This window comes from Curtobacterium luteum, assembly GCF_014646995.1.
Lineage (GTDB): Bacteria > Actinomycetota > Actinomycetes > Actinomycetales > Microbacteriaceae > Curtobacterium > Curtobacterium luteum.
Genome location: NZ_BMOI01000002.1, coordinates 5,178 through 59,012, shown reverse-complemented (window position 1 = coordinate 59,012; position 53,835 = coordinate 5,178). Strand labels below are relative to the sequence as shown.

General features: G+C 72.1%; 61 protein-coding genes, 1 pseudogene and 1 riboswitch (1 of these 63 cut by a window edge). Of the genes and pseudogenes, 39 read left to right on the top strand and 23 right to left on the bottom strand.

Annotated elements, in window-relative coordinates:
- The 3 genes from nadC to IEY20_RS03635 all read left to right on the top strand — a co-directional run.
- Positions 1-539, top strand: partial view of a carboxylating nicotinate-nucleotide diphosphorylase gene (gene nadC, locus IEY20_RS03645; protein WP_175329510.1) — the 3' portion only. The gene continues 370 nt to the left of window position 1, outside the view; only the last 539 of its 909 coding nucleotides appear in the window; its start codon lies off the left edge, out of view; the stop codon is at positions 537-539.
- 1 nt (position 540) lies between these two features.
- Positions 541-1,680 carry a cysteine desulfurase family protein gene (locus tag IEY20_RS03640; protein ID WP_188888915.1) on the top strand — a complete coding sequence of 380 codons (1,140 nt, stop codon included), beginning with the start codon at positions 541-543 and terminating at the stop codon, positions 1,678-1,680.
- Positions 1,681-1,782: 102 nt separating this feature from the next.
- Entirely contained in the window at positions 1,783-2,076 is a 294-nt protein-coding gene (locus IEY20_RS03635; protein ID WP_022903676.1) for a hypothetical protein, read from the top strand.
- Positions 2,077-2,442: 366 nt separating this feature from the next.
- Here IEY20_RS03635 and IEY20_RS03630 read toward each other — a convergent pair whose 3' ends face one another.
- Positions 2,443-2,907, bottom strand: a complete 465-nt coding sequence (locus IEY20_RS03630) for an MSMEG_6728 family protein (RefSeq protein ID WP_022903677.1) — start codon at positions 2,905-2,907, stop codon at positions 2,443-2,445.
- Positions 2,908-3,002: 95 nt separating this feature from the next.
- On the opposite strand from IEY20_RS03630, the gene IEY20_RS03625 reads away from it, so the two are divergent.
- Entirely contained in the window at positions 3,003-3,599 is a 597-nt protein-coding gene (locus IEY20_RS03625) for an NAD(P)H-dependent oxidoreductase (RefSeq protein ID WP_031273517.1), read from the top strand.
- A gap of 146 nt (positions 3,600-3,745) precedes the next feature.
- On the opposite strand, the gene aroQ is transcribed toward IEY20_RS03625, so the two are convergent.
- A complete protein-coding gene (aroQ, locus tag IEY20_RS03620) occupies positions 3,746-4,198 on the bottom strand; it encodes a type II 3-dehydroquinate dehydratase (protein ID WP_022903679.1) in 453 nt (150 codons plus the stop codon).
- Between the two features lie 143 nt (positions 4,199-4,341).
- Here aroQ and IEY20_RS03615 point away from each other — a divergent pair, with 143 nt between their 5' ends.
- Together IEY20_RS03615 and IEY20_RS03610 are read left to right on the top strand one after the other, a co-directional pair.
- Positions 4,342-6,012: a sodium:solute symporter family protein gene (locus IEY20_RS03615; RefSeq protein WP_175329508.1), complete on the top strand. Its 1,671-nt coding sequence runs from the start codon at positions 4,342-4,344 to the stop codon at positions 6,010-6,012.
- 21 nt (positions 6,013-6,033) lie between these two features.
- On the top strand, positions 6,034-6,360 hold the full coding sequence (locus IEY20_RS03610) for a hypothetical protein (protein ID WP_175329507.1): 327 nt from the start codon (positions 6,034-6,036) through the stop codon (positions 6,358-6,360).
- A 246-nt stretch (positions 6,361-6,606) separates the two neighbouring features.
- Here IEY20_RS03610 and IEY20_RS03605 read toward each other — a convergent pair whose 3' ends face one another.
- Entirely contained in the window at positions 6,607-7,257 is a 651-nt protein-coding gene (locus tag IEY20_RS03605) for a DUF3800 domain-containing protein (RefSeq protein ID WP_175329506.1), read from the bottom strand.
- Here IEY20_RS03605 and IEY20_RS03600 point away from each other — a divergent pair.
- Genes IEY20_RS03600 through IEY20_RS03590 form a run of 3 tightly spaced genes read left to right on the top strand, consistent with a single transcriptional unit; the run spans position 7,238 to position 9,161 of the window.
- Complete coding sequence (locus IEY20_RS03600) at positions 7,238-7,654, top strand: VOC family protein (RefSeq protein WP_175329505.1); 417 nt, start codon at positions 7,238-7,240, stop codon at positions 7,652-7,654. The two genes, IEY20_RS03605 and IEY20_RS03600, sit on opposite strands and share 20 nt — an antisense overlap.
- 36 nt (positions 7,655-7,690) lie before the next feature.
- A complete protein-coding gene (locus IEY20_RS03595) occupies positions 7,691-8,305 on the top strand; it encodes a DNA-3-methyladenine glycosylase I (RefSeq protein WP_175329504.1) in 615 nt (204 codons plus the stop codon).
- 37 nt (positions 8,306-8,342) lie between these two features.
- The gene (locus IEY20_RS03590) at positions 8,343-9,161 is read left to right on the top strand and encodes a DJ-1/PfpI family protein (protein WP_188888913.1); all 819 of its coding nucleotides are present in this window, start codon (positions 8,343-8,345) and stop codon (positions 9,159-9,161) included.
- A 13-nt stretch (positions 9,162-9,174) separates the two neighbouring features.
- On the opposite strand, the gene IEY20_RS03585 is transcribed toward IEY20_RS03590, so the two are convergent.
- Positions 9,175-10,023 carry a LysR family transcriptional regulator substrate-binding protein gene (locus IEY20_RS03585; protein WP_022903684.1) on the bottom strand — a complete coding sequence of 283 codons (849 nt, stop codon included), beginning with the start codon at positions 10,021-10,023 and terminating at the stop codon, positions 9,175-9,177.
- Positions 10,024-10,056: 33 nt separating this feature from the next.
- Between IEY20_RS03585 and IEY20_RS03580 the strand changes: the two genes are divergently transcribed.
- Positions 10,057-10,443, top strand: coding sequence for a DUF5997 family protein (locus tag IEY20_RS03580; protein ID WP_175329502.1), 387 nt, complete (start codon positions 10,057-10,059; stop codon positions 10,441-10,443).
- Positions 10,444-10,463: 20 nt separating this feature from the next.
- Positions 10,464-10,979, top strand: a complete 516-nt coding sequence (locus IEY20_RS03575) for a hypothetical protein (RefSeq protein WP_175329501.1) — start codon at positions 10,464-10,466, stop codon at positions 10,977-10,979.
- A 6-nt stretch (positions 10,980-10,985) separates the two neighbouring features.
- On the opposite strand, the gene IEY20_RS03570 is transcribed toward IEY20_RS03575, so the two are convergent.
- Positions 10,986-11,414: a phage holin family protein gene (locus IEY20_RS03570; RefSeq protein ID WP_022903687.1), complete on the bottom strand. Its 429-nt coding sequence runs from the start codon at positions 11,412-11,414 to the stop codon at positions 10,986-10,988.
- 176 nt (positions 11,415-11,590) lie between these two features.
- Here IEY20_RS03570 and IEY20_RS03565 point away from each other — a divergent pair, with 176 nt between their 5' ends.
- A complete protein-coding gene (locus IEY20_RS03565) occupies positions 11,591-12,118 on the top strand; it encodes an Lrp/AsnC family transcriptional regulator (RefSeq protein ID WP_175329500.1) in 528 nt (175 codons plus the stop codon).
- A 45-nt stretch (positions 12,119-12,163) separates the two neighbouring features.
- Here IEY20_RS03565 and IEY20_RS03560 read toward each other — a convergent pair whose 3' ends face one another.
- On the bottom strand, positions 12,164-12,595 hold the full coding sequence (locus IEY20_RS03560) for a GNAT family N-acetyltransferase (RefSeq protein WP_022903689.1): 432 nt from the start codon (positions 12,593-12,595) through the stop codon (positions 12,164-12,166).
- Between the two features lie 772 nt (positions 12,596-13,367).
- Here IEY20_RS03560 and IEY20_RS03555 point away from each other — a divergent pair.
- From IEY20_RS03555 to IEY20_RS03505, 11 genes and pseudogenes are all read left to right on the top strand, one after another.
- Positions 13,368-14,012 carry a hypothetical protein gene (locus IEY20_RS03555; RefSeq protein ID WP_188888911.1) on the top strand — a complete coding sequence of 215 codons (645 nt, stop codon included), beginning with the start codon at positions 13,368-13,370 and terminating at the stop codon, positions 14,010-14,012.
- Positions 14,013-14,101: 89 nt separating this feature from the next.
- The gene (locus IEY20_RS03550) at positions 14,102-15,724 is read left to right on the top strand and encodes a hypothetical protein (protein ID WP_229727850.1); all 1,623 of its coding nucleotides are present in this window, start codon (positions 14,102-14,104) and stop codon (positions 15,722-15,724) included.
- A gap of 168 nt (positions 15,725-15,892) precedes the next feature.
- Positions 15,893-17,212, top strand: coding sequence for an alpha/beta hydrolase (locus tag IEY20_RS03545; protein WP_175329498.1), 1,320 nt, complete (start codon positions 15,893-15,895; stop codon positions 17,210-17,212).
- On the top strand, positions 17,209-19,635 hold the full coding sequence (locus IEY20_RS03540; RefSeq protein ID WP_175329497.1) for a bifunctional lysylphosphatidylglycerol flippase/synthetase MprF: 2,427 nt from the start codon (positions 17,209-17,211) through the stop codon (positions 19,633-19,635). Before IEY20_RS03545 ends, IEY20_RS03540 begins: the two co-directional genes overlap by 4 nt.
- Positions 19,636-19,824: 189 nt before the next feature.
- Positions 19,825-19,958, top strand: a riboswitch (FMN riboswitch).
- Positions 19,959-20,038: 80 nt separating this feature from the next.
- Positions 20,039-20,701, top strand: coding sequence for a riboflavin synthase (locus IEY20_RS03535; protein ID WP_175329496.1), 663 nt, complete (start codon positions 20,039-20,041; stop codon positions 20,699-20,701).
- A pseudogene (gene ribB, locus IEY20_RS03530) lies at positions 20,701-21,372 on the top strand (3,4-dihydroxy-2-butanone-4-phosphate synthase); the annotation flags it as partial. The gene IEY20_RS03535 and the pseudogene ribB, both read left to right, overlap by 1 nt.
- Positions 21,373-21,407: 35 nt before the next feature.
- On the top strand, positions 21,408-21,887 hold the full coding sequence (ribH, locus tag IEY20_RS03525; RefSeq protein WP_022903697.1) for a 6,7-dimethyl-8-ribityllumazine synthase: 480 nt from the start codon (positions 21,408-21,410) through the stop codon (positions 21,885-21,887).
- 79 nt (positions 21,888-21,966) lie between these two features.
- Entirely contained in the window at positions 21,967-22,641 is a 675-nt protein-coding gene (locus IEY20_RS03520) for a TetR/AcrR family transcriptional regulator (protein ID WP_175329556.1), read from the top strand.
- Entirely contained in the window at positions 22,638-23,141 is a 504-nt protein-coding gene (locus IEY20_RS03515; RefSeq protein WP_175329494.1) for a hypothetical protein, read from the top strand. The genes IEY20_RS03520 and IEY20_RS03515 overlap by 4 nt, the downstream gene beginning before the upstream one ends.
- Entirely contained in the window at positions 23,138-23,686 is a 549-nt protein-coding gene (locus IEY20_RS03510) for a hypothetical protein (RefSeq protein WP_188888909.1), read from the top strand. The genes IEY20_RS03515 and IEY20_RS03510 overlap by 4 nt, the downstream gene beginning before the upstream one ends.
- A 304-nt stretch (positions 23,687-23,990) precedes the next feature.
- Positions 23,991-24,215, top strand: a complete 225-nt coding sequence (locus IEY20_RS03505; RefSeq protein WP_175329492.1) for a hypothetical protein — start codon at positions 23,991-23,993, stop codon at positions 24,213-24,215.
- A 144-nt stretch (positions 24,216-24,359) separates the two neighbouring features.
- Here the strand turns inward: IEY20_RS03505 and IEY20_RS03500 are convergent, their stop codons facing one another.
- From IEY20_RS03500 to IEY20_RS03480, 5 genes are all read right to left on the bottom strand, one after another.
- A complete protein-coding gene (locus IEY20_RS03500) occupies positions 24,360-24,530 on the bottom strand; it encodes a hypothetical protein (RefSeq protein ID WP_175329491.1) in 171 nt (56 codons plus the stop codon).
- Between the two features lie 66 nt (positions 24,531-24,596).
- A complete protein-coding gene (locus tag IEY20_RS03495; RefSeq protein ID WP_175329490.1) occupies positions 24,597-25,145 on the bottom strand; it encodes a TetR/AcrR family transcriptional regulator in 549 nt (182 codons plus the stop codon).
- Between the two features lie 175 nt (positions 25,146-25,320).
- Positions 25,321-26,244 carry a carbohydrate ABC transporter permease gene (locus tag IEY20_RS03490; RefSeq protein ID WP_175329489.1) on the bottom strand — a complete coding sequence of 308 codons (924 nt, stop codon included), beginning with the start codon at positions 26,242-26,244 and terminating at the stop codon, positions 25,321-25,323.
- Positions 26,241-27,308, bottom strand: a complete 1,068-nt coding sequence (locus IEY20_RS03485) for a carbohydrate ABC transporter permease (protein ID WP_175329488.1) — start codon at positions 27,306-27,308, stop codon at positions 26,241-26,243. Before IEY20_RS03485 ends, IEY20_RS03490 begins: the two co-directional genes overlap by 4 nt.
- On the bottom strand, positions 27,305-28,609 hold the full coding sequence (locus IEY20_RS03480) for an ABC transporter substrate-binding protein (protein ID WP_175329487.1): 1,305 nt from the start codon (positions 28,607-28,609) through the stop codon (positions 27,305-27,307). The genes IEY20_RS03485 and IEY20_RS03480 overlap by 4 nt, the downstream gene beginning before the upstream one ends.
- Positions 28,610-28,850: 241 nt before the next feature.
- On the opposite strand from IEY20_RS03480, the gene IEY20_RS03475 reads away from it, so the two are divergent.
- The 5 genes from IEY20_RS03475 (at position 28,851) to IEY20_RS03455 (ending at position 35,415) form a co-directional block, all read left to right on the top strand.
- Entirely contained in the window at positions 28,851-30,926 is a 2,076-nt protein-coding gene (locus IEY20_RS03475; RefSeq protein ID WP_188888907.1) for an aldo/keto reductase, read from the top strand.
- Entirely contained in the window at positions 30,905-31,963 is a 1,059-nt protein-coding gene (locus tag IEY20_RS03470; protein ID WP_229727848.1) for a LacI family DNA-binding transcriptional regulator, read from the top strand. Before IEY20_RS03475 ends, IEY20_RS03470 begins: the two co-directional genes overlap by 22 nt.
- A gap of 233 nt (positions 31,964-32,196) precedes the next feature.
- Entirely contained in the window at positions 32,197-33,720 is a 1,524-nt protein-coding gene (locus IEY20_RS03465; protein WP_188888905.1) for an MFS transporter, read from the top strand.
- A 528-nt stretch (positions 33,721-34,248) separates the two neighbouring features.
- Positions 34,249-34,755 (top strand): flavin reductase family protein, encoded by a 507-nt coding sequence (locus tag IEY20_RS03460; protein WP_022903992.1) that lies wholly within the window; start codon positions 34,249-34,251, stop codon positions 34,753-34,755.
- A gap of 45 nt (positions 34,756-34,800) precedes the next feature.
- Positions 34,801-35,415, top strand: a complete 615-nt coding sequence (locus IEY20_RS03455; protein WP_175329484.1) for a superoxide dismutase — start codon at positions 34,801-34,803, stop codon at positions 35,413-35,415.
- A 92-nt stretch (positions 35,416-35,507) separates the two neighbouring features.
- On the opposite strand, the gene IEY20_RS03450 is transcribed toward IEY20_RS03455, so the two are convergent.
- Positions 35,508-36,083: a TetR/AcrR family transcriptional regulator gene (locus tag IEY20_RS03450; protein WP_175329483.1), complete on the bottom strand. Its 576-nt coding sequence runs from the start codon at positions 36,081-36,083 to the stop codon at positions 35,508-35,510.
- A gap of 142 nt (positions 36,084-36,225) precedes the next feature.
- On the opposite strand from IEY20_RS03450, the gene IEY20_RS03445 reads away from it, so the two are divergent.
- Positions 36,226-37,200, top strand: a complete 975-nt coding sequence (locus IEY20_RS03445) for a carbohydrate kinase family protein (protein WP_188888903.1) — start codon at positions 36,226-36,228, stop codon at positions 37,198-37,200.
- A 90-nt stretch (positions 37,201-37,290) separates the two neighbouring features.
- Here the strand turns inward: IEY20_RS03445 and IEY20_RS03440 are convergent, their stop codons facing one another.
- The 5 genes from IEY20_RS03440 to upp all read right to left on the bottom strand — a co-directional run bounded on the left by IEY20_RS03440 (position 37,291) and on the right by upp (position 42,774).
- Positions 37,291-38,697: a serine hydrolase domain-containing protein gene (locus tag IEY20_RS03440; protein WP_175329481.1), complete on the bottom strand. Its 1,407-nt coding sequence runs from the start codon at positions 38,695-38,697 to the stop codon at positions 37,291-37,293.
- Positions 38,694-40,043, bottom strand: coding sequence for a cryptochrome/photolyase family protein (locus IEY20_RS03435; RefSeq protein WP_022902492.1), 1,350 nt, complete (start codon positions 40,041-40,043; stop codon positions 38,694-38,696). Before IEY20_RS03435 ends, IEY20_RS03440 begins: the two co-directional genes overlap by 4 nt.
- Positions 40,040-40,522: a MarR family winged helix-turn-helix transcriptional regulator gene (locus tag IEY20_RS03430; protein WP_229727846.1), complete on the bottom strand. Its 483-nt coding sequence runs from the start codon at positions 40,520-40,522 to the stop codon at positions 40,040-40,042. The genes IEY20_RS03435 and IEY20_RS03430 overlap by 4 nt, the downstream gene beginning before the upstream one ends.
- A 352-nt stretch (positions 40,523-40,874) precedes the next feature.
- A complete protein-coding gene (locus IEY20_RS03425) occupies positions 40,875-41,642 on the bottom strand; it encodes a winged helix-turn-helix domain-containing protein (protein WP_175329480.1) in 768 nt (255 codons plus the stop codon).
- A gap of 496 nt (positions 41,643-42,138) precedes the next feature.
- Complete coding sequence (gene upp, locus IEY20_RS03420; protein WP_022902488.1) at positions 42,139-42,774, bottom strand: uracil phosphoribosyltransferase; 636 nt, start codon at positions 42,772-42,774, stop codon at positions 42,139-42,141.
- A 77-nt stretch (positions 42,775-42,851) separates the two neighbouring features.
- On the opposite strand from upp, the gene IEY20_RS03415 reads away from it, so the two are divergent.
- Complete coding sequence (locus IEY20_RS03415; protein ID WP_022902487.1) at positions 42,852-43,283, top strand: nucleoside deaminase; 432 nt, start codon at positions 42,852-42,854, stop codon at positions 43,281-43,283.
- 71 nt (positions 43,284-43,354) lie between these two features.
- Here the strand turns inward: IEY20_RS03415 and IEY20_RS03410 are convergent, their stop codons facing one another.
- A complete protein-coding gene (locus tag IEY20_RS03410) occupies positions 43,355-43,729 on the bottom strand; it encodes a hypothetical protein (RefSeq protein ID WP_022902486.1) in 375 nt (124 codons plus the stop codon).
- A 48-nt stretch (positions 43,730-43,777) separates the two neighbouring features.
- Positions 43,778-44,734: a cation diffusion facilitator family transporter gene (locus IEY20_RS03405; protein WP_175329479.1), complete on the bottom strand. Its 957-nt coding sequence runs from the start codon at positions 44,732-44,734 to the stop codon at positions 43,778-43,780.
- Between the two features lie 60 nt (positions 44,735-44,794).
- Between IEY20_RS03405 and proC the strand changes: the two genes are divergently transcribed.
- Positions 44,795-45,625: a pyrroline-5-carboxylate reductase gene (gene proC / locus IEY20_RS03400; RefSeq protein ID WP_175329478.1), complete on the top strand. Its 831-nt coding sequence runs from the start codon at positions 44,795-44,797 to the stop codon at positions 45,623-45,625.
- Positions 45,626-45,740: 115 nt separating this feature from the next.
- Here the strand turns inward: proC and IEY20_RS03395 are convergent, their stop codons facing one another.
- Positions 45,741-46,427 (bottom strand): potassium channel family protein, encoded by a 687-nt coding sequence (locus IEY20_RS03395; RefSeq protein ID WP_031272492.1) that lies wholly within the window; start codon positions 46,425-46,427, stop codon positions 45,741-45,743.
- A gap of 16 nt (positions 46,428-46,443) precedes the next feature.
- Positions 46,444-47,877 carry a TrkH family potassium uptake protein gene (locus IEY20_RS03390; RefSeq protein WP_175329477.1) on the bottom strand — a complete coding sequence of 478 codons (1,434 nt, stop codon included), beginning with the start codon at positions 47,875-47,877 and terminating at the stop codon, positions 46,444-46,446.
- 74 nt (positions 47,878-47,951) lie between these two features.
- On the opposite strand from IEY20_RS03390, the gene IEY20_RS03385 reads away from it, so the two are divergent.
- The 5 genes from IEY20_RS03385 (at position 47,952) to IEY20_RS03365 (ending at position 49,715) form a co-directional block, all read left to right on the top strand.
- Entirely contained in the window at positions 47,952-48,467 is a 516-nt protein-coding gene (locus IEY20_RS03385; RefSeq protein ID WP_175329476.1) for an ArsR/SmtB family transcription factor, read from the top strand.
- Positions 48,468-48,623: 156 nt separating this feature from the next.
- Complete coding sequence (locus IEY20_RS03380; protein ID WP_022902482.1) at positions 48,624-48,818, top strand: helix-turn-helix domain-containing protein; 195 nt, start codon at positions 48,624-48,626, stop codon at positions 48,816-48,818.
- Positions 48,819-48,941: 123 nt separating this feature from the next.
- Complete coding sequence (locus IEY20_RS03375) at positions 48,942-49,040, top strand: 30S ribosomal protein bS22 (RefSeq protein ID WP_003792170.1); 99 nt, start codon at positions 48,942-48,944, stop codon at positions 49,038-49,040.
- A gap of 130 nt (positions 49,041-49,170) precedes the next feature.
- Complete coding sequence (locus IEY20_RS03370) at positions 49,171-49,425, top strand: glutaredoxin family protein (protein WP_175329475.1); 255 nt, start codon at positions 49,171-49,173, stop codon at positions 49,423-49,425.
- Positions 49,422-49,715: a Dabb family protein gene (locus IEY20_RS03365; RefSeq protein ID WP_022902479.1), complete on the top strand. Its 294-nt coding sequence runs from the start codon at positions 49,422-49,424 to the stop codon at positions 49,713-49,715. Before IEY20_RS03370 ends, IEY20_RS03365 begins: the two co-directional genes overlap by 4 nt.
- 76 nt (positions 49,716-49,791) lie before the next feature.
- Here the strand turns inward: IEY20_RS03365 and aspS are convergent, their stop codons facing one another.
- A complete protein-coding gene (gene aspS / locus IEY20_RS03360; RefSeq protein ID WP_175329474.1) occupies positions 49,792-51,132 on the bottom strand; it encodes an aspartate--tRNA(Asn) ligase in 1,341 nt (446 codons plus the stop codon).
- Between the two features lie 214 nt (positions 51,133-51,346).
- Between aspS and IEY20_RS03355 the strand changes: the two genes are divergently transcribed.
- Both IEY20_RS03355 and IEY20_RS03350 read left to right on the top strand, forming a co-directional pair.
- A complete protein-coding gene (locus IEY20_RS03355) occupies positions 51,347-51,685 on the top strand; it encodes a hypothetical protein (protein WP_175329473.1) in 339 nt (112 codons plus the stop codon).
- Positions 51,682-51,891 carry a hypothetical protein gene (locus IEY20_RS03350; protein WP_175329472.1) on the top strand — a complete coding sequence of 70 codons (210 nt, stop codon included), beginning with the start codon at positions 51,682-51,684 and terminating at the stop codon, positions 51,889-51,891. Before IEY20_RS03355 ends, IEY20_RS03350 begins: the two co-directional genes overlap by 4 nt.
- Here IEY20_RS03350 and IEY20_RS03345 read toward each other — a convergent pair.
- On the bottom strand, positions 51,880-52,263 hold the full coding sequence (locus IEY20_RS03345) for a MerR family transcriptional regulator (protein ID WP_175329471.1): 384 nt from the start codon (positions 52,261-52,263) through the stop codon (positions 51,880-51,882). The genes IEY20_RS03350 and IEY20_RS03345 overlap by 12 nt on opposite strands.
- Before the next feature lie 51 nt (positions 52,264-52,314).
- Between IEY20_RS03345 and IEY20_RS03340 the strand changes: the two genes are divergently transcribed.
- Positions 52,315-53,805: a SulP family inorganic anion transporter gene (locus IEY20_RS03340; RefSeq protein ID WP_175329470.1), complete on the top strand. Its 1,491-nt coding sequence runs from the start codon at positions 52,315-52,317 to the stop codon at positions 53,803-53,805.
- Positions 53,806-53,835: the final 30 nt, after the last annotated feature.

Sequence of the window (53,835 nt, the reverse complement as noted above, 5' to 3'; positions counted from 1 at the left end):
GGATGTCCGGCGTCGCGACCCTCACCGCGGCCTACGTCGCGGCCGTCGCGGGGACGCAGGCGCGGATCGTCGACACCCGCAAGACGACGCCGGGCCTCCGCGCACTCGAGCGCTACGCGGTGCGCTGCGGCGGCGGGCGGAACCACCGCACGTCGCTGTCCGACGCGGTGATGGCGAAGGACAACCACCTCGCGGTGCTCCTCGCCGACGGCATCGACATCGGCGACGCCGTCCGGTCCGCCCGCCAGCGGCTCGGCCACACGGTGCACCTCGAGGTCGAGGTGGACCGGGTCGACCAGATCGAGCCCGTGGTCGCGGCCGGCGTCGACACGATCATGCTCGACAACTTCGGGCCGGACGCGCTCCGGGAGGGCATCGCGGTCGTCGGCGGGCGCGCGCTGGTCGAGGCATCGGGCGGCGTGAACCTCGACACGGTCGCCGCGATCGCCGCCACCGGGGTCGACGTCATCTCCGTCGGCGCCCTCACGCACTCGGCACGGGCCCTCGACCTCGGGCTCGACGTCGCCGTCTCGGCCTGACGTGTTCTACCTCGACCGCGCCGCCACGACGCCCGTCCGCCGCGAGGTCCTCGAAGCGATGTGGCCGTACCTGACGGGGACGTTCGGGAACCCCTCGTCGACGCACGGGGTCGGCGACGCCGCTGCGCGGGGTCTCGCCGACGCCCGCGCCGCGGCCGCCCGGGTGCTCGGGTGCCGCCCGGCGGAGGTCGTGTTCACCACCGGCGGGACGGAAGGGGCGAACACGGCCGTGAAGGGCATCGCGCTCGCAGCTCCCCGGGGACGGCACGTGGTCACGAGCGCGATCGAGCACGAGGCCGTGCTCGAGAGCTGCCGGTACCTCGAGCGACACCACGGCTTCGACGTGACGGTGCTGCCGGTCGACGGGGACGGCGTGGTCGACCCGGAGGTACTCGCCGCGCCCCTCCGACCGGACACCACGCTCGTGTCGATCGCGCACGCATCGAACGAGGTCGGCACGGTCCAGGACGTCCGAGCGCTCGCGGCGGTCGCTCGCGCGGTCGGCGCCCGCTTCCACACCGACGCGGTGCAGTCCGCGCCGTGGTTGCCGGTCGGGCCGTCCGACACCGACGCCGACGCCGTCTCGCTGTCCGGTCACAAGCTCGGTGCGCCCAAGGGCACCGGCGTCCTCGTCGTGCGTTCGGGGACGCCGCTGGAGCCGCTCCTGCACGGGGGCGGGCAGGAGCGGGGGCGGCGGTCGGGCACGGAGGACGTCGCTGGCGCGGTCGCGGTCGCCACGGCGCTGACGCTGCACGCGGGGGAGCGGGCGGACGCGGCGGACCGGGCGACCCGGACGCGCGAGGCCGTCCTCGACGGGGTCCTCGCCGCGGTGCCCGGGTCGATCGTCACGGGCTCGCGGACGGCCCGGCTGCCGGGGCACGCCTCGTTCTGCTTCCCGGGCGTGCACGGCGAGACCGTGCTGCTGGAACTGGAGCAGCGCGACGTCGTGTCCTCCTCGGGGAGCGCGTGCGCGGCTGGCAGCACCGAGGCGTCGCACGTCCTCACCGCGCTCGGGCTCGACGAGGACACCGCGCGGTCGGCCGTGCGGTTGACCTTCGACGAGACGCTCACCGAGGCCGACGTCCCGCTCGTCGTCGAGGCAGTGCGGGACGCCGTCGCCGCGGTGCGCGCGCTGGCCTGACCGACCGCCCGGCACCTTCGCAGAGTGTACTAGACGTTCTACTCCATGAGTGGGGACGTGTCCCCCCTTTTGCGGACCGCTGAAGTGCGTCAGGCTGTCCTCATGGCAAACGCGATCACGACTCGGGTCCGGCGGGAGGACCGCTTCCGGGCAGTCCAGCTCCTCCCCGCCCCCGCGACCGTCCTCGCGCTCGTCGTGGCCGCCCAGCACGACCTCGGCGCCGGACCCCTCGGGGTCATCGCCGTCGTCGGCGCCCTCGCGACCGTCGGGAGTGCCCTGCTCCCGATGATCCGGCCGGCCTGCGACCGAGCCGCCGCCCACGGATCCGAGCGCCGGTCGATGCCCACACCGACCGAATCGGACCGGTACCGAGGGGACACCGAACACCCCCACTGAGGTACACCACTGCCCGACCAGCACCGCGACGTCCGTCCCCCTGTGGGCGCGCGGTGCACCCAGCCGGACGCGAACCCCTGATCTGCGTCCGGCGCGGGGCACGGCATCCCCCTGTCGTCGTGCCCCGCCGCACACCGCGATCCGCCGTGGGCGTGGCGTCGATCCCCTGGACGACGCCGTCCCCTGACGCCCACGGCGGGCCGGTGTCGCCCGTGCCCGCGACGCATGCCGCGGGACCGCCTGACCGCGCGCTCGTGCGGCCCGCGTCAGTCGCGAGCGCCGGCCGTCATTCGCGAGCGCCGTCCGTCATTCGCGAGCGCCGGCCGTCATTCGCGAGCGCCGGCCGTCATCCGCGAGCGCCGGCCGTCAGTCGCGAGCGCCCGCCGCGACCGTTCCCGGCCAGACGTACGGCAGGTCGTCCGGGTCGTCCGGGAACAGCGGCCGGTAGTGCTCCGGCGCCTTCTGCAGCAGCTTCGACCGGTGTGACCGGTGCAGCTCCTCGTCGTCGTTCCACGGCGGCACCGCGAACCGACCGGACGCGTACGCCTCGAGGTCCTCGGGCACGAGCGCCAGGTCCGCCACGGTCTTGTCACGACAGGTGTCCGGGTGCCCGCGCTCGACCCAGACCGCGCAGGTCGCGTCCTGGTACGCCATGAGCGCCGGTCGGTACCCCCGCCACATCGCGGTGACGGGGTGGTTCTGCCACCCGTACCCGGGGATCGTCAGCGCACGCATCACCTGGAGCGTCTCGACCCGCTGCTTGCCGAGTCGTCGGTCGTCGAGCACCTCGGCCGAAGCCCGGAAGTCCGCGAACGGCAGGAACGTCTGCATCGACCCGACCGTACGCGCCGCGCTCTGGCAGTGCTGCCCGACACATGCCGTCACACGCGCACCTCGGGCCCGCCCCGCGTGTGAGCATCGACGGCATGAGCGGAGAACTCGTCGTCGGTGTCAGCGGCAGCCCGTCCGACCCGTCCCGGACCTCGACCCTGGTCGCGGCGACCGTCGAGCGGCTCGGGCAGGAGATCGAGGACGCTCGGACCGAGACCGTGGAGATCGGCCCGCTCCTGGCGGACCTCGGTGCAGCCGGCTCGCGGGAGGCCATGGCGCCGGCGACGGTCCGCGCGCTCGAGCTCGTCGAGTCGGCCGACGTCCTCGTCGTGGGCAGCCCGGCCTTCCGCGCCGCCTACTCGGGCGCGTTCAAGCTCTTCTTCGACTGGGTCGGGCAGTACGACCTCGTCGACACCCCGGTGCTCCTCACGGCGACGGGCGGCAGCGACCGGCACGCCCTGCTCGTCGAGCACCAGATGCGGCCGCTGTTCGGCTTCTTCCAGTCGACGACGCTGCCGCTCGGGGTGTTCGGCAACGAGCGCGACTTCGCCAAGCGCGAGGGCGGGTACGACATCGCGAGCGTCGACCTCGAGCTCCGCATCGACCAGGCCGTCCGGCGGGCCGTCCCGATCATCCGCGGGGGCTTCGCCACGGCCGGCATGCCCGACGTGCGCCGTCCCGCCGAGTTCTAGCGGGCCGCGGGCCGCGGGCCGCGGGCCGCGGGCCGCCGTCGGCGCCGCCGGACGCCGTCCGATGGGCGGGGTCGCTCACCCCGTGCCGTCGCGACCATCAGGCGGACGGGAGGCGCGGGCCGGGCCCGCACCGTGCCTCCAGGCCGTCAGTCGGTGGGGTCCGCCACCAGCGACGCGACGTGCGCGACCGCGAGCCGGTACCCGTCGGCTCCAGCGCCGGCGATGACCGCCGTCGCCGCGGTCGCCACGTGGTCGACGTGCCGGAACGGCTCGCGCTTCCACGTGTTCGACAGGTGCACCTCGACGACGGGCACGGTGAGCGCCTCGACCGCGTCGTGGAGCGCCACCGACGTGTGCGCGTAGGCCGCGGGGTTGATCACCACCCCGACGAAGTCGTCGAGCGCCTCGTGCAGCCACTCCACGAGCTCGCCCTCGCGGTTGGTCTGGCGGAAGTCGGCCTCGAGCTCGTGGACCGCGGCCTCGGTGTGCACGATGGCCTCGATCTCGGCCAGGGTCGTCGTGCCGTACTGCGCCGGGTCGCGTCGGCCGAGGATGTCGAGGTTCGGGCCGTTGAGCACGAGGATGCGCGGGGCGGTCATGGGTCCGAGCCTAGCGAGCAGGCCGGGCGGGTGCCGGTACCAGCAGGAACATGCGCTGGCTATGTGAACGGTCACAAATCGGTGTAGCGTCTCCGTCCGGGCCGGCGGAGTTGTCGGCTGCAACACATCGACGTGGAGTGTGAATGGTTCTCGCGGCAGCGAACAGCGGGATCCGGCTCGACTTGGGCTGGGTCGACTACTTGATGATCATCGTGTACTTCGCGGTGGTGATCGGCATCGGGTTCACCGCTCGTCGGCAGGTGCGCACGAGCATGGACTTCTTCCTCTCGGGGCGGTCGATGCCGGCGTGGATCACGGGCCTGGCGTTCGTGTCCGCGAACCTCGGCGCGACCGAGATCCTCGGCATGGCGGCGAACGGCGCGCAGATCGGCATGGCGACCCTGCACTACTACCTCGTGGGTGCCGTGCCCGCGATGGTGTTCCTCGGGCTCGTGATGATGCCCTTCTACTACGGGTCGAAGGTCCGGAGCGTGCCCGAGTTCATGCTCCGCCGCTTCGGCAAGGCCCCGCACCTGGTGAACTCGATCGCCTTCGCGGTGTCGAACGTGCTCATCGCGGGCATCAACCTCTACGCGATGGCGATCGTCATCGAGGCGATGCTCGGCTGGCCGGAGTGGCTCGCGATCCTCGTGTCGGCGGCCTTCGTCCTCGCCTACATCACCCTCGGCGGCCTGAGCAGCGCGATCTACAACGAGGTCATGCAGTTCTTCGTGATCATCGCCGGCCTCGTTCCGCTGACCATCGTCGGCCTGCACCGCGTCGGGGGTTGGGGCGGTCTGACCGAGGCCATCAAGAACACCCAGGGCGTGCAGCACCTGCAGACCTGGGCCGGCACGGGCATCGGCGACGTGACGAACCCGATCGGTGCGAACTGGCTCGCGATCGTGCTCGGCCTCGGGTTCGTGCTCTCGTTCGGCTACTGGACGACGAACTTCACCGAGGTGCAGCGCGCCTTCTCCGCGAAGAACATGTCGGCCGCCCGCCGCACCCCGCTCATCGCGGCGCTCCCGAAGCTCTTCATCCCCTTCATCGTCGTCATCCCGGGCCTCATCGCGGCCGCGGTCGTCGGCAACCAGTTCGCCTCGGGTGCGCTCACCTACAACGACGCGATCCCGAAGCTCATCCAGATGTACCTGCCGACCGGCGTACTCGGCATCGCCGTCACGGGCCTCCTCGCCTCGTTCATGGCCGGCATGGCCGCGAACGTCTCGTCGTTCAACACCGTCTTCACGTACGACATCTGGCAGCGCTACATCAAGCCGAACATGCCCGACCTGCACTACCTGAAGACCGGGCGCTGGGTGACCGTCGCCGGTGTCCTCGTCGGCATCGGGACCGCGTTCCTCGCCGCGCAGGCCGGCAACATCATGACCTACATGCAGACGCTGTTCTCGTTCTTCAACGCACCGCTGTTCGGCGTCTTCATCCTCGGCCTGCTCTGGAAGCGGATGACGACCGCGGGCGCGCTCTGGGGGTACGTCCTCGGCATCATCGCGCCGACGATCACCTGGATCGCCTACCTCGTGAACCCGGAGCTGTTCGCGACCGCCACCGCGGAGACCCTCTACGGCGCGATCATCTCGTTCGTCACCGTGCTCGTCGTGGCCGTCGTCGTGTCGCTCGCGACCAAGCCGAAGGACGTCTCGGAGCTCGGCGGACTGGTGTACGGCGTCGGCAAGATCGACATGACCGCGGGGGCCGTGGCGACCGACACCGCGTGGTACCGCTCGCCCGCGCTGCTCGGCACCGTCGCCCTCGTGCTGTGCGTCGCCCTCTACCTCCCGTTCCTCTGATCCGCTCGAAGGAGATCGCTCATGCGTGACGACACCACCACGATGACCGAGGAGCAGCAGGCCCTCGTCCGTTCCACCCGCCGACTCGACCTGCGGCGCATCCTCGGAGGGCTCTTCGTCCTCTACGGCGTGATCACGACCATCGTCGGGATCGTGCACTGGAACACCGACCCGATCAAGACCGGCGGCATCCACATCAACCTGTGGGTCGGGCTCTCCCTGCTCGTCGGCGGGCTGCTGTTCTTCCTGTGGGACCGGCTGAACCCGGTGCCGGCGTCGGACATCATCGGCCAGGCCGAGGCCGAGGAGCACCAGAAGGCGGCCGGCGAGGGTCGCGACCTCGCCTGATCCCACCGCGTTCCGTCCGACGGCTGTCCGCTCCTGCGGGCGGCCGTCGGTCGTCCGGATGGGCTCCGGCCTGGAGGCGCGGCTCGCGTCCGCCCTGCCGGTCGCGGAATCCAGTGCTCGCGTTGACACGTTCAGCGATCGCGGCCTAGTATTGATATGTCGACCGCGTGCTGCTCGGTCGGAAGTGAGCCCCGGATACGCCTGCAGCCAGCGCGGGCCCGGGGTTTTGCGCTGTCCGGACCGGTCTCAGTTCACAAGGATGACTGTGGCGTCGACCGCTCGGTCGTAGCCCGCCATGTGCGCGCCGCACGCCAGATCGGCGAGGGCTGTCAGTGGCTCGTCAGCTCCGCGGATGTGCTCGTGCCGGATGCTCCTCCCGACACCGCGCCGCCGCAGCGCGTCGAGCATGGAACGATCGCCGTCATCGCCGGCCTTCCCGCGCGATTCGAGCACGAGGCGGTCGACCGCGCGCCGTTCGAGTTCCCACACGAGTCGTTCGAGGCAGTGGCGCCGACGGCGCTCGACCCTGGCAGCCGCACCGTCGTACCGGACGACGACGACCTCGACCGCTCGCCGGAGGAGGTCGAGCCACGAGATGCGCTGCGCCGGGAGGGCCTCGTACCAGTGGAGCTTCCGCATGCGTCGTGGCGTGGCGTCGCGGATGGCTGCCCGGGCCGATTCGCTCTCTTCCGAGGTGATCACGACGGCTGCGAGCACGTAGACGGTGTGGTCGAGCCCGCCACCTGGCTCGGATTCATCCACGTACGCCGTCCGCATCAGACCAGAATATTGTGTATCACCGCGGTTCCGGGTCTGATACGTGCTTGCGGAAGAGCAGTGGTGTTCGAGAGGTTCTGGGGGGAGCGAAGGAGCCCCCATGCCCACGATGGTGTTCATCAACCTGCCGGTCGCCGACCTCGACCGGTCGAAGTCCTTCTACGAGGCCCTCGGCTACCCGATCGACTCCGACTTCACCGACGAGACCGCCGCGTGCGCCGTGGTGAGCGACACCGTGTACGTGATGCTCCTCACGCACGCGAAGTTCGCCGAGTTCACGGACAAGACGATCGCCGACCCGGACACGATCGAGGTGATCAACTCCCTCAGCGCCGACTCGAAGGACGACGTGCACCGGGTCGTCGACGCCGCCGTCATGGCCGGTGGACACGAGGACCGCCCGGAGATGGACCTCGGCTTCATGTACCAGCGGAGTTTCACCGACCCCGACGGTCACCACTGGGAGCACGTCTGGATGGACCAGGCCGCGATGCAGGACGGCCCGCCGAGCGAGTAGCGGTCGTGTGTCGGCCGTGGACGCCAGGATGGGCTGGTGAGCACCGAGCCGACCGTCACGCCGCCGTCCCTCGTCGTGGGCGAGGACGGCCTCGCCCGCCCGGTGTGGGCATCGACCGACGCGTTGCTGCGCGACTACTACGACACGGAGTGGGGCATGCCCGTCCGTGACGAGCGGGGAGTGTTCGAGCGGCTGTCGCTCGAGGCGTTCCAGTCCGGCTTGTCCTGGCGGACGATCCTCGCGAAGCGCCCGGCGTTCCGGGCCGCGTTCGCCGACTTCGACCCGGACACCGTCGCCGAGTTCGGGGAGGACGACGTCGCGCGGCTGATGGCTGACGCGGGCATCGTGCGGAACCGGGCGAAGATCCTCGCGACCATCACGAACGCGAACGCGACGATCGCGCTCCGACAGGACGGCGGACTGGCCGACTTCGTCTGGTCGTTCCGACCCGACCGCACGCCCGAGCCGGTCACGTTCGCGGACGTCCCGACGACGTCCGACGAGTCGGTCGCGCTGTCGAAGGCGCTGCGGAAGCGGGGGTTCGCGTTCGTCGGGCCGACCACGATGTACGCGCTGATGGAGGCGCTCGGGATCGTCGACACGCACCTGGTCGGCAGCCACCGCCGAGGGACCTCGGGCGTCTGGGGCTGACCGGACCACCGGCGACCGGCAGGGCTACGGTCGGGGCATGACCTCCGGCCCGGCACCTGCTCCGCGCCACGTCCGGACCGTCCCGGTGCACCCGGTCGGTGCCGAGCAGGTCGCGGTGCCGCTCGACGCCGACGTTCCCGAACCCGTGGCCGACGGTGACGTCGCACCCGAGCACGACCCCGCGGAGGTCCGGATCGCGTTCCTGCTGTTCCCGGACCTCACCCAGCTCGACCTGACCGGACCCGCGCAGGTCCTCGCACGCGTGCCCGGCGCGGCCGTCGAGTACGTCGCGGCGACGCTCGACCCCATTCCGAGCGACTGTGGGCTCGCCCTGGTGCCCACCGCGACGTTCACGAGCGCGCGGGCCGCGGACGTGCTCGTCGTGCCGGGCGGAGCGGGGGCGTTCGAGGCGATGCTCGAACCCGCTGTGATCGAGTTCGTGCGACGGACGGCGGAGCAGGCGACCTGGGTGACGTCCGTGTGCACGGGCGCGTTCGTGCTCGGGGCTGCGGGGCTCCTCGCGGGCAAACGTGCGACGACCCACTGGGCCTCGAAGCCGATGCTCGCCGCGTTCGGCGCGGACCCGGTTGAGCAGCGCATCGTCGACGACGGCGCGGTCGTCACCGCGGCCGGGGTGAGCGCGGGCATCGACATGGCCCTGTGGTTGGCGGGCGAGCTCGCCGGACAGCCGGCGGCCGAGCGCATCCAGCTGCAGATCGAGTACGACCCGCAGCCACCGTTCGACGCCGGGTCGGCGGAACGGGCGGACGCCCGCCTCGTCACCGAAGCACGGGCCGCCGCCGAGGACACCCGCGGCGACCGGGTCGCCCGGGCCGCAGCGGCGGTGATCCGCTGACGCGGGACTCCCGCTAGCGGTTGCCCTTCGAGCCGCGCTTCGGCTTGCCCTTCATGCCGCGCTGCGTCTTGCCGCGCCCGGCCTTGCCACCGCCGGTCTTCCCGCTGGTGCCCTTCGTGGCGCCGCGCTTGGCCGTGGTGCGGCTGTTCGCCGCCGTCGCCTTGCCACCGCGCGAGCCGGAACCGGATGTGGAGCCGGAGCCGGCTGTCGACGGACGCGAGCCGGTCCCGTCGGCGCGATCCGTGCCCCTCCCACCCGGCACGGCCGTCCCGTCGCTGGCGCGACGGTCCGGAACCGGCGGGCGGGGCCCAGGCTGCTCCTGACCACCCCGGGAACTGTTCGCGGTCCGACCGCGGACGACGCCGATGAACTCCTCCGTGGTCTCCGAGGCGTCGACGGTCCGCCATGCGAGCAGGATGCGGGTTCCGGGAGCGCCCGCGAGCGTCCGGGCGACGAGGTCCTTCCGGCTCGCGGCGCGGAACAGCGACTGGGGGAGGACGGCGACCCCGACGTTCGCCTCGACCAGGTCGAGCGTCGCGTCCACGTCCGCCGGGACGGGACCCGCGTCGACCACGTGCACGTCCGTCGTCGCGAGGTCGACCTCGGTGTGCTCGGCGAGCGGTGAGTCCTTCGGCATGGCGACCACGGCGGTCTCGGTCCACAGCGGGATCGCGTCGTGGACGTCGGACACGGGCTCGCGGGCGAACACCATGTCCGCCTCGCCGGCGAGGGCGTCGTCCACCTCGTGTGCGCCGATCGGCCGCAGACGCAGCTCGACGTCGGGGAACCGCTCGCGCCAGACGCGGGCCCACTTCGCCGGGGAGACCCCGGGCACGAAGGCGATGGTGAGGGCCTCGGTCATGCAACCGAGCATAGGGGCCGTACCCTGGTGTGCATGGCGCAGGAACAGACCATGAAGCCCGAGACGGCCGCGAAGAAGCTCGGCATCCTGCTGTCGGCCGCCCCGGAGTCCTTCCGCGGTGCGCCGATCAGCAGGACCGCGTTCGACGAGCTCCGCACCGAGCCGCCGGCGTGGCTCGAGGACCTCCGACGCGACGGCCCCCACCCGCGACCGGTCGTGGCGCAGAAGCTCGGCGTGTCGATCTCCGGCCTCGGCCGGGCCGGCATCGACGAGCCGCTGACGACGGCCGAGATCAAGACGCTGCTGCAGGAGAAGCCCGAGTGGCTCGTCCGCGAGCGGGAGACCCAGGCCGCGGTGCACGCCGAGAACGCCCGGGTGAAGCAGGAGCGCGCAGCCAAGGCCGCCCGCTCGCAGGACTGACCAGCACCCTCCCGAAGCCGATGACCGCCGTCCACGAGACCGTCGCCGACGCGATGCTCGTCGTGCCGCAGTTCGCATCGGTGTGTTGCATCGTCGGTGACCGGTACCGCCCGCGGGTCGCCGTGGTCGTCCCGGCGACGGTGATGCTCGTCGCGATGCTGCTCCCGGTCCTCCATGCGGGGGCGGTGTGGACGCTCCTCGCCGCGACGGTGCTGCTCCTGCTCGCACCGCTGCCCGTGGTGCGGCGGCGTCGAGCGGACGGCCGCCGCGCCGAGCCGATGGACGTGCACCGGGCGTTGTCGGCGGTCGTCATGGCCGGGATGCTGCTGATGGGACACGCGACCGGTGCCGTCGACGGGCACGCTGGTCGCGGCATCGCGCTCACCGCGGTGCTCGGCGCCGGCGTGGTCGGCTACTGCGCGTTCAGCGGCTGGCTCCTCCGGTACGAGTGGGCGCAGGAGGACCGTCGAGCCATCCGGAGCGGCGAGGTCTTCGCGATGACGGTCGCCGTCGTCGGGATGACCCTCGCCATGTGACTCCCGTCAGGCCCCTGAGGAGGCGTCGGCGTCGTCCGCTGTGAGGCGTTCCCGGGCGGACCGCAGCGTGTCCTTCGGCACCGGCGGCACCCCGCGGCGCAGGCCCCGCACGCCGACGACGCCCAGCACCGCCGTCGCCACGGCGAACACCACGAAGACGATGCCCGTCGCAGCCCACAGCGGGAGGGCGAGCGCGAGTGCCGCCACGGCGAACCCCGCGAGCAGGACCGAGGTCGTCAGGGCTGCGCCGACCGCGGCGCCCACGAGCACGAGTCCGGTCCTCGCGCCGCCGACGCGGTCCCGGACCTCCTGACGGGCTGCCGCGACCTCCTCGCGGACCGCGCGGATCACGGGCTCGAGGGCCTTCTGGACGAGTCCGGCGGTCACCGTGTCGCGGAAGGACGGCTTGGTCGTGGGTTCGTCGTCGCTGGCCATGGGTGCTCCTGTCGTCCGGTCCGGGCGGCCCGTCAGGTCCGGGCTGCTCGGCGGTCCGTCGACGCGGACCGTTCCCGCCATCATGGCCACGGCGCCTGCGACCGTGCCGGGCCGGCTGTCCCGCGCGCGGGAAGCGGCGGACGCGCGGCTCGCGGTCGGCGCGGTACCGTCGAGGCATGTCCGAGCGTGCTGTCCGCCGTCCCGACCAGACCCCGCGGTTCGACGAGGTCGACGAGCGCATCCTGTGGACCCTCGCCGAGGACGCGCGCATCCCGAACAACCGGCTCGCCGCGGCGGTCGGCATCGCGCCGTCGACGTGCCTCGCCCGGGTCCGGGCACTCGAGGACGCCGGGGTGGTCCGCGGCTACCGGGCCGACGTCGACGTGGCGCGTCTGGGGTTCTCGATCGAGGCGATGGTCTCGGTGCGGGTGCACGCGGCGGCGCGGCACGAGTTGCGGGAGTTCGCGAAACGGCTGCTGCGGGTCCCGGTCGTGCAGGACGTGTCGTTCCTCGCCGGGGACAAGGACTTCCTCGTCCACATCGCCTGTACCTCGACGGAACAGCTCCGGGACTTCGTGGCGGACGAGTTGAGCGGCGACCCGTCAGTGGCGACGACGCAGACGAACATCGTCTTCGAGCGGCTCGTCGCGGACCGGACGCACCAGGGGCGCTCGTTCGACGAACTCCGTCGCTGGCGCGCCTGACCGGTCCGTGGCCGCGGTGTCGTGGCGCACCCCACAGCGCCGCGCTCAGCGCACGAGCACCATCGGGACGTGCGGGATGCGGTCCTCGAGGTAGCCCTCGCCGTCCCGGACGAAGCCGAACCGGCCGTACCACTCCTCGAGGTGCGCCTGGGCGCCGAGCAGGATCCGCGACGCGCGTGCCTCGGCGATCGCGGACTCCATGAGTCGCCCGGCGAGACCCTGCCCGCGCGCGTGCCGCGCCGTGGCCACGCGTCCGATCCGCTCGCTCCCGTCCGGCTCGCGGAGCAGCCGCACCGTCGCGTCGACCGATCCTCGTCCGGCCCAGAACTGGACGGTTCCCGGCTCCATGTCCCGCCCGTCGATGTCGGGGTACGCGCACTCCTGCTCGACGACGAACACGTCCTGCCGGAGCCGGAGGATCTCGTGCAGCGTCACCGGGTCGAGGTTGCGGGAGGGAGCACTGAAGATCGGGGTCAATTCCGGCCTTTCCTGACGTTTTCCCACGAAACCGGATGCGGAATCGGGCGGACGGGCGTACCGTACCGGCCAACCACTCTACGTGCGCAGCCGAGATCAGGAGGTGAGCGCATGGACCAGGCGATGCGTGCACCCCTCAGCGCGCTGATCCGGTACGTCCTGCTGGGCGTCGGGATCGCTGCTGCCCTCGTGCTGCTCACCCTCGTCTTCGGCGTGCGCTCCGCTTCGGCGTCGACCGCCGCGCCGGCGACGAACACCTCGTCCGCAGACCGCGGAGGCCTGCTGGGCGGCGTCACCGACGGGCTCGGCACGACCCTGCACGGGGTCTCGAGCGGCGTCGGGACGGTCGTCGGCGAGGTCGTCGAACCGGTCCGCACGGCCGTCGCCCCGACGCCCCCCGCTCCGGTCCGCCCCGCGCCGGAGCCGGCGCCGCAACAATCGGCTCCGGCTCCGGCTCCGGCTGCGCCCGCACCGGCAACCCATGCACCGACACCGGCCGCGCCAGCGCCGGCCGCTACCAGCCCCGCCGCTCCCGCCCCGGCAGCACCGGTGCCGTCCGTGTCGGCGCCCTCCGGAAGCGCGTCCGCACCCTCCGTCTCGTCCGGGTCCGCGACCGAGGCGAGCACTGCCTCCCGGCCGCTCACCGGCAGCGTCGCCGCCGTGCTGCGCCCCGTCACGGGAACCGTGCACGACCTCGCGACGACACGTCCGGTGACGGGTCTCGTCGACGAGCTCGACCACCTCGTCGGCGGCCTGCCCCGTCGTCGGTCCGGTGGTCGGCGACGACACCCTCGGCACGGTCACCGGTCCGGTGACCGGCATCGTGGACGACACGCTCGGCGGCGTCGGTTCGACGGTCGGCAGCCTTCCCGGCGTCGTCGACGGTTCGACGCCGGTGCTGCCGAGTGGTCCGCTCCTCCCGGGCGGCGCGCTGCCGCCCGTCGCGACGACCCTGCCTGGAGGCGCGGTGCCGGTCGCTGGGACCGTCCCGCCCCCGGCAGGCTCCGCAACGCACGGGTCGTCCGTCCGCGACGGCGACCCCGCGCTCCAGACGGCCGGACCGGCCGGACCGGCCGGACCGGCCGCCGGAGCGGGCACGATCACGTCGTCGTCGGCCGCGACGGTTCGGGCCGCCGCGGCCGACGACGCGTCCTCGAACGTCGTCGACCCGGTGGTCGTCGGCGGCCGTGCGCTCGTCGTGCCCCAGGGCGGCGGCCCGGTGCACCAGCCGGCGGAGGGCCCGGCGGGGACGGCCTCCACGAGCGGTGCCGGCGCGGGTTCCCCGACCGGTGCAGCCGTCGGCGCCCTCGGCGCCGCGAGCACCCAGTTCTCCCTCGCCGCCGGGTCACGCGGCACCCTCGTCGACGACGCGATCCCCGCGTCCCCGGTCGACGACCACGACGTCGCCCCTGATTGAGATCGGTGCGCCTGTCCGCCACGGCAGGCACGCACACACCCGACCGTGACCGCGGTCGGGAACAGATCTCGATCAGGGAGTGAACGACCATGAACAAGTACGTCTCCAGAGGGCTCTGGTTCGCCCTCTTCGTCGGCGGCCTGACCCTCGGAGGAGCCGCGGCCGCGAACGCCGCCACCACCTCCGGAGCGGACGGAGTCGTCTCGGGCACGCAGGTCGCCCCGTCCGTCGACGCCCCGGTGTCCGCCACCGGGAACGCCTTCGGCATCCTCGGCGACGCGGTCTCCACGGCGACCGGTCCGGGCACCGCGTCCACCGCATCGCCCAGGGGCACCACCTCGACCGGTGCAGCCCCGACGACCTCCGGAGCGGACGGCACGGCCTCGGGCACGCAGGTCGCGCCGGACGTCACCATCCCGGTGACGGTGTCCGGCAACGCGGTCGGCGTCGCAGGTGACGCCACCGCCACCGGAGCGTCGGCACCCGCCGCGCCCGCCTCGGCGCCCACGACCTCGGCCGTCCCGGCGCCGAGCACGTCCGGCTCGGACGGGACGGCCTCCGGCACGCAGGTCGCGCCGGTGGTTTCGGTACCGGTGACGGTGTCGGGCAACGGGATCGGAGCGCTGGGCGACGGCACGAGCACGGGTTCGTCGACCGCGTCGGCTCCGGCTCCGGCTCAGTCGTCGGGTTCGGCGCCGAGCACGTCGGGCTCGGACGGGACGGCCTCGGGCACGCAGGTCGCGCCGGTGGTTTCGGTACCGGTGACGGTGTCGGGCAACGGGATCGGGGTCGTCGGTGACGGTACGAGCTCGGGTTCGACCTCCGGTACGGGTACGGCGGGTTCGACCCCGTCGGCCGGTGGGACGACGGATGGTTCGGACGGGATCGGCTCGGGCACGCAGGTGACGCCGGTGATCGGTGTGCCGGTGACGGTCGGCGGCAACGGGATCGGGGTCGTCGGTGACGGTACGAGCTCGGGTTCGACCTCCGGTACGGGTTCGGCGGGTTCGACGCCGTCGGCCGGTGGGACGACGGATGGTTCGGACGGGATCGGTTCGGGCACGCAGGTCGCCCCGGTGATCTCCCTGCCCGTCACCATCGGCGGCAACGGGATCGGCATCGTCGGTGACGGCACGAGCTCGGGTTCGACCTCCGGCACGGGTACGGCGGGTTCGACGCCGTCGGCCGGTGGGACGACGGATGGTTCGGACGGGATCGGTTCGGGCACGCAGGTCGCCCCGGTGATCTCCCTGCCCGTCACCATCGGCGGCAACGGGATCGGCATCGTCGGTGACGGCACCAGCACGACGCCGACCACGCCCGGCACCGGGACCGACCCGGGGACCGGCACGGACCCCGGGACGGGCACGGACCCGGGGACCGGCACGGACCCGGGTACCGGCACCGACCCGGGCACGGGCACGAACCCCGGGACCGGCGGCACGCCGGGCACCGGGAGCACCCCCGGAACCGGGACCGGCACGACCACCGGTGTGGTGCCCGTGACGGCGACCGTCCCGGTGACCGCGGCCGTCGCGACGGACACGACCCGTGCCTCCCGGACGGCGACCGTCGCCGCGGCGACCACGACCGGGAGCACCGCGACCGGGCTGGCGTACACGGGAGCGCCGTCGCCGGCGCTGCCGCTGACCGCCGCACTGCTCCTGCTCCTCGCGGGGGCCGGAGTGCTGACGCTGCGCCGTCGGTACTGACCGAGCCGATTGCTGACCGGAGCGCCGGGACCACCACCGCGGTGGTCCCGGCGCTCCGCCGAACTGTGAACGGTCCGAACGTCGACTGGAAAGCGGTGATGCCCATCCTGTGAGCAGTGGAAGCGCTCCGGGGGCTGCTCGGCAGCCCGGCAGGGCCACGATTGGCACGTGCTCCACGAACTCCTGCGCCTCAAGATCACGGACTCCGACGTCCTCGTCCCGGTCGACGTGGTCGCCGGTCTCCTCGTGCTCTGGGCGCTCGTCGTCCGCCCGTGGTCGCTGCGGCGGTTCCTCGTCCGGATCGGTGCGATGGTCGTCGGTGCGGTCGTCGGCCTCGGCCTGGTCTGGTGGTTCGGCGACGTCCAGGACGCCTTCGGCGTCGCGTTCACCCCCATCACCCGGATGTGGGTCGCCTTCGCGGTCGCGAGCATCGCGCTCCTGGTCACCGTGGCCGTCCAGGGTGGCTGGGGTCGACGGGTCGTTGCGCTCGCGGCGGCGGGCGCCGTCGTCCTCGCCGCCGGGCTCGGGGTCAACGTCGACTTCGGTTTCTACAAAGACATCCAGCAGGCGCTCGTGACGAACCCCTACCCGTACGAGGACCTGCCGGCGCTCGCCAGCGGACCCTCGACCCGGCCCGCGCTCGATCCGTCGGGGTGGCACGCTCCGGCCGGCATGCCGACGAAGGGCGAGACCATCAGCGTGCGCATCCCGGCCACGGTGTCGCACTTCCACGCACGCAAGGCCGTCGTCTGGCTGCCGCCCGCGGCCCGGACCGCCCACCCGCCGACCCTGCCGGTGATCGTCGCGCTGTCCGGGCAACCGGGCGAGCCGTCCGACCTCTTCCAGACCGGCAACATGGCGACCTACCTCGACCGCTACGCTGCTACCCACGACGGGCTGGCCCCGATCGTGGTCGCCCCTGACCAGCTCGGCGCCCCCAACCGCAACCCGATGTGCGTCGATTCCCGACGCCTCGGCCGGAGCGAGACGTACATCATGACGGACACCGTCGACTGGATCCGGAAGCACCTGCCGGTGTCCGCGGCGCCGTCCGGTTGGGCGGTCGCGGGGTTCTCCGAGGGCGCCACCTGCGCGATGCAGTTCTCCTCCGAGTTCCCCGACGTCTTCGGCACCACCCTGGCGATCTCGAGCGAGCCCGCGCCGCTGACCGGGAGCGTCCAGAACAGCATCGCGGTGGCGTTCGACGGCTCCGCGGCGAGGTACCGGGCAGCGGCCCCGGCAGCCCTGATGGCGGCGCACGGGCGGTACGTCGACCACCTCACCGTCTTCGGCGTCGGTCAGGACGATGCCCCGTACCGGAAGTCGACCGCGATGCTCGACGCGGCCTCGCGCAAGGTGGGCATCGCGACGCAGGTGATCGTCTCCCCGGGGTCGGCGCACGACTGGAACACGGTGCGTTACGTCCTCGCGCACGGCCTCCCGGCCGTGATCGCCCACCTCGGTCTGCCCGCGAGCGGTGCCCTGTGAGCCCGCAGACCCGGGCGCTGCCCGAGCGCGCCCTCCGGACCGTCCGACGTTCCCCGGTCACCGCGGTCATCGTGCTGCTCGTCCTCGTCACGTCGGTCTCGGCCGTCGTGCTCCGCGTGCAGCACGGCGCCGTCCCCTCGTCCTTCGGCCCCTTCCGGGTGTTCGCCGCGTCGACCGGCGTCGTCGCGATGCTCGTCACGATCGCGGGCGTGGTGGTGCTCGTCGGCGCCTCCGAACGACTCATGGGGTCGTGGCGGACGGTCGTCGCGTTCGTCGTCACGACCGTCGTCGGCACCGGGGTCGGCGCGTTGACCGCGTTCGTCGACACCGACGACCGCAACGTCGGCGGGCTGCTCCTCGGCCGGGCGACGAGCTTCGACCCGTGGACCGCCATCGTCGGCACCATCGTCACCGCGAGCGCCTTCGCCGGGACCCTCTGGCGGCGCCGGATCCGGGTGAACGCGCTCGCGGTCGTCGCGGCGCTCCTGCTCTACGCCGGGCACGTCTCCGACCTCTACGCGGTCCTCGCGGCGGGGGCCGGCTGGGTGCTGGGCGAACTGCTCCGCCGCACGCCGAAGCGCACGGGTTGGGTCCGCAGCTCCCACCGCGAGACCCGGGTCCTGCTCGGCACGGTCGTGCTCGTGTCGGCGGTCGGGCCGGTGATCGCGCTGGTCTCCCGGGCCCGCGTCGGACTGCTCGCGCCACTCGCCGCCGTCGTGGGCGCAGGTCCGGTGAGTCCGGTTCGCGGGTGTCGTGCGGACGGGGTCGCGGGGGAGTGCCTCCGCGGGCTGCTGTCGTTCCGGGCGACCGACCCGTGGACGCTCGTGCTCGCCGTGGCGCCGCTGCTCGTCCTGCTCGTCGGCGGGCTCGGGCTCTTCCGGGGCAGCCGGTTCGCCGTCTGGCTCGTCGTCGTGGTCGACACCGTGACCGCGGTCGCCGCCGCGGTCACGTACGGCCTGGTGCCGGGACGCGTCACGGCCCTGCACGGCTTCGAGGACCAGTTCGTGGTGGACGTCTCGATCGTCGCGTCGGTCGTCGTGCCGGTCGCGACCGCGGTCGTGCTCGTCATCCTCCGGCGCTCCTTCACCGTCCTGCCCTCCCGCCGGCGTGTGGTCGGCTTCGCCGTCACCGTCGGGGCGTCGGCGCTCGTGCTCGTCACGATCGTCCTCGTGGTGGCCGCGTCCTCGCCCGCCCGCGTCGAGGACCCGGTCCGTCTGGCGCTCGCCGCCCTCGGCCCGCTCGCCCCGGTGTCGTTCTGGGACCGCCTGCCGTCGCTCGACCCAGCCCTCCGACTGGTCGTCGGACTCATCGGGCCGGTGCTCTGGGTCGTCGTGGCCCTCGCCGCGGTCCGTCCCACCGGCGCCGTCGAGCCGGACACCGACGCGGACGGCTCCCGCGCGGACCGCGAGCGTGCGCGGGCACTCCTGCTCGCCGGCGGCGGCGACACGTTCGGGTGGATGACGACCTGGCAGGGGAACCAGTACTGGTTCGCGGCCGACGGCCGTGCCGGGGTGGCGTTCCGTCGGAACGGCGCCGTCGCGGTCACCGTGGGTGGCCCGTTCGGCTGGTCGGACGCGCGGGAGCGGGCCCTGACCGACTTCGCCCGCTGGTGCGACGACAACGGGTGGACGGCCGCGTTCTACGGCATCGAGGCCGACCTCGCCGCGCACCTCGCCCCGCAGGGATGGGGCACGCTGCCGGTCGCCGAGGACGCCGACTTCGACCCGCGGACGTGGACGACGAGCGGCAAGAAGAAGCAGGACGTCCGCACGGCCGTGAACAAGGCACGGCGCGAGGGGATCACCGCGACCTGGTCCTCGTGGCAGGACCTCCCGGTGTCGACCGTCCGGCAGATCGAGGCGATCTCCGAGGAGTGGGTCGCCGAGCGCGAGCTGCCCGAGATGGGCTTCACCCTCGGCGGCGTCGACGAGATGCGCGACCCTGCGGTGCGGACCCTCGTCGCGCAGGACGCCGAGAGCACCGTCCTCGCGGTCACGAGCTGGCTGCCGAGCCACCGGGACGGCCGGGTCGTCGGGTGGACGCTCGACGTGATGCGGCGGACCGAGCACGCGCCGAACGGGGTGATGGAGTTCCTCGTCGCCAGCGCCGCCGAGCAGATGCGCGACGACGGGGTCGAACGGCTCAGTCTGTCCGCGGCGCCGCTCGCCCAGGTGTCCGCCCCGGACGCCCCGGCGGACGGCGTGCAGAACCTCCTCGAACTCGTGGGCGGGGTGCTCGAGCCGGTGTACGGGTTCCGGTCGCTGCTGCGCTTCAAGCAGAAGTTCGGTCCGGAGCTGCACCCGCTCGTGCTCGCGTACCCGGACCCGGTGGCGCTGCCGTCGATCGGCATCGCGGTCGTCCGCGCGTACCTGCCCGACCTGTCGTTCCGGCAGGCGGTCGCGTTCGCGCGCGGGCGCGGCTGACCGACGCACGCCCTGACGGCCGGGCGCGGTCCGCTCAGCGGTGACGCGCCAGCGTCACGCGGACCGCGCCGACCGAGCGTGCGAGGGAGGCGTGGCGGGCCCGCCACGAGCCTCCAGGCCGCCCCGTGTCACGGGGAGAAACCGGCGCAACGCGACCGTCATGTGTGTGGGGTATCGTTCCCGGTACGCAAGCGCTCCGGGGTCGGTGCAAGTCCGAACCGGTGGTGACAGTCCACGAACTGATGACGGGTGCGAACCCGGCAGAGGTTGACCTGGTGGGATTCCAGGACCGACGGTGAGAGTCCGGATGGGAGGAAGCGCTGGCGGACAGTCGACGCCGTCGACCCGTCCGCCCGTGTCGACGACCGTCGCGCGAACCCGGAGTCCCGTTGAGAGGACACCAGTGTTCACCGGCATCATCGAGGAACTCGGCACGGTCACCGCCGTCGAGCAGCACGGCGACTCCGTCGCGCTCACCGTCCGCGGCCCGCTCGTCGTCGCGGACGCGTCGCACGGCGACTCCATCGCCACGTCCGGCGTCTGCCTGACCGTCGTCGAGCAGACCCCCGACACGTTCACCGCGTTCGTCATGAAGCAGACGCTCGACATGAGCGCGCACGGTGCGCTCGTCGTGGGCGACACGCTCAACCTCGAGCGCGCGGCCTCGGTGGGGGACCGGCTCGGCGGTCACATCGTGCAGGGCCACGTGGACGGCACGGCGACCGTCCTCGAGACGGCGGACGGTGACGGCTGGCGGCGGGTGCGGTTCTCGCTCGCACCCGAGCTCAGCCCGCTCGTCGTCGACAAGGGTTCGATCGCGCTCGACGGCGTCTCCCTCACGGTGAGTGCGGTCTCGTCGGAGGACACCCCGCCCGAGGCGGCCTGGTTCGAGGTGAGCCTGATCCCGGAGACGCTCGAGGCCACGACGCTCGGCCTCCGGGTGCCCGGCGACCGCGTCAACGTCGAGACCGACGTGCTGGCACGCCACGTCCGGCGCATGCTGCGGCTCGACGCGGCGGCGTCGGCTGCCGGCGCTGCTGCGGCCCCCGTCCTGGAGGCCCGGTGATGGTCACGCACGTCCCGCACGTCGCACCCGTGGTCGCGTCCGGCCCCGGCGAGCACCGGGTCCCGGGCCTCGCGAGCGTGGAGGACGCCGTCGCCGCGATCGGCGCCGGACGGCCGGTCATCGTCGCCGACGACGAGCACCGGGAGAACGAGGGCGACGTCATCCTCGCCGCGGAGCTCGCGACACCGGAGTGGATCGCGTGGACCGTCGCGCACTCCTCCGGGTTCGTCTGCGCCCCGGTGTCGGCCGAGATCGCCGACGCCCTCGACCTGCCGCCGATGGTCGACCACAACGAGGACCCACGCGGGACCGCCTACACGGTGACGGTCGACGCGGCCTCCGGGATCACGACGGGCATCAGCGCCCACGATCGTGCCCGCACCCTGCGCGTCCTCGCCGACCCGGCGTCCGTCCGGTCCGACCTGCACCGCCCCGGCCACGTCGTGCCGCTCCGAGCGCGCTCCGGCGGCGTTCGGGAGCGTGCCGGCCACACCGAGGCGGCCATCGAACTCGTGACCGCGGCGGGGCTGCGCCCGGCAGCGGCAATCTGCGAGATCGTCGACGAGGACGGCAGCATGATGCGGCTGCCGCGGCTCGTCGAACTCGGGGTGCGCGAGGGCGTGCCCGTCATCACCATCGCCGCACTCGTCGAGTGGCTCGACGCGGCTGACCGGGCGTCGGACACGCCCACGGAAGGAACGACACGATGAGCGGAGCGGGAGCAGCGGAGCGCGGCCACGTCGACGGCACCGGTGTGCGGGTGGCGATCGTCGCCGGCCAGTGGCACGACGTGATCGCGGACGGCCTCCTCGCCGGCGCCCAGCGCGAGGTCGAGCGTCTCGGTGCCTCGGCGACCGTCATCCCCGTGCCCGGGAGCTTCGAGCTGCCCGTGGTCGCGAAGGCGGCGCTGGAAGGCGGGTTCGACGCGGCCGTGGCCCTCGGGGTCATCATCCGCGGCGGCACCCCGCACTTCGAGTACGTCTCGAGCGCGGCGACGAGCGGCCTCACGACCGTCGCGATCGAGACCGGCAAGCCCGTCGGCTTCGGTGTGCTCACCCTCGACGACGAACAGCAGGGCATCGACCGCGCGGGACTGCCCGGGTCGAAGGAGGACAAGGGAGCCGAGGCGGCGCACGCGGCCATCGCCACCGCGGTCACGCTGCGGTCGCTGCACGTCCCCGCCTGACGCTGCTCCCGGCAGCACCGGAGCGCACCCCCTCGCCGAGGGGGTGCGCTCCGTCATGTTCGGGGTGTAGTTTTTGAACGTGTTCGAAAACGAGGTTCCGCAGACGAAACGTGAACGCACGAGGGCTCGGATCCGCGAGGTCGCCCTCCGGTCCCTGCGGAAGAAGGGCTACGACGCGACGACCATGCGGAGCATCGCCGACGAAGCGGGCTCGTCCGTGGGGAACGCCTACTACCACTTCCCGACGAAGGACCACCTCGTGCAGGAGCTCTACGTCGAGGTCCAGCGTGAACACCTCGCGCTCGCCGCACCGCAGCTCGAGGGCATCGAGGACCTCGCCACCCGGATCGGGATCGTCGTCCGCACGGGGCTCGGCAACCTCCGCAGCTGGCACGAGCTGGCGCCGCAGTTCCTCACCACGGCCATCGCGCCCGGCTCACCGAACAACCCGATGTCCGCCGAGTCGGGGCCCGCCCGGGACATCGTGCTCGGGCTGTTCCGCGACGCGGTCGAGGGCTCCCGTACGCAGTTGCCCGGCACGCTCGGCGCGGACCTGCCGCACGCGCTCTGGAACGCCTACCTGCTGCTGACGCTGTTCTGGGTCTACGACTCCTCGCCCGCACAGCGGCGGACGGACCGACTCGTGGACGCCGTCCTCGGGGTGCTCCGTTTCGCCCTGCCCATGCTCCGCGTGCGCCCCTTCCGCCGATCGGTCACGGAGATCGTCGGCATCGTCGCCGGGCGGGACGCGTGAGCGGCTGGCGGTTCCGGGACACCGTCGGCCTCGTCGCGCGAGCATGGCTCTGGCTCGCCGGGGTCACGGTGCCCCTCGTGTCGCTCTCGGTCGTGTGCTGGTGGGTCACCGCATCGGTCGTCGCGGACGACTGGTCCGGCGGCGTCGACGACGGTCTTTCGGCGGTGTACTGGCTGCTCCTGTTCGACGCCGTGACCGCGGTGGTCGCCCTCGGCGGCGCGGTCGTGTCACTCCCGTTCACCCACGCCCTCGGCGTCCTGATGGCGGGTGTGCGCTCCCGCAGCCTCCAGGTGGTCGCCACGACCGTACTCGCCGGCGGACTCGGATCGGCGACGGGGTGGGCCTCGGGAGAGGCGTGGGCGCCACAGTCCGGCCCGTTCTTCGCTGCGTTCGTCGGGGTGACCGCCGCCGGTGCCGGTGCGCTCGCACGGCAGGGACAGCTCCGGTCCGCTGCCCGTCGCGCGTCCTCGGTGGGTCGGCCGGAAGCGTTCCGGCCGTGACGGCGCCGGAACCCGGGCATGACCCGGAGCAGGCGGACGCACCGGAGCAGACGGACGCACCGGAGCGGTGGACCGTCGAGGACGCCGGGGCGCTGAACGCTCGTGCCGCAGGGTGGATGCTCGGTGCGACGCTTCCGACGGCGTCGTTGCTGGGGATGCTCCTCGCGCCGATCGTCTCGGACTCGTGGGTCTTCGTGGGCGGGCCGTGGTGGTCGGCGATCGGCGGGATCGTCAGCTGGGTCGTGCTGGTCGACGGGGTCTCTGTGCTCTTCGTCCTCGGGTTCGCGTTCGTCACCGTCCCGGTCACCTACGCCGCAGGCCGCTTGCTCGAGCGGGCGCGGCGGCCGTGGACGCAGGTGATCGTCCACGCGTTGCTCGCCGGGACCATGGCGGCAGTGCCCGCGTGGATCCTCGGGGCGGATTCCCTGGGGGTCACCGCGCCGATCAGCATCGCCGCCGGTGCTGCAGGCGCCCTCGCGCGGCGCGGCCAGCAGCGGCGCGCTCGCGTCGTCGGTGGGCGGGCGGCGCTAGGACCGTCCGCCTGACCGACGGGTGCCGCGTGCGGTGCTGACACACGGCGTCCGCGGTCCGCGGTGCGCGGTGCGCTCCTGGCGACCATCGTGCGCTGTCGGGACGTGGCACGGTGGCCACCGTCGGAGCGCGGACCGAGACGCCGGACGCATCGAAACGACTCGAAGACGTCACGCTCCGGCATGCAGTCGTCTCGAAGCTGCACGACCACATGCAGGCGGTGTACTGGACGCGTGCCGAACTGCTCCGCGCAGCAGGTGCTGACGACCTCGACTTCGAGCTACCGGCGGAGCCGGACGCTCTCGTCAGGATCGGAACATGCGAGCGACCAGAGCCGAGCGGCGGCTGCGCAACGTGCAGACCCTGCTTCTCCTCGGGGCTCTCCTGGCAGCGCTCCTCGCGGCCGTGTTGCTCGTGCTCGCAGGCGTCCCTCAACCGATCGCCATTGCAGTCGGCCTCGTCGTGTACCTCGCTGGCTGGAGAACGATTCTTCGAGCTGTCCGCCGGCGCAGAGATGCGAGACGGGACACCGACGACCGCTGAACGATCGCCCATGGGCACCAGGTGTGTCGGCGGGCGTGAGCTGTGCGCCGGGCGTGCGCCGCGCCTCCAAGCCGGTCCGCACGGCGGAAACGACGACGGCCCCGCACCGGAGGGTGCGGGGCCGAGCGTCGTGTGCGGCGGTGACTACCGCTTGCCGAACACGTGGATCGGCAGGAAGAACGAGATGCACATGAGGATCAGGCCGCCCATGAAGACGAACGCCTGGCCCGACGCGACCTGGAACGCGAAACCGAACAGGTACATCGACACCAGCAGCAGCAGGATCGAGAAAACAGCGGCGATGACGCGGCCCACGGTGGTACCTCCGGAATCAGCGGGTGATGCGGGTGCCAGTCTATCCCCAGGAGCGGGGCGACTGGTTCACGCGGCCGGCTTGGTCGCGATGAGTCGGTCGACGACGGCGAGCAGGGCCTCCATGTCGACGACCCCACGGGTGGGCCGGACGTCCGTCGTGGCACCGAGGGACGCCTGGTGGTAGAGCCCGTCGCCGAGCAGCTTGACTGCCTGCGCCGTCGGCTCGTCACCGAGCTCGTCGACGAGCGTCTCGAGCCAGGCGTTCTCAGTCTCGTCGAGGGTGCGGCCCGCCTCCTCGTAGCCGGCCTGCTGCAGGCGGCTCGCAGCGAGCAGTGCGAGGTCGAGCTCGCTGCCGACCCACTGGCAGTTGCGGACGAAGTAGCGGGCGACGCCGTCCTCGGCCTCGCGCATCCGCTCGACGTCGATCGCGGAGAGGTCGGAGAGGCGCTCGCACAGCCCCTCGACGAGGGCGACCTTCGACCCGAAGTGGTACAGCAGCCCGCCCTTCGAGACACCGGCGCGCGCGGCGACCGCGTCGAGGGTCGCCGGACGCTCGCCTTCCTCGCACACGATGGCGACGAAGCTGTCCAGGACACGATCGCGGGCGCTTGCCATGCCGGAAGTCTGCCATGCGCGGGCGGGGCCAGCGCGCACGGCGCGGAGGCCGGCTGGACGCGGCGCGGGCGAGGGCGCGAGCGCCGTGGACGCGAGCGCGGGCGCCACAGGCGTAGGCGCTGCGGACATGGGCGCAGGCGCCGTGGGCCATCCTCCACGGCGCCTGCGGGTCGTGTCAGCCCTTGAGGGCTCCGGCGGCGATGTTCGCGATGAAGTGTCGCGAGCCGATGATGAACACCCCGATGAGCGGGAACACACTGATCACCGCGCCCGCCATCACCGAGCCGAGGTCCGTCGCGTTCACCGAGCTGAGCGAGGCCAGCGCCACCTGCAGCGTCTGTCCCTTCGGGTCGATGAGCACGATGAGGGGCCAGACGTAGTCGTTCCACGAGCTGATGAAGGTGAAGATCCCGAGGAACGCCAGCCCACCCCGGAGCATGGGCACCGCGATCGACCACCAGGTCCGGAAGAACCCGGCGCCGTCGACCCGCGCGGAGTCGATGATCTCGTTCGGGATCGACCCGGTCGCGAACTGTCGGAGCAGGAAGATGCCGAACGCGTTCGCGGCTCCGGGCACGATCAACGCCTGCAGGCCGCCGATCCACCCGAGGTGCGCCATGAGCACGAAGCTCGGCACCAGCGAGAGGCTGCCCGGCACGAGGAACGTCGCCAGCATGATCGTGAAGAGGGAGCGCTTGAACGGGAACTCGTACTTCGCGAACGCGAACGCGGCGAGCGAGTCGAACAGCATGACGAGGACCGCGGTGGCCCCGGACACGAGCACCGTGTTCCCGAGCGCCCGGAGCATGTCGACGCTGCCGAACACCGTCGCCAGGTTCTGCATCGTGTGGTCGCTGAACCAGAGCGAGGGCGGGTAGCCGAAGATCTGCGCGTTCGACGACGTCGACATCACGAGCAGCCAGTAGAACGGGAAGATCGACAGCACCACGCCGACGATGAGGCACAGGTGGGTGACGACGCGTCCGACCCAGCCGTGCCGGAACCCACGGCGGTGGTCGTCCGGCCGGTCGGCGACGGCGTTCGGGCGGCCGAGAGCAGCTGCGGTGTTCGTGGTGCGGGGCGTGGTGTCGGCGCTCATGCGCGGTTCCCCTTCGTGGACGTCGTGGACGTCGTGGACGTGGTGGCCGGGGCGAGGGCGAGGGCACGCGCGGTGCGCAGTCGCCTCGGTGTCTTCAAGCCGTCCCGTTCGCTGAGCAGTCGCCAGTTGATGATCGCGAACACCACGGAGAAGAAGAACAGCACCCAGGCGATCGCCGACCCGTAGCCGAAGTCGAACTGGTTGAACGCCTGGTCGTACTGGTACAGCACGATCGTCATGCCGGCTTCGTCCGGTCCGCCGACGGCCTGGCCGTTGAACAGGATCTGCGGCTCGGTGAAGAGTCCGAGACCACCGATGGTCGACGTGATGACGGTGAACAGGATGACCGGACGGAGCATCGGGATCGTGATCCGGGTGAAGATCTGCCAGGTGTTCGCGCCGTCGACCTTCGCGGCGTCGTACAGCTCCGTGGGGATCGACTGGAGGCCGGCGAGGTAGATGATCGCGTTGTACCCGGTCCACCGCCAGATGACCATCACCGCGATGGTCACCTTGACGCCCCAGTAGGTGGACAGCCACCCGACCGGGTCCGCACCGACGGCACGGAGCGCGGCGTTCACGAGTCCGAAGCCGTCGGAGAACACCGACCCGAACACGATGGCCATCGCCACCATGCTGGTGACGTTCGGGATGAAGTACGCGACGCGGTAGAAGCCCTTCGCCCGGATGTTCCCGTGGAGCAGGAACGCGAGCACGAGCGCGAGGAAGAGCATCGGGACCGTGGAGATGATCCAGATGATGAACGTGTTCGACACCGCGTTCCAGAACCGCGGGTCGCCGAGCAGGTACTGGTACTGCGCGAACCCGACCCACGCGGGCGCACCGACGCCGTCCCAGTCGGTGAACGACAGCACGATCGAGAACACGATCGGGAACAGCCCGAACACCAGGAACAGGACGTAGAACGGCGCGATCGCGACGTACTGCGGCCAGAAGCGGCGGAGGGACCGGTGGCCCGTCGCCGCGGTCGAGATCGACGAGGTGGACGTCCCGCCGACGACCGGGTTCGCGGTCGTCGCCGGGGCTTCGCGGGTGGAGGTCATGCCGCCACCCCCCGCTTCGCGAGGACGCGGTCGGTCTGGTCGACTGCGTCCTTCCACGCCCGCTCCGGGTTCTTGCCCGTCGACTCGACGTTGGTGATCTCGGTCGCGAACGCGCCGATGAACCGTTCCCGGTTCGAGATGTAGGTCACGGGCACCTCCGGTGCGGCGTCGCGGAAGAAGTCGAGCGGATCCTGGTCGCCGAAGTAGTCGCCCGGGTTCCGCATGAGCCCGTTCGAGAAGGACGCCGGGGTGGAGGGGAAGAGCTGGATGTCGTTGTAGGTGTGCGACTGGACCTCTGGCCCGGTGATCCACTTCGCGAACGCCACGGCCGCCGCCGGGTCCTTCGACGACTTCGGCACCGCGAGGAACGAGCCACCGCTGTTGCCGGGGCGTTCGGGTTGCCGGGCGATGCGCCACTTGCCGGAGAGGTCCGGCGCGGTGTCGTGGATGACCTGCGTCCACCACGCGCCCTCGATCTGTCCGGCGACCCGACCGGCGACCCACCCGGCGTTCTGGTCGGTACCGGACTGCAGGTTGCCGGTGATGCCGGCCCGGATCGACTCGACCGCGTTGTCCCAGGCCTTCCGCACCGCGCTGTCGTCGCGCTGGTACAGGGGCTGGTCGTCGCGGTCGAAGTAGCGGGTCGGGCTCGCTGCGATGTACTGGTTGAAGAGCTGCGTCGCCGTGATGATGGTCGCCGCGCCCGTCTTCCGCTTGATCTGCTTGCCGAAGTCCCGGAAGTCCGACCACGTGCCGATCGCGGCGCTGACCTCGTCCGGCGCCGTCGGCAGGCCCGCCTTCCGGAGGACCTCCTGGTTGTAGAAGAAACCGGTCGGTCCGGTGTCGACCGGCCAGAAGCACTGGCGTCCCGACGGTGTCCGACCGAGGGAGAGCTTCCAGTCGTAGTACGACGACCGCTCGGCCGCGGTGGGACGGAAGTCGGTGAAGAGCTCCTCGTCCGGGAAGTACAGCCAGCAGTTCGAGTTGATCATCAGGACGTCCGGGATGAACGCGTTGCCGGCGAGGGCCGTGCGGAACTTCGTGTCGTACGACGCCCCGCCGATGAGGTCGGGGCGGAGGCGCTTCGACCCCTGCCCGGGGATCCCCCCGGCGGCCCGCCGCAGGAACTTCGGGTCGAGCGACCGGTTCCAGTACCAGAGGACGAGCTCGTCCGGGTCACGGGAGATCGCGGTGCCGGTCGAACACCCGGCCAGGAGGGTGGTGGTGGCGAGTGCCCCGAGGGCTCCCGCCCCGGCGAGGAACCCCCGCCTGCTGAGACGGACGGACTGCGCTGCTGTCACGGACGACCTGCTCTCGTCGTTGAGATTGCCGGACACCTCGGCGGCGCGCTCGTCGGGCAGCGGCCGGCGCACGCGGACTCATCGTCGAGACCCGTGCCGAGCGTTCGACCGTGAACGCTCACGAAGTGGTCAGAGCATGCTCTCCGCGACACGCCGTGTCAAGCCTCCCCGGCATTGTGCTGACGGGCTGATCGGGCTAGCGTCACTGCGACCGTGAAGGTTCACGACGAACAGGATCCGCATGTCAGCGCAGACCGCGACCCCCGCCACCACCCGCACGCACGACGGGTGGGCCGTCCTCGGACCCGGCGGCATCGCCCGCCGGTTCCTGTCCCAGTTGCCGGCGAGCGGGAACGGCGCCACGGGCACGGTCGACCCGGCGGTCGGCGGCGTGCTGGTCGCCGCCGGCAGCAGCGACCCCGCCCGCGCGCAGGCCTTCGCGGACGAGGCGTCCGAGCACGGCTTCGACGACGTCACGGCGGCGTCGTACGACGAGGTCCTCGCCGACCCGCGCGTCGACGCGGTGTACGTCTCGACGGTGCACACCGGGCACGCGCACCTCGTGCTCCGTGCCCTCGCAGCCGGGAAGGCGGTCCTCTGCGAGAAGCCGCTCGCCCCGAACCACGGCACCACGATGGCGCTCGCCGATGCCGCACGCCAGGCGGGACTCCCGCTCGTCGAGGCGTACATGTACCGCTTCCACCCGCAGACCGCTGCGCTCCGTGATCTCGTCCGCGACGGCGCGATCGGCGCCGTGACGCACGTCGACGCGTCCTTCGCGTTCCGCGCCGGCTCACGGACCGGCCGGCTCTTCGACGTCGCCACCGCCGGCGGCGGCATCCTCGACGTCGGCGGGTACCCGGTCACGATGACCGCGGCGGTCGTCCAGGCGGCGACCGGTGTCGCCGTCGCCGAGCCGACCGAGCTCACCGCGACGGGGACCCTCGGCCCGACCGGCGTCGACGAGTGGACTACCGCGCACCTCACCTACCCGTCCGGCATCACGGCCGTGGTCCGCACCGGCGTCCGCGTGCAGGACGAGAACGCCGTCACCGTGTACGGCACGCGTGGCCGCATCGTGCTCCGCGACCCGTGGACCCTCGGCGACGACCCGACGATCGAGGTCAGCACGGTCGACGAGGAGCCCCGGACGCTGTCGTTCGCCGGCGCGAAGCCGTACGCGCTCGAGGCCGACGCCACGACCGCCGCCCTCCGCGAGGGGCGCACGGACGCCCCCGAGATGACGATCGACGAATCCCTCGCGACCGCACGGACCCTCGACCGGTGGCGGGCAGCGATCGGCCTCCGCTACCCCTTCGAGGCCGAGGACGCCGACATCCCGACGGTGAGCGGCGCCCCGCTCGTCGTCGCGGCCGCCGCCCCGGACCACGCGGACAACCCGATGCGGTACGGCGAGATCGCGGGGGTCGGCAAGCGGCTGTCACGCCTCGTGATGGGCGTCGACAACCAGCTGGACCTCGCCCACGCCAGCGCCATCTTCGACCACTTCGTCAGCCGCGGCGGCAACGTCTTCGACACCGGCTACATCTACGGCGGCGGCACGATGGAGGGGCGCCTCGGCAAGTGGATCCAGAACCGCGGGATCCGCGAGGACGTCGTCGTCATCACGAAGGGCGCGCACACGCCGTTCTGCGACCCGGAGTCGCTCACCGCGCAGCTGCTCGAGAGCCTGGAGCGCCAGGGCACCGACTACGCGGACATCTACATGATGCACCGCGACAACGAGGACGTCCCCGTGGGGGAGTTCGTCGACGTGCTCGACGAACACCGCCGCGCGGGGCGCATCCGGGTGTTCGGCGGCTCGAACTGGAGCCTCGAACGCTTCGACGAGGCGAACGCCTACGCGGCGGCGAACGGCAAGCACGGCTTCGAGGTGCTGAGCAACCACTTCGGCCTCGCCGAGGCGTACGACGTGCCGTGGGCTGGCTGCCGGCACGCGACCGACCCGGCGTCGAAGCGCTGGCTCGAGGAGCGTCAGGTCCCGCTGCTGCCGTGGTCCTCGCAGGCCCGCGGGTTCTTCACCGGCCGTGCGACGCCCGAGGACACCAGTGACGCCGAGCTCGTGCGCTGCTACTACTCGGACGACAACTTCGAGCGGCTGCGGCGGGCTCGGGAGCTCGGCGAGCAGTTCGGTGTGCCGGCGACGGCCATCGCCCTCGCCTACGTGCTGAACCAGCCCTTCCCGACCTTCCCGCTCTTCGGACCGCGTACGATCGCGGAAGCCCGCTCCTCCATGCAGGGCCTCTCCGTCGACCTCACTCCCGAACAGGTGGCATGGCTGGACCTCCGCGACTGACCGATCCGTCCCGCGCCGCGGGCGAGATGCCCGCGACGCCACCGGTGCCCGCGGCGCCGTCCCGCGCGACGATCATCGACGTCGCCGCCGCGGCCGGGGTGTCCCGCCAGACGGTCACGCGTGCGATGAACGGCATGTCCGGGATCAGCGCGGCCACGAAGGAGCGGGTGCTCGCCGCCGCCGAGCGGCTCGCGTACCGACCGTCCCGGTTCGGCCGCGGACTCGTCACGGGCGGTGACCACCAGCTCGGCCTGGTCGTCAACGATCTCCGGAACCCGTACTCGCCGCAGCTCGCGTCGGCCGTCTACCGCCTGGCCGCCGAGCAGGGCTGGAACGTCATGCTCGCGGACACGACCCTGGCGGGCGACGCTGATCGCATCGTGCAGGCGCTCGGGAGCCAGACGGACGTGGTCATCGGCTACCTCGGCAACCGCCGCGAACGGTGGACCGAGCTCCTCGGGTCCGTGCCGATGGTGGAACTCGACCCGTCCGTCGACCCGCCGACGGCCGCCGTGTGGATCGACCCCGCCGAGTCGATCGAGGCGCTCGCGGACCACCTCGTCGCGACCGGCGTCCGGCACCCCGTCGTGCTCGACAACTCGCAGCCGGGGCAGCCGAGCGCCCGCGGCGTGCTGATGCTCGACGCCCTGCACCGACGCGGCTACCTCCCCGAGCTCGTGCACGGCCCGCACGGCACCGCCGAGTGCGGCGCGGAGGAGACCGCACGGGTCCTGGCGCGTCGGCGCCGCCTCGACGCGATCCTGGCCTTCAACGACGTCATGGCGCTGGGGGTGCTCCAGGCATGCCGACGTGCCGGGGTGGACGTGCCCGGCGACCTCCGGGCGGTGGGTGTGGACGGCCTGCCGCTCGGCGCGCTCGTGTCGCCGACCCTGACGACGCTCGCGGTCGACCTGGACGCCGTCGCGCGCGAGGCGCTCGACCTCGCGCTCGGGATGCTGGCCGGGGAGCTGCCGCGGAGCGGTGCGACCGTGCAGCGCACGGTCCGGCACCGGCTCCTGGTGCGCGAGAGCGCGTAGTCGGCTCGCGCCGGGCCGCGCGGCACGGCTCCGACCCGTCGGCCTGGAGGCCCGTGGCGGGCCCGCACCGCGCCTCCCGGCCGCCTGTTGGTTGCATTTGCAACCAACACCGTCCAGACGGTACACTAACGGAGTTCTGACGGGTCGCGTGTCCATCTCCGCGCCCCGTCCCGGACCACCCCCACCGAAGTGCCGTCGACCTGGTCCGGCTCGAAGTCCTCCAGGAGTCACCCGTGTCCGCTCTGCTCACCAGCCCCGTCGCCACCGCCGTCACCGGCAGCCGCGCCCGACGGTTCGCGGCCCTCGCCGTGCTGATGCTGCCGGTGCTGCTCATCTCCGTCGACAACACCGTGTTGAGCTTCGCGCTGCCGTCGATCAGCCGCGCGCTCGACCCCGACGCCACCACCCAGCTGTGGATCGTCGACGCCTACCCGCTCGTCCTCGCCGGCCTGCTCGTCGTGATGGGGAGCATCGGCGACCGCATCGGGCGACGGCGGATCCTCGTGGTCGGCGCGACCGGCTTCGCGCTGCTCTCCGTCGCCGCCGCCTTCGCCACCGACGCCTGGATGCTCGTCGCGGCCCGGATCGCCATGGGCGTCTTCGGCGCGATGCTCATGCCCGCGACCCTCTCCATCATCCGCAACGTCTTCACCGACGCAGGAGAGCGGCGGATGGCGCTCGCCGTCTGGTCGACCATGTTCGCGGCCGGGAACGCCCTCGGTCCGCTCGTCGGCGGAGTGCTCCTCGCGCACTTCCACTGGGGGAGCGTGTTCCTGGTCGCGGTGCCGATCCTCGTGCTCATGCTCGTCGGCGTCCCGTTCTTCGTGCCGGAGTCGCGCGACCCGGCGCCGGGTCCGGTCGACGTGCCGAGCATGCTGCTGTCCCTCGGTGCGCTCGGGCCCACGGCCTGGGCGATCAAGTCGGTCGTGCACCCGGAGGAGCTCGGACTCGCGATCGCGATGCTCGCGGTCGGCGTGGTCTGCGGTGTCGCGTTCGTCCGCCGACAGCTGCGCTCCCGGACGCCGATGCTCGACCTCACGCTGTTCCGGAGCACGGCCTTCACCGGCAGCGTGCTCATGAACCTCGCGGCGATGTTCTCGCTCACCGGGTTCCTGTTCTTCATCGCGCAGCACCTGCAGCTCGTGGCCGGGCTCGACCCGTTCACCTCCGGCGTCGTGCTCGTCCCCGGCTCGGTGCTGACGATCGTCGCGGGTCTCGTCGTCGTGCCGGTCGTCGCCCGGGTCGCGCCGCGGTGGGTCGTCGCGGTCGCGCTGCTGTTCTCGGCGGCGGCCTACACGATGGTCGCCGTGCTCGGCCACCACGCCACGGTCGTCGCGCTCGGGTTCGCGTTCGTGCTGCTCGGCATCGGGATCGGAGCGTCCGAGACCGTCACGAACGACCTCATCATCTCGACCGCCCCGGCGGACAAGGCCGGTGCAGCGTCCGCATTGTCGGAGACGGCGTACGAGATCGGCGCCGTGCTCGGCACCGCTGTGCTCGGGACGATCCTCGCGACGGCGTACCGGGCGCACGTGGTCGTGCCGGCCGGGTTGTCCTCGACCGCGCACACGGCGGCGCAGGAGACCCTCGGCGGTGCGGTGTCGGCAGCCGCGGACCTCGGTGGGTCGGCGGGGCAGGCGCTGCTGGCGTCGGCGCGGGCGGCGTTCGACTCCGGCGTGACGATCACCGGGTCCGTGGCGGCCGTGCTCATGGTCGTGGCGGCGTTCGGCGCCGTGGTGATGCTCCGCCGCCGGTAGGGACCCGGGGTGGTGGTGTCGGGGACCTCGCACCGTGCGAGCCGTCCGCGCCCCGATACGCGCGGTGCGAGGTTTCGCGCAGCGTGCGGGGGTGATCGCCTCGCACCGTGCGTGGAACCTCGCACCGTGCACCGTGGTCGCCTGGCACCTCGCACCGTGCGAGCCGTCCGCGCTCCGATACGCGCGGTGCGAGGTTTCGTGCACCGTGCGGGGGTGATCGCCTCGCACCGTGTGTGGAACCTCGCACCGTCCGCTGCGCGCGCCTGGCACCTCGCACCGTGCGAGCCCGAGCCCCAGCCCCAGCCCCAGCCCCAGCCCCAGCCCCAGCCCCAGCCCCAGCCCCGGCGCGTCCCGGCCAGCCGCGCCCTGCCGCGCGCCCCGCTCCGGGCGTCACGGGACGTCACACGGCACGCCCGGGATCGCGGGAACCTGTGAATCGTTGACCTCAACCATGGTTCAAGTCCTACGTTGGGACGTGGCCGCGAGGAACGCGGTCGACCCCCAGGGACAGGAACGACCACGACTGCCATGCCCGACGCGCCCGCGGACCTCACCGACGCCTACAAGACCGCCTTCCGTGGCCACCCCGCGGGCGTCGCCGTGATCACCGCCGAGGGCCCCGACGGCCCGACCGGGCTCACGGCGTCGAGCGTCGCCAGCGTCGCCGTCGACCCGCCGGTCCTGGTGTTCTCCCTGTCGACGAACTCCGGTTCGGCCGGGGTCGTCCTCGGCGCCCCGGTCTTCGTGGTGCACCTCGTCGACTCGCACGGCGTCGCACTCGCCAAGCGCTTCGCGAGCACCGGCAGCCCGGCCGCCGACGACCCGATCTGGGGCACCCTGCCCTCGGGCGACCGCTACCTGCCGGGCGCCGCGACCGCCCTCCGCTGCCGGCCCCTCTCGACGACCCCGATCGGCTCGTCCACCGTCGTGGTCGCCGAGGTCCTCGACATCGTCGTCGGCCTCGGGCACGGCGAGCCGCTCGTCTACCACAACCGGGAATTCCACTCCCTCACCGACCGTTCCCGGCTCTCGTGAGCCGCGGAGCACCGTTCCGCCAACCACCGATCGAAAGGACCTCACATGGCTGAGTACACCCTGCCGGAGCTGCCGTACGACTATGCAGCGCTCGAGCCGCACATCAGCGGCAAGATCATGCAGCTGCACCACGACAAGCACCACCAGGCCTACGTCACGGGGGCGAACACCGCGCTCGAGCAGCTCGGCGAAGCTCGCGAGTCCGGCAACTTCGGTGCGATCAACAAGCTCGAGAAGGACCTCGCGTTCCACCTCGGCGGCCACGTCAACCACTCGATCTTCTGGACCAACCTCGGCCCGGACACGAAGGTCCCGGAGGGCGAGCTCGCCGCCGCGATCGACGAGTTCTTCGGCTCCTTCGAGAAGTTCCAGGGCCAGTTCGCCGCCGTCGCGAACGGCATCCAGGGCTCCGGCTGGGCGGTCCTCGCCTGGGACCAGGTCGGCCAGAAGCTCGTCACGTTCCAGCTCTTCGACCAGCAGGCCAACGTGCCGCTCGGCGTCGTGCCGATCTTCCTGCTCGACATGTGGGAGCACGCCTTCTACCTTGACTACCTCAACGTCAAGGCGGACTACGTCAAGGCCGTGTGGAACATCGTCGACTGGGAGAACGTCGCCGCCCGGTTCGCGAACGCCAAGTCGCAGAGCTTCGTCACGCTCTGAGTCGCGTGCAGCGGGTCGCGTGACGCGACCCGGATGACGGACGGGAGGCCCGGTGCCAGCTGGCACCGGGCCTCCCGTCCGTCATGTGGGGCTCATCCGACGGCGCAGCGCGCGCCGGTGACGAGCCGGTCGGCGACGGTGCGCAACGCGGCGTCGACATCGGTCTCGTCCGGGTCGACCAGGAACGCCCACTGTGCGCCGCGTGCTGCCCGCACGGCGTCCGCCGCGGCCTCGGCTGCCGCCGGCACCGGGTAGCCGTGTGCCGAGCACCACGCGGTGAGGGCCGCGAGGTGCCCGCGGTGCACGAGCCGCTCGCGGTCACGGCCGTCGAGGGTCTCGACCGCGCCGAGCTCGAAGGCGAGCCGGGCCGCGAGGAGCCGCTCGCGGTGGTGGAGCCCGCCGAACACGGCGATCAACCACGCTCCGAGGGCGTCCTCGTCTGCTTCCGGGTCGAGGACGAGGACGTCGACGTCGCGCTCGAGGTGGTCGACGACCGCGTCGATGAGGGACTCCCGCGAGCCGAAGTGGTAGACGATCGGGTACGCACTCGTCCCCAGCACCCGGCCCAGGCTCCGCACGGAGACGGCTTCGAGCTTGGTGTCGTGCAGGTGCTCGGTGACCTTCTCGATGATCGCGGGCTTGAGCGTGGGATCGGGCTTCCTGGGCACGTGGTCCTCCGGGGCGCGTGGCACGGCCGCCGGATGCGACCACAAGAAATATTACCGGATGTGCGGCACATCCGGCCAGTCCCTCCCTGTGGGATCACGGAGGAAACCGGAGAATTGCTCGGGTACACGTAGACTCGAGACGATGTCCACGTCCCACGAGCACGTCGTGCCGCCCTCAGCGCCCGCGAGCACCCGGGCGCTCCCGGCGGACCGTGGACGGCGTCGCGGGGTCGGGAAACGCTTCCTCGTGGTCGGCGACGTCCTCGACGGGATCCTCGTCCACACCACCGCGAGCGCCATGGGCGTGCACGACCCGGCGGCCACCATCCGGCACCGGGCCCTCGGCGCCGGCGGCAACACCGCCACGTGGTTGGGATGGCTCGGGGCCGAGGTCGACCTCGTGGCTCGGACCGGCGTGGACGACGTCTACCGGCACGAGCGCGGACTCGAGGACGCCGGCGTGCGACCGCACATCCGCTACGACGCACGCGCGAGCACGGGGACCGAGGTGTCCGTCCGGAACGCGCTCGGACGCACGGCGATGTCCGACCCGGCGGCGTCGGGGGTGCTGTCGGCCGCGGACGTGCCGCCGGACCTCGTCGCACGCGCGGACATCGTGCACCTGACCGGCGCGGGACTGCTGACCGGCGGGGGAGCGGAGCGCGTGGCGGAGCTCGTCGCCTGCGCGCGGGCCGGTGGAGCACGCGTGTCGCTCGACCCGTCCTCCGTCGCCGTGGTCCACACGCTCGGACCGGCCGCCCTGCTCGAGGCTCTGACCGGGGTCGACGTGCTGTTCCCCGGGCGCGACGAGGCCCTGGCGTTGACCGAGACGACGGACCTCCGTGTGGCCGTGCGCCGTCTCACCGAGCACGTCCCGCTCGTGGTCGTCACCGTGGGGCCGGAGGGTGCGGTCCTCGGTCGCCCCGGGCGCAGCCCGCAACGCGTCGCTGCGACGCCCGCGACCGTGGTCGACACCCTCGGGGCCGGCGACGCCTTCGCGGCCGGCTTCCTCCGGGCCTGGGCGACGGACCCGGTGCGCATCGGCTCGGCCGCTCGTGAAGGGGGTCGGGTGGCGGCGCGGGCGCTCGGGTTCGTCGGAGGTCGACCGCCAGCCTGACCGGGGCGTGCTCAGACGCGATCGGTGGTCGATCGTCGGCGATCCGCGGTCGATGGTCTGCGAGCGCGCCCGGCCGGCGGTCGCCGTCGGTCAGGACTCGCTGCGCTCGGCCGTCACGTGGAGCGTCTGCACGAGGCCGGCGGCGAGCGGTGCGAGGCGGATCTCGACACGGAGCCGACCGGACGACCCCGGGAGCCACCAACGGAGGTGCGTCGGTGCCGTCGACCGCTCCTCGACGGGCGCGGCGCTGAGGTCCGCACCCACCGCAGCGACCTGTTCGGCCACGTGTCGTCGGCGTCGCTCGTACGGTTCGTCGAGCGCGACGTTCGGGGTGAACACCGCGTCGGCCTGCCGGTCGTCCCACGCCGCGAGCAAGGCCGTCACCCGCTGCTGCGCGGTCCGCGTCGCCGGCAGTGCCGTGACGGCGTCGGCCGGTGCGGCTGCGTCGAGCAGGAGGTCGAGCGCCGCGGTCGCCGCCGCGGACACCTTGGCCTGCGTGGCGTTCTCGAACGCGACGACGCCGAACCCCTGCTCCGCGGACCACCGCATGTGCGCCGAGAACCCGGGGTAGCCGCCCGAGTGGGAGACGATCGGACCGGAGCGGTCGTCCTGCTCGACGAAGAGGCCGAAGCCGTACGCGGTCGCGCGGCTCGAGCCGGGGACCACGCTCGGGGGGACCACCCGCATCGCCTGCTGCATGAGCCGTCGGTCGGCCGGGGAGACCGGGCCGGCCTCGGGTTCGTCGGTGAACGCGGACGCCAGGTGTCGGCCCCACCGGGCGAGGTCGGAGACCGTCGAGAACAGACCGCCGATGGAGGAGAACGCACCGGGTCCGGTCAGGGGGAGCGGCTCCCAGGTCCCCGCGTGGGGTCGGACGCCGACCACCACGTGTCCGTCGGCCTCGGCGGCGGAGAACACGGTGCTGTCGAGTCCGAGCGGGCGGAGCACGGTGCGTGACGCCACCTCGGTGTAGGGCTCGCCGGTCACGTCGGCCACGACCCGGCCGAGGAGCGCGTACCCGAGGTTCGAGTACGCGAAGCGGGTGCCGGGGACGCTGTCGAACAGCAGCCCGCCGGCGAGCACCGCGTCGAGGTCGGCGTCGCTGATCGACTCCTGCCGGTCGGCCCAGGGGTCGTCCGTCGGGAAGCCGGCGGACATCGTCAGCAGCATCCGGATCGTCGGCACGGGGGAGTCGGTGGTGGGGAGCACGACGGCGCCGAACGCCGGGACGTGGTGGGCGACGGGAGCGTCGAGATCGAGACGGCCGTCGGCGACGAGCGCGAGCAGGGTGGCCGCGGTGACGCTCTTCGTGCAGGATGCGATCCGGTACACGGTGCCGGCGTCGGGCGCGAGGCCGTCACCCCGGTCGCCGTGGCCACCGGACGCGACGAGCCCGGTGCGGTCGAACACACCCCAGACGGAACTCGGTGCGACCCCACGGGCGACCCGGTCGGCGAAGAGGGCGTCGATCCGCGCGAGCTCGTCGTGCTGGGTCACGAGCGGCGCATCCGCTCGTAGGCGTCCAGCGCACGCTGGCGCGACTCCTTGAGGTCGACCATCGGTTCCGGCCGGTCCTCGTCGGCGGGGACCCACCGGCGGACGTACTCCCGGTGCGGGTCGAAGCGTTCGAGCTGCCGTTCGGGGTTGAACACGCGGAAGTACGGGGCGGCGTCGAAGCCCGAACCCGCGACCCACTGCCAGTTGCCGGGGTTGTTCGCGGCGTCGGCGTCGACGAGGCAGTCCCAGAACCAGCGCTCGCCCACCCGCCAGTCGACGAGCAGGTTCTTCACGAGGAAGCTGCCCGTCGCGAGGCGGACCCGGTTGTGCATCGCACCGGTGTGCCAGAGCTCCCGCATGCCGGCGTCGACGAGGTCGAACCCCGTGGTGCCCGTGCGCCAGGCGCCGAGCTCGGCCTCGGAGGCGTCGCGCCACGGGAAGGCGTCGAACTCGCGTCGGACGTTGACGGTGGCGATGTCCTCGCAGTGGAAGTACTCGTTCCAGTTGAACTCGCGCCACGCCAGCTGTCGGAGGAACGCGGGGGCCTGCTGGCGCTGCGACGGTTCGAGCTGTCCGTGCAGGCGGTGCCACACCTGGTACGGGCTGATCTCGCCCCAGCGCAGGTGCGGGGACAGGCCGCTCGTGGCGTCCATCGACGGTTCGTCGCGCTGGCCGTAGTCCTCGAGCGCGTGCTCCACGAAGTGCTCGAGGCGTCGGTGCGCGCCGAGCTCGCCCGGGGTCCAGGCGTCGCGGAGCCCGCCCGCCCAGTCCGGCTTCGTCGGCAGCAGGGCCCAGTCGGCCAGGTCGTCGCCGGAGACGTCGGCGGGCCCGGGCAGGTCGCGGGGCTTCGGCAGGGGGTGCCGCGGTTCCGGCAAGGCCTGCGTCGCGCGCCAGAACGGCGTGAACACCTTGTACGGCGCGCCCTGACCGGTCGTGACCGTCCACGGCTCCCAGAGGAGGTTCGCCGCGAAGCTGTGCGCCTCGACGCCGCGGTCGTGCAGGCTCGCCTTGATCCCGGCGTCGATGTCGCGTTCCGCGTGGCCGTAGCGTCGGTTCCAGAACACGGCGTCGGCCCCGGAGTCCGCGACGAGGGCGTCGATGACGTCCGCCGCTGCGCCACGCCGGAGGACGAGGCGCGACCCGCGTTCCCGGAGTGCTTCGTCGAGCGCGGTCAGCGAGTGGTGCAGCCACCACCGTGCCGCGGCCCCGATCGGCCGGACGCCCGGTGACTCGTCGTCGAGGACGTACACGACGGTGAGCGAGCCGCCGTGGTCGATGCCGGCGCGGAGGGCCGGGTTGTCCGCGAGACGGAGGTCGTCGCGCAGCCAGACGATCGCGCCGCTCACACGGAGGCCGTGTCGGGCGAGGGACGGCTGGGTGTGACTCCCTGACCGGCCGCGCGGCGGACCTTCGTGCACAGCTCGGTCAGCGTGCGGAGCTCGCCGTCACTGAGACCGGCGCCGAGCACGGCGGCGATGCTCGCGGCGTGCTGGACGGCGACGGAGCGGTAGACGTCGAAGCCGTGGGCAGTGAGGGCGACGTACACGCCGCGGGCGTCGGTGGGGTTTGGCTGCTTCTCGACGATCCCGCGCGAGGCCAGGCGGTCCACGAGACGGCTCACGCTCGGCTGGGTGAGGAGGAGGTGCCCGGTGAGGTCACGCATCCGGGAGCGTCGACCGGGCTGGGTCGAAAGGTTGAAGCAGACGTCGTACTCGTTGAACGAGATCTCCCCGCCGGGGAACTCCGCGTTGAGGTTCCGCATCACCTGCACCTGTGCGCGGAAGAGTGCCTCCCACGCTGCGACCGCAGTGGCCTTGTCACTCACCTTGCGTGCTCCCTCTGGTCCGTCGCCCAACCCTACCGACGACGCCCGACAGACGGACGCGTGCGCGAGCGGTGCAGTTCCGGAAAGCACGAGGGCCGGCCACCCGATGGGTGACCGGCCCTCTCCCTTGCAGGACGGTGCAGTTCCGGAAAGCACGAGGGCCGGCCGTCCGAAGACGACCGGCCCTCTCCCTTGCACCAAGAGTGTCCTGCAATCACATTCCACAGGCGGTGCCACAGCAAACACTGCCTGCGTCTTCGACTGTATAACGAAGCGGTAACGGCGCGCTAGCCCGCGATCGGCTCGTTCGCTGCGAGTTCACCATGAGCGGCCGATGAACCCGCTGGAACGATCAGAACAGGTCGGGCGACGGCGTCGACGCGTACCGGACAGCGACGTCGGCGTGCCGGTCGAAGCGGTAGCCGACGCCGCGGACGGTGCGCACGATCTCCTCGAACGCGCCGAGCTTCGACCGCAGCCGTCGGACGTGGACGTCGATGGTCCGTTCGTTCGGGGTCTCGTCCTCACCGTCCGACCAGAGGCCGTCGATGATGGCCGAGCGGTCGACGGTGCGGCCCTCGCGGAGCACGAGGAACTGCAGCAGCTCGAACTCCTTGTAGGTCAGGGGAGCCGGCTCGCCGTCGAGCGTCACCCGCTTGCGGGAGATGTCGATGACGACGCCGGTCTCCTCGGGCTCGGGCTTCTCGGCCTGCTTGCGGGCGGCGACGGCGGAGCGGTCCTGCAGGGCGAGCCGGACGACGTCGACGTCACGCCCGCCGGAGCCCTCGGCCGCGACGGCGACCGCGGCGTAGGTCTCCGAGGTCGGCACGAGCTGCGCGGTCAGTGCCTTGAGCTGCTCCACGACGGCGGCGAGGGTCGTGCCGGCGGCGGCGGCCTTCGCCTCGTCGATGCCGACGTAGAGGGCGAAGCCGCGGGCCTCGGTGCCCTCGGGCAGTGCACGGTTGCGCTGCGGGGCCACGACGGGGCTGGTGGGGACGGGAGCAGCCTGCGGGGTCGCCGGCTGACGGCGGGGACGCAGCGGCGTCACGGTGCCGAGGTCGGTCGGGACGGGGGCCGCGGTACGGAGCGGGGTGCGGGGCTGAGCGATGGTGAGCGACATGGCTGGTTCTCCGGGAGGACGGCCGCGGGTGGAGCGAGGAGGTGCGACCGGTGTCGAATGCGTCGGCCCGGGTACGGCGGGTTCGCCGTGACGTCCCTGCGGTCCTGCTGCGGACCGGGGAACCCGGGGGTACGGGGAGTGACCTGGTCGGACGGCTGGCGTCGTCGACGAGGTCGTCACCCGGGGATCACGCCTGCGCGACCGGGGTGGGGTCGCGGGGGATCCGGCTGGAACGGGTGCCGATCAGGCACACATTCGACAACGCATGACCGACATCGTCGGCATCATCATGCCGATGGTCCCCTGTGCCTCGATGAGGACGCGGGCGGACACGGTTGCAGTCATGGCACGAGTATGGGTGGGATACCAACGCGGTGTCAACCGTCCGACCGGACGGTGCATGCCGCGGGCACGCGCTAAACGGACGGGAGGCCCGTGGCGGATCCGCCACGGGCCTCCCGTCCGTCTGGCGGTCGCGGGAGCGACCGCGCGTCGTCTACTCGGCCAGGCCGTAGAGGCGGTCGCCGGCGTCGCCGAGGCCCGGCACGATGTAGCCGTTCTCGTCGAGCTTCTCGTCGAGCGCGCCGAGGACGATCGACACGTTGCGGTCGCCGACGGCCTGCTCGACGGCGGCGAGGCCCTCCGGCGCGCCGAGGATGCACACGCAGGTCACCTCTTCCGCGCCGCGGTCGAACAGGAAGTCGATCGCGGCGGCGAGGGTGCCACCGGTCGCGAGCATCGGGTCGAGCACGAAGCACTGCCGGCCGGAGAGGTCGTCGGGCAGGCGCTCGGCGTAGGTCTGCGGCTCGAGCGTCTGCTCGTTCCGGGCCATGCCGAGGAACCCGACCTCGGCGGTGGGGACGAGCTTGACCATGCCCTCGAGCATGCCGAGGCCCGCGCGGAGGATCGGGACGACGAGCGGGCGCGGCTTCGCGATCGCGACGCCCATGGTGTGCGCGACCGGGGTGTCGATCGGGGTGGCGGTGACCCGGACGTTCCGCGTGGCCTCGTAGGCGAGGAGCGTGACGAGTTCCTCGGTGAGGGCCCGGAACGTCGGAGAGGGGGTCGTCCGGTCGCGGAGCACCGAGAGCTTGTGGGTGATGAGCGGGTGGTCGGCGACGTGGACTCGCATAGGGTCGAGCCTACCGTGCTGCCGAGTGCCAGGAGGTCCGCGTGGAAGCACCCGCCGCCCGCCCCTACGTCGACGCCATGCGTGCCGCGCTCGTCGAGGCGCGGGCCTGCCTCGACACCGGTGACGTGCCCGTCGGCGCGGTCGTGCTCGACGCTGCCGGCGAGGTCGTCGCGACGGGACGCAACGAGCGTGAGGCGCTCCAGGACCCCACCGCGCACGCCGAGGTGCTCGCGCTCCGGGCCGCCGCCGGGGTCACGGGCGACTGGCACCTCGCGGAGCACACGCTCGTGGTCACGCTCGAGCCGTGCGTGATGTGCGCCGGGGCGATCCTCGCGGCACGGGTGCCGCGCGTGGTCTTCGGCGCGTGGGACCCGAAGGCGGGTGCGACGGGGAGCGTCTACGACGTCGCCAGGGACCGCCGTCTGCCGCACCGCTCCGAGGTGGTCGGCGGGGTGCTCGAGGGGGAGTGCGCGGCGCTCCTCGACGACTTCTTCGCCGCGCGGCGCTGACGCGCTCCGCGGGGTGTGCCGGCCGGGAGGCCCGTGGCGGCGCCGCCACGGGCCTCCCGGCCGTCAGCCGGTCACCAGATGACGGCGATGAGCACGTTCGCGATGGCGAGCGCGCCGGCGGAGTGGAAGAACGGCAACGCGGCCTTGTCCTTCGCCTGCCCGGCGTCCGCACGCTTCTGCCGCGACCGAGCGACGAACGCGAGCACGAGCGCGACCAGGGCCACGGCGAGCTTCACGCCGAGCTTGACGTGGTTCGCGCCCCCGTCGGTCGTCGCGTCCACGACCCCCATCAGGCCGAGGCCGGTGACGAGCTGCGTGACGAGGCCGATGATGACCCAGTTCGTCTCGAACCCGCCCTTCCGGCGCACCTGGAACAGGAACGCGCCGATCACGGCGGCGAGCCCGACGAAGTGGAGGATGAGCAGGACGTCCTTCAGCACGGTCATGCGCTCATCGTCCCGGAGCGGACCGGTCCGCCGCCAGCAAGGGCAGCCTCAGTCGGCGGCGCGCAGGACGATCGCCTCGGTCGGCGGACGCGGCCCGGTCCGGAGCACGTCCGGTTCGACGTAGATCACACGGGCGATCGGCACGGCCTGCCGGACCCGGTGCTCCACGGCGTCGATGCCGGCTGCGACGTCGCCGAGCCGTCGGTCGCCGTCGACCGCGACCTTCACGCCGACCATGAGCTCGTCCGGTCCGAGGTAGAGCGTCTTGATGTGGATGATCGAGTCGACCTCCGGGCCGTCGAGCACCGCGTCCTTGATGCGGGCGACGTCGGCCGCGGTCGCACCCTCGCCCACGAGCAGGCTCTTCGTCTCGACGCCGAGCACGAGCGCGACGGCGATGAGCAGGACGGCGATGAGGATCGTGCCGATCGCGTCGAACACGCCGTTGCCGGTGATCGCGGTCAGCCCGACGCCGAACAGCGCGAAGACGAGGCCGGTCAGCGCCGCGGTGTCCTCGAGCATGACGACGGGGAGCTCGGGCGCCTTCGCGCGGCGCACGAACTGCACCCACGACAGCGACCCCTTGTTCGGCGCGGCCTCGCGGAGCGCGGTGCGGAGCGAGAAGCCCTCGAGGGCGATCGCGATGACGAGCACGGCGACCGGGAGCCACCAGCTCTCGAGGGGGTGCGGGTTCCGGAGCTTCTCGATGCCCTCGTACAGCGAGAACACACCGCCGACCGAGAACAGGACGATGGACACGACGAACGCGTACACGTAGCGCTCGCGGCCGTAGCCGAACGGGTGCTCCTCGTCGGCGGCGCGCCGGGCACGTCGGCCGCCGAGCAGCAGGAGCAGCTGGTTCGCGGAGTCCGCGAGCGAGTGCACGCCCTCCGCGAGCATCGACGCCGATCCGCTGATCGCCGCCGCGACGAACTTCACGATCGCGATGCCGATGTTCGCACCGAGTGCGGCGAAGATCGCCTTCGTGCCTCCGGAAGCGCTCACGGGTACCCCTTCAGTCCTGGCCTGCCTGACGATCCTAGGCCGTCGGTAGGGTCGGGGTTCATGACCATCGAACTGCCCCGCACCGCACTCCTCGGCGTCGGCTCCATGTCCGGCGCGGTCCTCGACGGGCTCCTGTCCGCCGGCCTCGACCCCGCCACCGTGACCCTCACGACGAAGTCGGAGGAGTCCGCCGCGGCGCACCGGGCCCGCGGCCTGGACGCGCACGCGAGCGACGCGGAGCCCGACGCCAACCGCGCCGCGGTCCGGGGCGCCGGACTCGTCGTCCTCGGGGTGAAGCCGTACGCGATCGGCGACCTGCTCGCGGAGGTCGCCGACGACCTCGCGCCGGGCACCGTCGTCGTGAGCGTGGCGGTGGGCACGACGACCGCGAGCATGGAGCGGGCCGTCCCGGCCGGCGTCCGCGTGGTCCGCGCCCTGCCGAACACGCCCATCGGCGTCGGGCGTGGCGTCACCGGGATCAGCGCCGGGGCGTCCGCCGACGAGGACGCGGTCGCGCTGGCCTCCTCGCTCTTCTCCGTGTCGGGCTCCGTGATCGAGGTCCCGGAGTCGCAGCTCGACGCGCTGTCCGCCGTGTCCGGCTCCGGGCCCGCCTACGTCTTCCTGCTCGTCGAGCAGTGGCAGCGCGCGGCGGAGGAGCTCGGCTTCACGCCGGAGCAGGCCGCGACCATGGTGCAGGGCACCGTGCGCGGCGCGGTCGCGCTGCTCGAGGCGTCGGACAAGGCCCCCGCGGAGCTCCGTCGGGCCGTGACGAGCCCGAAGGGCACCACCGAGCGAGCGGTCGCCGTCCTGCAGGACGCGGACCTCTCCGGCACGCTCCTGCGCGCGTCGCGCGCGGCGATCGCGCGTGCCGAGGAGATCGCGGCGAGCTGACGCGGCTGCGGTGGTCGTCGCCACGGGACGGCCGGGAGGTGCGGTGCGGCCCCGCCACGGGCCTCCCGGCTGACGTGGGGCTGGCGGCCGACCGCCGCGCGTGGCGGACCGGGCGTCACTCGAGGGCGGCGAAGCGCTCCAAGTCGGCGGTGGCGCCGGAGACGATGATGACGTCCTCCTCGCCGATGACGCTCTCCGGTGTGGCGGGGACGAACGCCTGGCCCGGCGTCTTGATGCCGAGCACCGTCAGGCCGAACCGCGTCCGGATGACCGTCGTCGCGAGGTCCTTCCCCCGGACCGCGCGCGGCGGGAACATCTTGACGACCGCGAAGTCCTCGTCGAACTGGATGAAGTCGAGCATCCGACCCGAGACGAGGTGGGCGGTGCGTTCGCCGGCCTCGCGCTCGGGGTAGACGACGTGGTTCGCGCCGATGCGGGACAGGATCACGCCGTGCGACCGACTGATCGCCTTGGCCCAGATCTGCGGGATGCCGAGGTCGACCAGGTTCGCCGTGATGAGGACGCTCGACTCGAGGTCTGAGCCCACGCCCACGACCGCGATGGCGAAGTCCTGCGCGCCGATCTGCCGGAGCGCGTCCATGTCCGTGGCGTCCGCCTGCACGGCGTGCGTCACGCGGTCCGACCACTTCTGCACCAGGCCGGCGTCGGTGTCGACCACGAGCACCTCACGGTGCTGCCGCTCGAGCTGCCCGGCGGTCGCGGCGCCGAAGCGCCCGAGGCCGATGACGAGGACGGGGGCGTCGTGGCTGACGGCCCCGGCGAGCGGGTGGGTGGACGGCAGCGGCGTGCGGGTGCGGTCAGCCAACGATCGGCCTCTCCTCGGGGCGGCGGAACAGTTGCCGGGCCTGGCTCGCGGCGAGGGCGGCGGCGATCGTCACTGTACCGACCCGGCCGAGGAACATCGTGGCGGCGAGCACGTACTTGCCGGCCTCCGGGAGCTCGGCGGAGATGCCCGACGACAGGCCGCAGGTCGCGAACGCCGAGATGACCTCGAACAGCACCCGGTCGAGCGAGTCGCGGGTGATCTGCAGCAGCGTGATCGTCGCCACCGCCACGATCGTGGCGCCCCAGAGCACGACGGCGACCGCAACGCGGAGCACGTCGCTCGGGATCCGACGGCCGAACGCCTCCATGCTCCGGCGTCCGCGGGCCTCCGCGACGGCGGCGAGGAAGAGGACCGCGAGGGTGGTGACCTTGATCCCGCCGGCGGTGGACGCCGAGCCGCCGCCGATGAACATGAGCATGTCGGTCACGAGCAGGCTCGCGCCGTGCATCTGCTCGACGTCGATCGTGGCGAAGCCGCCCGACCGGGTCATCGTCGAGAAGAACAGCGCCTGGAACGCCGTGTGCCCGGCACCGGCATCGCCGAGCGTGGCCTTGTTGGAGGCCTCGAGCCCGGTGTAGACGACCGCGCCGACGACGAGCAGGACGGCACTCGTGACGAGGGTCAGCTTGACGTGGAGCGACCACCGCCGTGGCGTCCGGAACTGCTTCGTGATGGTGCGGATGACCGGGAACCCGATGGAGCCCGCGACCACCGCCACCATGATGAGCGAGAGGAACCAGTAGTCGTTCGCGAACGGGGTGAGGCCCTCGGCGTTGGGGGAGAACCCCGTGTTCGTGAACGCCATCGCCGCGTAGTAGAAGGCATCGCCGACCGCGGTCCAGAACGGGTAGCCGGCGACCAGGACCGACGGCAGGAGCAGCAGGCCGACGGCGACCTCGATCGTGAGCGTGCTCACGGCGACCGTGGCGAGGAGCGTGCCGACCTCCCCGAGCCGGACGGCCTGCCCCTCCGGGACGGCGCCGTGGTGGGTGCGTAGTGGGTTCGAGTCCCCGGCGGCCATGAGCTTCGCCCGGAGTCCGAGCCGTCGGGTGACGACCAGTCCGAGGATCGACGCGAAGGTGAGGACACCGACCGCGCCGATCTGCGTGCCCACGACGATGACGACCTTGCCGAACACGGACCAGTGCGTGGCCATGTCGACCGTCGCGAGGCCTGTGACGCAGACGACCGAGGCGGCGGTGAAGAGCGCGTCCGAGAACTGCGTCGGCCGTCCGTCGGCAGCGGCCCACGGTGTCATGAACAGCGACGTGAAGACGAACACCAGGACGAGGAAGACCAGGATCGCCAGGCGGGAGGGGGAGGACCGCAGCACCGCGGCCACCTGCGCTGCCCGGCGTCGCGCCGGCGAGGGGCCCGCGCGCAACGGCTCCGTGTGCTCCAGCATGCTCGTATGCCTCCCGGGACATGGGCGGGTCGCATGGCATGGTACATCCGCGACGGGGCGGTTAGCCTTGGCCCATGGCCGACATCTTCTCCGTCGTGGCGGACCCCACCCGGCGCGAACTGCTCGGAGCACTGCTCGCCGCGTACGGCTCGGACGTGACCGGCGGGGAGCTCAGTGTCGGCCAGCTCGTCGAGAAGCTCGGGGTCAGCCAGCCCACCGTGTCGAAGCACCTCCGTGTCCTCCGGGACATCGGGCTCGTGTCCAGCCGCGAGGAAGGGCAGCACCGCTACTACCGCCTCGACCCGGAGCCGCTGCTGCCGGTCGAGGAGTGGGTGCTCGCGTTCACGGGGGCCATGGACGCCGACGGCACACCGGCCACGACCGCGTGGACCCCGGACGGCCAGCCGGTGTCGGTCCGCCGGAACGGCGCCGCGGGCAAGGCCACGGTCGAGGTCGGTACCGAGCTCGGCCGGGTGATGGCCGAGGCCTCCTACCGTGCGTCGGCGGCGCTGACCGGGGCACAGCAGGGCTGGGAGCGGGTCGTCGACCGCGGCCGGAAGCGCTTCACGCGCCGCGGCGAGGACGACTGACCGGCTCCTGCCCGCGCGGCGCCGTGGCCGAGTCGTGACCGAGCACCTGGACACGCGTTCCCAGCGGCCTCTACAGTGATCAGAGACCACACAGGTCACAACCGAACCCGTGCGCGCGACGCCCAGCGGACCGCACGAGGCACCCGAAGGCGGATCATGACCGGCAGTTTCGACGACGTGCGCTTCCTCACCGTGGCCGAGGTCGCGGAGATGATGCGCGTTTCGAAGATGACCGTGTACCGCATGGTGCACGCCGGCGAGCTCCCCGCGATCCGCTTCGGTCGGTCCTTCCGCGTGCCGGAGTCGGCGGTCGCCGACGTCCTGCGCGGTGGCATCGCCGACGTCGGCTGAGCAGCCCCGGAGTGCCGTGTTCGACAGGACCGGCGCGCTCCGCTAGACTCGGCCGGGTTGATTTTCCGCGGTCCCGACGGGCGCGGTGTCCACACATCAGCATCGTTCCGAGCGAGGTCCACTATGGGTTCTGTCATCAAGAAGCGCCGCAAGCGCATGGCGAAGAAGAAGCACCGCAAGCTCCTTCGCAAGACGCGTCACCAGCGTCGCAACAAGAAGTAGGCGCAGCGAAGTACGTCCAGTACTTGCACCCGAAGCCCCGGTTCGCCGGGGCTTTCGTGTTCCCGCGGCGAGGGCGAGGGCGATGCGCATGCTCCGCGTGGCTCCGGACGGACCTCGTTACGCTGGGGACATGCCCGCCGTGATCCTCCTGACCAAGCCCGGATGCCACCTCTGCGACGACGCACGACCGATCGTCGAGCGGGTCGTGGCCGAACACCCCGGGACGACGCTGCAGGAGCGGTCGATCCTCGACGACGACGCCCTCCGCGAGGAGTACGCGGAGGACATCCCCGTCGTCCTGGTCGACGGGCGCGTCCACAGCAACTGGCACGTCGACGCCGACCGGCTCCGACGTGCCCTCGAGAAGGCAGGTGCCTCCGCATGATCAGCCACGTCGTCGCCTGGACCCTCCGCGAGGACGTCGACCGCGACGCCGCCATCGCCCGCGTCCGGGAGCTCCTCACGGGCCTGGTCGGCACCGTGCCGTCGATCCGGTCGCTCGAGGTCGTCGAGAACGTCGCCTACCCCGACAAGAACAGCGACCTCGCCGTCGTCGCGACGTTCGACGACCTCGCCGGGCTCGACGCCTACCAGGTCCACCCCGAGCACCAGGCGGCCGCGGCGGAGATCCGCGGACTGGTCACGGGGCGGGCGGCCATCGACTGGGAGAGCTGACCCGCGCCTCCCGGCCTGCGCACGACGACGGCCACCCTCCTGTCGGAGGGTGGACGTCGTCGTGTCGGTGGGGCTGTCAGGGGGTGAGGCGCGTCGGGCCGCGGAAGAGGTAGGTGACCTCGCGGATCGACGGCTCGTGCAGCGCGAGCATCAGCACGCGCGCCAGACCCATGCCGAACCCGCCGTGCGGCGGGACGCCGTAGCGGAAGAAGTCGAGGTACCAGTCGATCTCGGCGGTGTCGAGACCCTTCTCCTCCGCCTGGGCGGCGAGCCGGTCGACCCGGTGCTCGCGCTGCGCGCCGGTCGAGATCTCGGCGCCGTTGAACAGCAGGTCGTAGCTGTTCGTGAGCGTCGGGTCGTCCTCATGGCGCATGTGGTAGTACGGCCGGATCGTGGCGTCGTAGTCGGTGACGAACACGAACTCCGAGCCGTGCGTCTCCTTCGCCCAGGCGCTCACGCGGCGCTCGCCCTCGGGGTCGAGGTCGCCGTCGGCGCGGACGACGTCGTAGCCGCTGTCGGCGACGATCTTCCGGGCCTCGGCCAGGGTGACGCGGGGGAACGGTGCGGCCGGCACGACGAACTCGAAACCGAAGACCTCCTCGATCTCCGCGCCGTACTTCTCCTTGACGGCGGTGAAGCCGGCGACGAGGACCTCCTCGTGCATCGCCATGACGTCCTGGTGTGACTCGACCCAGGAGATCTCGGCGTCGACGCTCGTGAACTCGGTTGCGTGCCGGCTCGTGAACGACGGGTCGGCGCGGAAGGCGTCGGCGATCTCGAACACGGCGCCGAACCCGGCGGGCTGTGCCATCTGCTTGAAGTTCTGCGGCGACTGCGCGAGGTACGCGGTCGTCTCGAAGTACTCGAGCTGGAAGAGCTCGGCGCGCGACTCCGACGCCGAGGCCATGAGCTTCGGGGTGTGGATCTCGATGTAGTCGCGGTCGATCCAGTACGAGCGGAACGCGTGCTCCATCGTCGTCTGGATGCGGAAGATGAGGTTCTGCTTGCGGTTCCGCAGGTCGAGGAAGCGCCAGTCGAGTCGCTTGTCGAGCGAGGAGTCGTCCGCGATCGGCGTCTCGGGGATCGCGGCGCTCACGACGGTGAGGGAGCCGACCTTGACCTCGAGACCGCCGAGCTTGACGCGCTCGTCGTGCTTCAGGGTGCCCTGCACGTGCACGAACGTCCCCTTGGCCAGGTCGGAGATCTCGTTCGTGGTGGCGAGCGCGACCTGCGCGGTGTCGTCGCCGTCCTCGGCCTCGCGCGTGGCGGGGTTGACGAGCTGTGCGGCGCCGGTCTCGTCGCGGAGCACGACGAACTGCACCTTCTTCTGGTCTCGGACGGTCTCCACCCATCCGGCGACGGAGACGGGTCCGTCGGGGAGTGCGGCGAGGTCGGCGATGCGGGTGCGTTCGATCACGGGGAGCGAGTCTATCCGGCTCGCTGCGCGGCCGCTGCTCCACGGCGGCTCGCTGTACGGCCGGTCCTCCACAGCGACTCGCTGTACGGCCGCTCCTCCACAGCGGCTCGCGTCGTGTGCGTCGTCCACAGGTCGGTCGGGAGGCGCGGATCGCCGTCGCCGGGTCCGTAGCGTCGACGACGTGGCCGGGTCGCGAGTTCGAGGGGGTGGTCCCGTGACGGCAGGGACCGAGGGGCTCGCGGCCTGGCCGCCTGCCGCGGTGGCGACGGTGGTGGCGGCGGTCGTGACGACCGGGCTGACGCTGGTCGTCGCGGTGGTCGGCGGGGTCTGGGTGGTCGTGCGGTGGCGGCGCGACGTCGCTCGGGAAGAGCGCGATCGGGCATGGTCTCGACTCGTCTGGATCGTCGACCAGGCGTGTGATCCGGACGTCGGCCGGTCCGAGGTCGGACTCGTCGGCGCTGACGCGATGTACGACATGCAGATGCTTCGCGACGACGACGCGGTGCTCGGCACGATGGTCCTCGGACTCATCACGGGGCAGGAGCAACGATGACGGCGGAGGACCCGGTACTGGCGCTGATCGATCGGCGTCAGGAGGAATGGCGGCAGCGCATCCGGCGGAAGTACCGGCTGCGACCCTGGAGAGCCCGGCGGCTCATCCGTGAGCACGACGAGTTGATCCGACGGCAGGCGGAGTGGAAGGCGGCCCGGCGCGAGCGCCGGCGACTGATCGAAGCCGGCGAGCTGTCAGGGGAGTGAGGCGCGGAGCGAACCGAGCGTACCGATGAACTCCTCGGCCATGCCCGCGCGCTCGAGCAGCTTCGCGTGGCGGGCGCGGGCGTCCTCGAGGAACTCGTCGAGCCGTGCTGCGAGGGCTGCCTCGTCCTCGGCGTCGCTCGTCCCGAGGGCGTCGACGACCCGCAGCAACTCGGCCATCTCGTCGAGCGTGAACCCGAGCGGCTTCATGCGTCGGATGACCAGCAGGCGCTCGAGGTCCCCCTCGGTGTAGACGCGGAAGCCACCCGCCGTCCGGCCGCTGGGCACGAGCAGTCCGACCTCGTCGTAGTGCCGGATCGTGCGCAGCGACATCCCCGCGCGTTCCGCGAGCTCGCCGATGTGCATCGTGTTCATGAGGCGCAACCGTAGCAACCCGACCCTGACGTGACGGTAGAGTCGCCGCCGATGTCCGTGATCACCCACGCCCCGACGCCGCCCAGCGTCCTCGCCGCCCTCCGTTCCCCGCGCATGCTCACCCGGGAGGTCCTCGCCGGTGTCGTGACGGCCCTGGCACTCATCCCGGAGGCGATCTCGTTCTCCGTCGTCGCGGGTGTCGACCCGGCGGTCGGCCTGTTCTCCAGCGTCGTGATCGCGGTCGTCATCGCGATCGTGGGTGGTCGACCCGCGATGGTGTCGGCGGCCGCCGGCTCGGTCGCCCTCGTCATCGCGCCGCTCGTCCGCGACCACGGCATCGCGTACCTCGTCCCGGCCGTCCTGCTCGGCGGGGTGGTGCAGATCGTGCTCGGTCTGCTCGGCGTCGCGCGACTCATGCGCTTCATCCCGCGGAGCGTGAACGTCGCGTTCGTGAACGCCCTCGCCATCCTCATCTTCACCGCGCAGCTGCCGAACCTGTTCGGCCACGACGTGCCGTTCGTCGTCTGGCCGCTGACCGCGCTCGGCATCGCGGTGATCGTCGGCTTCCCGTTCATCACCAGGGCCGTCCCGGCGCCGCTCGTCGCGGTGGTCGTCATCACCGCGATCACGATCCTCTTCGGCGTCACGGTGCCGACGGTGGGAGACGAGGGGGCGCTGCCGACCGCACTGCCCGGGTTCAACGGCGTCACGGTGCCCGTCACGTTCGAGACGCTCCGGATCATCGCGCCGTACGCGTTCGGCATGGCGATCGTCGGGCTCATCGAGACGCTGCTGACCGCACAGCTCGTCGATGCGCTCACCGAGACGGGGTCCAGCAAGTGGCGGGGGTCGTGGGGCCAGGGTGTCGCCAACATCGCGTCCGCGTTCTTCGGCGGGACGGGCGGCTGCGCGATGATCGGCCAGACCGTCATCAACGTGAAGACCGCGGGCGCGAGGACCCGGATCTCGACGTTCGTCGCCGGGGCGTCGGTGCTCGTGCTGACGATCGTGCTGCACGACCTCGTGGCGCAGATCCCGATGGCCGCGCTCACGGCCGTCATGGTCATGGTGTGCGTGGCGACCTTCGACTGGCACAGCGTCCGGCCCGCCACCCTCCGTCGGATGCCGCTCGGCGAGACCGCGGTGATGGTGCTCACGGTCGTGGTGGTCGTGGCGACGGACAACCTCGCGACGGGCGTGCTCGTCGGGGTCGTCGCCGCAGCCCTGGTGTTCGCCCGTCGTGCCGCCCACGTTGTGTCGGTGGTCCGTGAGCCCGTGGACGAGCACACCGTCCGCTACCGGGTCCGTGGCGCGCTCTTCTTCGCCAGTTCGAACGACCTCGTCACACGGTTCTCCTACGCCGAGGACCCGGAGCACGTCGTGGTCGACCTGTCCGACGCGCAGGTGTTCGACGCGAGCACCGTGGCGGCCCTCGACGGGGTGGAGCAGCGGTACGCACAGCACGGCTCGACCGTCCGCGTCGAGAACCTCGACACCGGATCCGTGGCCATCCACGGGCGTCTCACGGGGCACCTGGGCTGAACGTCCCCGCAGCCGTGAATCCCCTGGGCG

What these genes read in the sequence shown, in the direction of transcription:
- IEY20_RS03635 (WP_022903676.1), top strand. Translation starts at nt 1,783, where the DNA reads ATGGCAAACGCGATCACGACTCGGGTCCGGCGGGAGGACCGCTTCCGG.
- IEY20_RS03630 (WP_022903677.1), bottom strand. Translation starts at nt 2,907, where the DNA reads ATGCAGACGTTCCTGCCGTTCGCGGACTTCCGGGCTTCGGCCGAGGTG.
- IEY20_RS03625 (WP_031273517.1), top strand. Translation starts at nt 3,003, where the DNA reads ATGAGCGGAGAACTCGTCGTCGGTGTCAGCGGCAGCCCGTCCGACCCG.
- aroQ (WP_022903679.1), bottom strand. Translation starts at nt 4,198, where the DNA reads ATGACCGCCCCGCGCATCCTCGTGCTCAACGGCCCGAACCTCGACATC.
- IEY20_RS03615 (WP_175329508.1), top strand. Translation starts at nt 4,342, where the DNA reads ATGGTTCTCGCGGCAGCGAACAGCGGGATCCGGCTCGACTTGGGCTGG.
- IEY20_RS03610 (WP_175329507.1), top strand. Translation starts at nt 6,034, where the DNA reads ATGCGTGACGACACCACCACGATGACCGAGGAGCAGCAGGCCCTCGTC.
- IEY20_RS03600 (WP_175329505.1), top strand. Translation starts at nt 7,238, where the DNA reads ATGCCCACGATGGTGTTCATCAACCTGCCGGTCGCCGACCTCGACCGG.
- IEY20_RS03605 (WP_175329506.1), bottom strand. Translation starts at nt 7,257, where the DNA reads ATGAACACCATCGTGGGCATGGGGGCTCCTTCGCTCCCCCCAGAACCT.
- IEY20_RS03590 (WP_188888913.1), top strand. Translation starts at nt 8,343, where the DNA reads ATGACCTCCGGCCCGGCACCTGCTCCGCGCCACGTCCGGACCGTCCCG.
- IEY20_RS03585 (WP_022903684.1), bottom strand. Translation starts at nt 10,023, where the DNA reads ATGACCGAGGCCCTCACCATCGCCTTCGTGCCCGGGGTCTCCCCGGCG.
- IEY20_RS03580 (WP_175329502.1), top strand. Translation starts at nt 10,057, where the DNA reads ATGGCGCAGGAACAGACCATGAAGCCCGAGACGGCCGCGAAGAAGCTC.
- IEY20_RS03575 (WP_175329501.1), top strand. Translation starts at nt 10,464, where the DNA reads ATGACCGCCGTCCACGAGACCGTCGCCGACGCGATGCTCGTCGTGCCG.
- IEY20_RS03570 (WP_022903687.1), bottom strand. Translation starts at nt 11,414, where the DNA reads ATGGCCAGCGACGACGAACCCACGACCAAGCCGTCCTTCCGCGACACG.
- IEY20_RS03565 (WP_175329500.1), top strand. Translation starts at nt 11,591, where the DNA reads ATGTCCGAGCGTGCTGTCCGCCGTCCCGACCAGACCCCGCGGTTCGAC.
- IEY20_RS03550 (WP_229727850.1), top strand. Translation starts at nt 14,102, where the DNA reads ATGAACAAGTACGTCTCCAGAGGGCTCTGGTTCGCCCTCTTCGTCGGC.
- ribH (WP_022903697.1), top strand. Translation starts at nt 21,408, where the DNA reads ATGAGCGGAGCGGGAGCAGCGGAGCGCGGCCACGTCGACGGCACCGGT.
- IEY20_RS03505 (WP_175329492.1), top strand. Translation starts at nt 23,991, where the DNA reads ATGCGAGCGACCAGAGCCGAGCGGCGGCTGCGCAACGTGCAGACCCTG.
- IEY20_RS03495 (WP_175329490.1), bottom strand. Translation starts at nt 25,145, where the DNA reads ATGGCAAGCGCCCGCGATCGTGTCCTGGACAGCTTCGTCGCCATCGTG.
- IEY20_RS03490 (WP_175329489.1), bottom strand. Translation starts at nt 26,244, where the DNA reads ATGAGCGCCGACACCACGCCCCGCACCACGAACACCGCAGCTGCTCTC.
- IEY20_RS03485 (WP_175329488.1), bottom strand. Translation starts at nt 27,308, where the DNA reads ATGACCTCCACCCGCGAAGCCCCGGCGACGACCGCGAACCCGGTCGTC.
- IEY20_RS03475 (WP_188888907.1), top strand. Translation starts at nt 28,851, where the DNA reads ATGTCAGCGCAGACCGCGACCCCCGCCACCACCCGCACGCACGACGGG.
- IEY20_RS03470 (WP_229727848.1), top strand. Translation starts at nt 30,905, where the DNA reads ATGGCTGGACCTCCGCGACTGACCGATCCGTCCCGCGCCGCGGGCGAG.
- IEY20_RS03460 (WP_022903992.1), top strand. Translation starts at nt 34,249, where the DNA reads ATGCCCGACGCGCCCGCGGACCTCACCGACGCCTACAAGACCGCCTTC.
- IEY20_RS03455 (WP_175329484.1), top strand. Translation starts at nt 34,801, where the DNA reads ATGGCTGAGTACACCCTGCCGGAGCTGCCGTACGACTATGCAGCGCTC.
- IEY20_RS03445 (WP_188888903.1), top strand. Translation starts at nt 36,226, where the DNA reads ATGTCCACGTCCCACGAGCACGTCGTGCCGCCCTCAGCGCCCGCGAGC.
- IEY20_RS03425 (WP_175329480.1), bottom strand. Translation starts at nt 41,642, where the DNA reads ATGTCGCTCACCATCGCTCAGCCCCGCACCCCGCTCCGTACCGCGGCC.
- upp (WP_022902488.1), bottom strand. Translation starts at nt 42,774, where the DNA reads ATGCGAGTCCACGTCGCCGACCACCCGCTCATCACCCACAAGCTCTCG.
- IEY20_RS03415 (WP_022902487.1), top strand. Translation starts at nt 42,852, where the DNA reads ATGCGTGCCGCGCTCGTCGAGGCGCGGGCCTGCCTCGACACCGGTGAC.
- IEY20_RS03410 (WP_022902486.1), bottom strand. Translation starts at nt 43,729, where the DNA reads ATGACCGTGCTGAAGGACGTCCTGCTCATCCTCCACTTCGTCGGGCTC.
- proC (WP_175329478.1), top strand. Translation starts at nt 44,795, where the DNA reads ATGACCATCGAACTGCCCCGCACCGCACTCCTCGGCGTCGGCTCCATG.
- IEY20_RS03390 (WP_175329477.1), bottom strand. Translation starts at nt 47,877, where the DNA reads ATGCTGGAGCACACGGAGCCGTTGCGCGCGGGCCCCTCGCCGGCGCGA.
- IEY20_RS03385 (WP_175329476.1), top strand. Translation starts at nt 47,952, where the DNA reads ATGGCCGACATCTTCTCCGTCGTGGCGGACCCCACCCGGCGCGAACTG.
- IEY20_RS03380 (WP_022902482.1), top strand. Translation starts at nt 48,624, where the DNA reads ATGACCGGCAGTTTCGACGACGTGCGCTTCCTCACCGTGGCCGAGGTC.
- IEY20_RS03375 (WP_003792170.1), top strand. Translation starts at nt 48,942, where the DNA reads ATGGGTTCTGTCATCAAGAAGCGCCGCAAGCGCATGGCGAAGAAGAAG.
- IEY20_RS03370 (WP_175329475.1), top strand. Translation starts at nt 49,171, where the DNA reads ATGCCCGCCGTGATCCTCCTGACCAAGCCCGGATGCCACCTCTGCGAC.
- IEY20_RS03365 (WP_022902479.1), top strand. Translation starts at nt 49,422, where the DNA reads ATGATCAGCCACGTCGTCGCCTGGACCCTCCGCGAGGACGTCGACCGC.
- IEY20_RS03350 (WP_175329472.1), top strand. Translation starts at nt 51,682, where the DNA reads ATGACGGCGGAGGACCCGGTACTGGCGCTGATCGATCGGCGTCAGGAG.
- IEY20_RS03345 (WP_175329471.1), bottom strand. Translation starts at nt 52,263, where the DNA reads ATGAACACGATGCACATCGGCGAGCTCGCGGAACGCGCGGGGATGTCG.
- IEY20_RS03340 (WP_175329470.1), top strand. Translation starts at nt 52,315, where the DNA reads ATGTCCGTGATCACCCACGCCCCGACGCCGCCCAGCGTCCTCGCCGCC.